Source organism: Duganella fentianensis, assembly GCF_964031615.1.
In the GTDB taxonomy this organism is placed as follows: Bacteria; Pseudomonadota; Gammaproteobacteria; order Burkholderiales; family Burkholderiaceae_D; genus Rugamonas; species Rugamonas fentianensis_A.
Map to the genome: position 1 here is coordinate 57,672 of NZ_CAXIQN010000004.1, position 54,513 is coordinate 112,184.

At 59.5% G+C, this 54,513-nt stretch carries 60 protein-coding genes and 1 tRNA gene (1 of these 61 cut by a window edge); 39 read left to right on the plus strand and 22 right to left on the minus strand.

Annotated elements, in window-relative coordinates; translation table 11 throughout:
- The 15 genes from mnmG to ABNT42_RS02260 form a co-directional block, all read left to right on the plus strand.
- On the plus strand, positions 1–1,301 hold the 3' portion of the coding sequence (gene mnmG / locus ABNT42_RS02190) for a tRNA uridine-5-carboxymethylaminomethyl(34) synthesis enzyme MnmG (RefSeq protein ID WP_348693423.1). Its footprint begins 643 nt before the window's first position; the window shows 1,301 of its 1,944 coding nt (coding positions 644–1,944); its start codon lies off the left edge, out of view; its stop codon occupies positions 1,299–1,301.
- Entirely contained in the window at positions 1,298–1,948 is a 651-nt protein-coding gene (rsmG, locus tag ABNT42_RS02195; protein WP_348693425.1) for a 16S rRNA (guanine(527)-N(7))-methyltransferase RsmG, read from the plus strand. Before mnmG ends, rsmG begins: the two co-directional genes overlap by 4 nt.
- Before the next feature lie 132 nt (positions 1,949–2,080).
- Positions 2,081–2,851 (plus strand): AAA family ATPase, encoded by a 771-nt coding sequence (locus ABNT42_RS02200; protein ID WP_155435592.1) that lies wholly within the window; start codon positions 2,081–2,083, stop codon positions 2,849–2,851.
- 9 nt (positions 2,852–2,860) lie between these two features.
- The gene (locus ABNT42_RS02205; RefSeq protein ID WP_348693427.1) at positions 2,861–3,748 is read left to right on the plus strand and encodes a ParB/RepB/Spo0J family partition protein; all 888 of its coding nucleotides are present in this window, start codon (positions 2,861–2,863) and stop codon (positions 3,746–3,748) included.
- A 226-nt stretch (positions 3,749–3,974) separates the two neighbouring features.
- Positions 3,975–4,331 carry an ATP synthase subunit I gene (locus ABNT42_RS02210; RefSeq protein WP_348693430.1) on the plus strand — a complete coding sequence of 119 codons (357 nt, stop codon included), beginning with the start codon at positions 3,975–3,977 and terminating at the stop codon, positions 4,329–4,331.
- 21 nt (positions 4,332–4,352) lie between these two features.
- On the plus strand, positions 4,353–5,156 hold the full coding sequence (gene atpB / locus ABNT42_RS02215; protein ID WP_348693432.1) for a F0F1 ATP synthase subunit A: 804 nt from the start codon (positions 4,353–4,355) through the stop codon (positions 5,154–5,156).
- Positions 5,157–5,232: 76 nt separating this feature from the next.
- Complete coding sequence (gene atpE, locus ABNT42_RS02220; protein WP_348693590.1) at positions 5,233–5,502, plus strand: F0F1 ATP synthase subunit C; 270 nt, start codon at positions 5,233–5,235, stop codon at positions 5,500–5,502.
- A gap of 42 nt (positions 5,503–5,544) precedes the next feature.
- Positions 5,545–6,015: a F0F1 ATP synthase subunit B gene (locus tag ABNT42_RS02225; protein ID WP_161040633.1), complete on the plus strand. Its 471-nt coding sequence runs from the start codon at positions 5,545–5,547 to the stop codon at positions 6,013–6,015.
- A gap of 2 nt (positions 6,016–6,017) precedes the next feature.
- Complete coding sequence (locus tag ABNT42_RS02230) at positions 6,018–6,563, plus strand: F0F1 ATP synthase subunit delta (protein ID WP_348693435.1); 546 nt, start codon at positions 6,018–6,020, stop codon at positions 6,561–6,563.
- 62 nt (positions 6,564–6,625) lie between these two features.
- On the plus strand, positions 6,626–8,167 hold the full coding sequence (atpA, locus tag ABNT42_RS02235) for a F0F1 ATP synthase subunit alpha (RefSeq protein ID WP_348693438.1): 1,542 nt from the start codon (positions 6,626–6,628) through the stop codon (positions 8,165–8,167).
- A gap of 52 nt (positions 8,168–8,219) precedes the next feature.
- Positions 8,220–9,095: a F0F1 ATP synthase subunit gamma gene (gene atpG / locus ABNT42_RS02240; RefSeq protein WP_155435584.1), complete on the plus strand. Its 876-nt coding sequence runs from the start codon at positions 8,220–8,222 to the stop codon at positions 9,093–9,095.
- Between the two features lie 29 nt (positions 9,096–9,124).
- Positions 9,125–10,525 carry a F0F1 ATP synthase subunit beta gene (gene atpD / locus ABNT42_RS02245; protein WP_155435583.1) on the plus strand — a complete coding sequence of 467 codons (1,401 nt, stop codon included), beginning with the start codon at positions 9,125–9,127 and terminating at the stop codon, positions 10,523–10,525.
- Between the two features lie 61 nt (positions 10,526–10,586).
- A complete protein-coding gene (locus ABNT42_RS02250) occupies positions 10,587–11,009 on the plus strand; it encodes a F0F1 ATP synthase subunit epsilon (protein ID WP_348693442.1) in 423 nt (140 codons plus the stop codon).
- Between the two features lie 259 nt (positions 11,010–11,268).
- Entirely contained in the window at positions 11,269–11,943 is a 675-nt protein-coding gene (locus ABNT42_RS02255) for a hypothetical protein (protein ID WP_348693444.1), read from the plus strand.
- Positions 11,944–12,091: 148 nt separating this feature from the next.
- On the plus strand, positions 12,092–12,526 hold the full coding sequence (locus ABNT42_RS02260; protein WP_348693447.1) for a hypothetical protein: 435 nt from the start codon (positions 12,092–12,094) through the stop codon (positions 12,524–12,526).
- On the opposite strand, the gene speD is transcribed toward ABNT42_RS02260, so the two are convergent.
- Genes speD through ABNT42_RS02285 form a run of 5 tightly spaced genes read right to left on the minus strand, consistent with a single transcriptional unit; the run spans position 12,519 to position 16,007 of the window.
- Positions 12,519–12,914 carry an adenosylmethionine decarboxylase gene (gene speD / locus ABNT42_RS02265; protein WP_348693450.1) on the minus strand — a complete coding sequence of 132 codons (396 nt, stop codon included), beginning with the start codon at positions 12,912–12,914 and terminating at the stop codon, positions 12,519–12,521. The two genes, ABNT42_RS02260 and speD, sit on opposite strands and share 8 nt — an antisense overlap.
- Positions 12,911–13,093 (minus strand): hypothetical protein, encoded by a 183-nt coding sequence (locus tag ABNT42_RS02270; RefSeq protein WP_348693452.1) that lies wholly within the window; start codon positions 13,091–13,093, stop codon positions 12,911–12,913. The genes speD and ABNT42_RS02270 overlap by 4 nt, the downstream gene beginning before the upstream one ends.
- Complete coding sequence (locus ABNT42_RS02275) at positions 13,090–14,562, minus strand: DUF4178 domain-containing protein (protein WP_348693454.1); 1,473 nt, start codon at positions 14,560–14,562, stop codon at positions 13,090–13,092. Before ABNT42_RS02275 ends, ABNT42_RS02270 begins: the two co-directional genes overlap by 4 nt.
- A 10-nt stretch (positions 14,563–14,572) precedes the next feature.
- The gene (locus ABNT42_RS02280) at positions 14,573–15,604 is read right to left on the minus strand and encodes an SPFH domain-containing protein (RefSeq protein WP_348693457.1); all 1,032 of its coding nucleotides are present in this window, start codon (positions 15,602–15,604) and stop codon (positions 14,573–14,575) included.
- Positions 15,605–15,620: 16 nt separating this feature from the next.
- Positions 15,621–16,007, minus strand: coding sequence for a DUF350 domain-containing protein (locus ABNT42_RS02285; RefSeq protein WP_348693461.1), 387 nt, complete (start codon positions 16,005–16,007; stop codon positions 15,621–15,623).
- A gap of 51 nt (positions 16,008–16,058) precedes the next feature.
- On the opposite strand from ABNT42_RS02285, the gene ABNT42_RS02290 reads away from it, so the two are divergent.
- From ABNT42_RS02290 to ABNT42_RS02305, 4 genes are read left to right on the plus strand one after another with little or no spacing between them, the layout of a single operon-like run.
- Entirely contained in the window at positions 16,059–17,570 is a 1,512-nt protein-coding gene (locus tag ABNT42_RS02290) for a polyamine aminopropyltransferase (protein ID WP_348693464.1), read from the plus strand.
- Positions 17,570–19,195: an NAD(P)-binding protein gene (locus ABNT42_RS02295; protein WP_348693466.1), complete on the plus strand. Its 1,626-nt coding sequence runs from the start codon at positions 17,570–17,572 to the stop codon at positions 19,193–19,195. Before ABNT42_RS02290 ends, ABNT42_RS02295 begins: the two co-directional genes overlap by 1 nt.
- A complete protein-coding gene (locus ABNT42_RS02300; protein WP_348693469.1) occupies positions 19,192–20,034 on the plus strand; it encodes a polyphosphate kinase 2 family protein in 843 nt (280 codons plus the stop codon). Before ABNT42_RS02295 ends, ABNT42_RS02300 begins: the two co-directional genes overlap by 4 nt.
- A gap of 49 nt (positions 20,035–20,083) precedes the next feature.
- Entirely contained in the window at positions 20,084–21,538 is a 1,455-nt protein-coding gene (locus ABNT42_RS02305) for an NAD-dependent succinate-semialdehyde dehydrogenase (protein WP_348693472.1), read from the plus strand.
- Here the strand turns inward: ABNT42_RS02305 and ABNT42_RS02310 are convergent.
- The gene (locus ABNT42_RS02310; protein ID WP_348693478.1) at positions 21,510–22,598 is read right to left on the minus strand and encodes a PHB depolymerase family esterase; all 1,089 of its coding nucleotides are present in this window, start codon (positions 22,596–22,598) and stop codon (positions 21,510–21,512) included. The two genes, ABNT42_RS02305 and ABNT42_RS02310, sit on opposite strands and share 29 nt — an antisense overlap.
- Before the next feature lie 210 nt (positions 22,599–22,808).
- On the opposite strand from ABNT42_RS02310, the gene ABNT42_RS02315 reads away from it, so the two are divergent.
- Positions 22,809–23,405 (plus strand): glutathione peroxidase, encoded by a 597-nt coding sequence (locus ABNT42_RS02315; protein WP_348693481.1) that lies wholly within the window; start codon positions 22,809–22,811, stop codon positions 23,403–23,405.
- 32 nt (positions 23,406–23,437) lie between these two features.
- Here the strand turns inward: ABNT42_RS02315 and ABNT42_RS02320 are convergent, their stop codons facing one another.
- Positions 23,438–23,842, minus strand: a complete 405-nt coding sequence (locus ABNT42_RS02320) for a rhodanese-like domain-containing protein (RefSeq protein WP_348693483.1) — start codon at positions 23,840–23,842, stop codon at positions 23,438–23,440.
- A gap of 95 nt (positions 23,843–23,937) precedes the next feature.
- On the opposite strand from ABNT42_RS02320, the gene ftrA reads away from it, so the two are divergent.
- On the plus strand, positions 23,938–24,891 hold the full coding sequence (gene ftrA, locus ABNT42_RS02325; protein ID WP_348693486.1) for a transcriptional regulator FtrA: 954 nt from the start codon (positions 23,938–23,940) through the stop codon (positions 24,889–24,891).
- 117 nt (positions 24,892–25,008) lie between these two features.
- A complete protein-coding gene (locus ABNT42_RS02330; protein ID WP_348693489.1) occupies positions 25,009–25,368 on the plus strand; it encodes a DUF1428 domain-containing protein in 360 nt (119 codons plus the stop codon).
- A 30-nt stretch (positions 25,369–25,398) separates the two neighbouring features.
- Here the strand turns inward: ABNT42_RS02330 and pabB are convergent, their stop codons facing one another.
- From pabB to ABNT42_RS02345, 3 genes are read right to left on the minus strand one after another with little or no spacing between them, the layout of a single operon-like run.
- Positions 25,399–27,261, minus strand: a complete 1,863-nt coding sequence (pabB, locus tag ABNT42_RS02335; RefSeq protein WP_348693492.1) for an aminodeoxychorismate synthase component I — start codon at positions 27,259–27,261, stop codon at positions 25,399–25,401.
- A 2-nt stretch (positions 27,262–27,263) separates the two neighbouring features.
- The gene (slmA, locus tag ABNT42_RS02340; RefSeq protein WP_348693495.1) at positions 27,264–27,845 is read right to left on the minus strand and encodes a nucleoid occlusion factor SlmA; all 582 of its coding nucleotides are present in this window, start codon (positions 27,843–27,845) and stop codon (positions 27,264–27,266) included.
- Between the two features lie 49 nt (positions 27,846–27,894).
- Complete coding sequence (locus ABNT42_RS02345) at positions 27,895–28,623, minus strand: HAD-IA family hydrolase (protein ID WP_348693498.1); 729 nt, start codon at positions 28,621–28,623, stop codon at positions 27,895–27,897.
- A 38-nt stretch (positions 28,624–28,661) separates the two neighbouring features.
- Here ABNT42_RS02345 and ABNT42_RS02350 point away from each other — a divergent pair, with 38 nt between their 5' ends.
- On the plus strand, positions 28,662–29,567 hold the full coding sequence (locus ABNT42_RS02350) for a TraB/GumN family protein (RefSeq protein WP_348693501.1): 906 nt from the start codon (positions 28,662–28,664) through the stop codon (positions 29,565–29,567).
- A 69-nt stretch (positions 29,568–29,636) separates the two neighbouring features.
- On the opposite strand, the gene ABNT42_RS02355 is transcribed toward ABNT42_RS02350, so the two are convergent.
- Positions 29,637–29,711 (minus strand) — tRNA-Thr (locus tag ABNT42_RS02355).
- A 52-nt stretch (positions 29,712–29,763) separates the two neighbouring features.
- Positions 29,764–30,657, minus strand: coding sequence for an acetylglutamate kinase (gene argB, locus ABNT42_RS02360; RefSeq protein WP_161040666.1), 894 nt, complete (start codon positions 30,655–30,657; stop codon positions 29,764–29,766).
- Between the two features lie 144 nt (positions 30,658–30,801).
- Here argB and ABNT42_RS02365 point away from each other — a divergent pair, with 144 nt between their 5' ends.
- From ABNT42_RS02365 to ABNT42_RS02375, 3 genes are read left to right on the plus strand one after another with little or no spacing between them, the layout of a single operon-like run.
- Positions 30,802–31,377: a sigma-70 family RNA polymerase sigma factor gene (locus ABNT42_RS02365; RefSeq protein ID WP_348693504.1), complete on the plus strand. Its 576-nt coding sequence runs from the start codon at positions 30,802–30,804 to the stop codon at positions 31,375–31,377.
- 12 nt (positions 31,378–31,389) lie between these two features.
- Positions 31,390–31,599 carry a zf-HC2 domain-containing protein gene (locus tag ABNT42_RS02370; protein ID WP_348693507.1) on the plus strand — a complete coding sequence of 70 codons (210 nt, stop codon included), beginning with the start codon at positions 31,390–31,392 and terminating at the stop codon, positions 31,597–31,599.
- Positions 31,600–31,602: 3 nt separating this feature from the next.
- On the plus strand, positions 31,603–31,872 hold the full coding sequence (locus ABNT42_RS02375; protein WP_348693510.1) for a hypothetical protein: 270 nt from the start codon (positions 31,603–31,605) through the stop codon (positions 31,870–31,872).
- Here the strand turns inward: ABNT42_RS02375 and ABNT42_RS02380 are convergent.
- Both ABNT42_RS02380 and ABNT42_RS02385 read right to left on the minus strand, forming a co-directional pair.
- Positions 31,869–32,882: a PHB depolymerase family esterase gene (locus ABNT42_RS02380; protein ID WP_348693512.1), complete on the minus strand. Its 1,014-nt coding sequence runs from the start codon at positions 32,880–32,882 to the stop codon at positions 31,869–31,871. The genes ABNT42_RS02375 and ABNT42_RS02380 overlap by 4 nt on opposite strands.
- Before the next feature lie 9 nt (positions 32,883–32,891).
- Positions 32,892–33,305, minus strand: coding sequence for a CopG family transcriptional regulator (locus tag ABNT42_RS02385; protein WP_348693515.1), 414 nt, complete (start codon positions 33,303–33,305; stop codon positions 32,892–32,894).
- A gap of 184 nt (positions 33,306–33,489) precedes the next feature.
- Here ABNT42_RS02385 and ABNT42_RS02390 point away from each other — a divergent pair, with 184 nt between their 5' ends.
- From ABNT42_RS02390 to ABNT42_RS02425, 8 genes are all read left to right on the plus strand, one after another.
- On the plus strand, positions 33,490–35,541 hold the full coding sequence (locus tag ABNT42_RS02390) for a hypothetical protein (protein ID WP_348693521.1): 2,052 nt from the start codon (positions 33,490–33,492) through the stop codon (positions 35,539–35,541).
- A gap of 405 nt (positions 35,542–35,946) precedes the next feature.
- Complete coding sequence (locus ABNT42_RS02395; protein ID WP_348693524.1) at positions 35,947–36,480, plus strand: hypothetical protein; 534 nt, start codon at positions 35,947–35,949, stop codon at positions 36,478–36,480.
- 86 nt (positions 36,481–36,566) lie between these two features.
- Positions 36,567–37,106 (plus strand): hypothetical protein, encoded by a 540-nt coding sequence (locus ABNT42_RS02400; RefSeq protein WP_348693527.1) that lies wholly within the window; start codon positions 36,567–36,569, stop codon positions 37,104–37,106.
- A 61-nt stretch (positions 37,107–37,167) separates the two neighbouring features.
- Positions 37,168–37,488, plus strand: a complete 321-nt coding sequence (locus ABNT42_RS02405; protein ID WP_348693529.1) for a hypothetical protein — start codon at positions 37,168–37,170, stop codon at positions 37,486–37,488.
- A 142-nt stretch (positions 37,489–37,630) separates the two neighbouring features.
- A complete protein-coding gene (locus tag ABNT42_RS02410) occupies positions 37,631–38,548 on the plus strand; it encodes an alpha/beta hydrolase-fold protein (protein WP_348693532.1) in 918 nt (305 codons plus the stop codon).
- Between the two features lie 150 nt (positions 38,549–38,698).
- On the plus strand, positions 38,699–38,920 hold the full coding sequence (locus ABNT42_RS02415) for a DUF1289 domain-containing protein (protein WP_348693534.1): 222 nt from the start codon (positions 38,699–38,701) through the stop codon (positions 38,918–38,920).
- On the plus strand, positions 38,917–39,831 hold the full coding sequence (locus tag ABNT42_RS02420) for an MBL fold metallo-hydrolase (protein WP_348693537.1): 915 nt from the start codon (positions 38,917–38,919) through the stop codon (positions 39,829–39,831). Before ABNT42_RS02415 ends, ABNT42_RS02420 begins: the two co-directional genes overlap by 4 nt.
- Before the next feature lie 90 nt (positions 39,832–39,921).
- On the plus strand, positions 39,922–40,875 hold the full coding sequence (locus ABNT42_RS02425) for a nitronate monooxygenase family protein (RefSeq protein ID WP_348693539.1): 954 nt from the start codon (positions 39,922–39,924) through the stop codon (positions 40,873–40,875).
- Between the two features lie 44 nt (positions 40,876–40,919).
- Here the strand turns inward: ABNT42_RS02425 and ABNT42_RS02430 are convergent, their stop codons facing one another.
- From ABNT42_RS02430 to ABNT42_RS02465, 8 genes are all read right to left on the minus strand, one after another.
- Positions 40,920–41,489: a hypoxanthine-guanine phosphoribosyltransferase gene (locus ABNT42_RS02430; RefSeq protein ID WP_348693542.1), complete on the minus strand. Its 570-nt coding sequence runs from the start codon at positions 41,487–41,489 to the stop codon at positions 40,920–40,922.
- Between the two features lie 108 nt (positions 41,490–41,597).
- Complete coding sequence (locus tag ABNT42_RS02435) at positions 41,598–42,863, minus strand: AMP-binding protein (RefSeq protein ID WP_348693594.1); 1,266 nt, start codon at positions 42,861–42,863, stop codon at positions 41,598–41,600.
- A 22-nt stretch (positions 42,864–42,885) separates the two neighbouring features.
- Positions 42,886–43,752: an ABC transporter ATP-binding protein gene (locus ABNT42_RS02440; RefSeq protein ID WP_348693544.1), complete on the minus strand. Its 867-nt coding sequence runs from the start codon at positions 43,750–43,752 to the stop codon at positions 42,886–42,888.
- The gene (locus tag ABNT42_RS02445; RefSeq protein ID WP_348693597.1) at positions 43,749–45,047 is read right to left on the minus strand and encodes an ABC transporter substrate-binding protein; all 1,299 of its coding nucleotides are present in this window, start codon (positions 45,045–45,047) and stop codon (positions 43,749–43,751) included. The genes ABNT42_RS02440 and ABNT42_RS02445 overlap by 4 nt, the downstream gene beginning before the upstream one ends.
- A 44-nt stretch (positions 45,048–45,091) precedes the next feature.
- A complete protein-coding gene (locus ABNT42_RS02450; protein WP_348693546.1) occupies positions 45,092–46,150 on the minus strand; it encodes a branched-chain amino acid ABC transporter permease in 1,059 nt (352 codons plus the stop codon).
- Positions 46,151–46,169: 19 nt separating this feature from the next.
- Complete coding sequence (locus ABNT42_RS02455) at positions 46,170–47,066, minus strand: branched-chain amino acid ABC transporter permease (protein WP_348693600.1); 897 nt, start codon at positions 47,064–47,066, stop codon at positions 46,170–46,172.
- A 2-nt stretch (positions 47,067–47,068) separates the two neighbouring features.
- Positions 47,069–47,905, minus strand: a complete 837-nt coding sequence (locus tag ABNT42_RS02460) for an ABC transporter ATP-binding protein (RefSeq protein WP_348693548.1) — start codon at positions 47,903–47,905, stop codon at positions 47,069–47,071.
- 30 nt (positions 47,906–47,935) lie between these two features.
- Positions 47,936–49,915 carry an AMP-binding protein gene (locus ABNT42_RS02465; RefSeq protein ID WP_348693602.1) on the minus strand — a complete coding sequence of 660 codons (1,980 nt, stop codon included), beginning with the start codon at positions 49,913–49,915 and terminating at the stop codon, positions 47,936–47,938.
- Between the two features lie 126 nt (positions 49,916–50,041).
- Between ABNT42_RS02465 and ABNT42_RS02470 the strand changes: the two genes are divergently transcribed.
- Genes ABNT42_RS02470 through ABNT42_RS02490 form a run of 5 tightly spaced genes read left to right on the plus strand, consistent with a single transcriptional unit; the run spans position 50,042 to position 54,509 of the window.
- Positions 50,042–50,761: a Crp/Fnr family transcriptional regulator gene (locus tag ABNT42_RS02470; RefSeq protein WP_348693550.1), complete on the plus strand. Its 720-nt coding sequence runs from the start codon at positions 50,042–50,044 to the stop codon at positions 50,759–50,761.
- Positions 50,762–50,820: 59 nt separating this feature from the next.
- A complete protein-coding gene (locus tag ABNT42_RS02475; RefSeq protein WP_348693552.1) occupies positions 50,821–52,635 on the plus strand; it encodes an aminopeptidase P family protein in 1,815 nt (604 codons plus the stop codon).
- Positions 52,632–52,889: a hypothetical protein gene (locus tag ABNT42_RS02480; RefSeq protein ID WP_155435547.1), complete on the plus strand. Its 258-nt coding sequence runs from the start codon at positions 52,632–52,634 to the stop codon at positions 52,887–52,889. Before ABNT42_RS02475 ends, ABNT42_RS02480 begins: the two co-directional genes overlap by 4 nt.
- Before the next feature lie 21 nt (positions 52,890–52,910).
- On the plus strand, positions 52,911–53,657 hold the full coding sequence (locus ABNT42_RS02485; protein WP_348693556.1) for an MgtC/SapB family protein: 747 nt from the start codon (positions 52,911–52,913) through the stop codon (positions 53,655–53,657).
- Positions 53,658–53,666: 9 nt separating this feature from the next.
- Entirely contained in the window at positions 53,667–54,509 is an 843-nt protein-coding gene (locus ABNT42_RS02490) for a Rossmann-like and DUF2520 domain-containing protein (protein WP_348693558.1), read from the plus strand.
- The last annotated feature ends 4 nt before the right edge of the window (positions 54,510–54,513 follow it).

The window sequence follows — 54,513 nt, forward strand, 5'->3', positions numbered from 1 at the left end:
TGACGGAACAGCCCGGCGATCTTGATCCCGTGCCAGTGTTCTCCGTCATGGGCAACGCCGCCATGCACCCGCAACAAATGCCTTGCTGGGTGACGCATACCAATACCCGCACGCACGATATCATCCGTGCCGGTCTCGATCGCAGCCCCATGTACACGGGCGTGATCGAAGGCGTGGGCCCGCGTTACTGCCCATCCATCGAAGACAAAATTCACCGCTTCTCGGCCAAGGAATCGCACCAGATTTTCCTTGAACCGGAAGGCCTGACCACCAACGAGTTCTACCCGAACGGCATCTCTACCAGCCTGCCATTCGACGTCCAGATCGAACTGGTACGCTCGATGAAGGGCATGGAAAACGCCCACATTCTGCGTCCCGGCTATGCCATCGAATACGATTATTTCGACCCGCGCGGCCTCAAAGCGTCGCTCGAAACCAAGGCCATTAACGGTCTGTATTTCGCGGGCCAGATCAACGGCACGACCGGCTACGAAGAAGCGGCGGCGCAGGGCATGCTGGCCGGTATCAATGCCGCGCTGCAGACGCAAGGCCGCGAAGCCTGGACGCCAGCCCGTTCCGAAGCCTATCTGGGCGTGCTGGTTGACGATCTGGTCACGCAGGGCGTGCAGGAACCGTACCGCATGTTCACCAGCCGCGCCGAGTATCGTCTGAGTCTGCGTGAAGACAATGCCGACATGCGCCTGACGGAAATCGGCCGCAAACTCGGTTGCGTGGGCGATGTGCAGTGGCAGGCTTTCGAGGAAAAACGCGAAGCCGTGGCGCGCGAACTCGAGCGTCTGCGCTCCACGTGGGTCAATCCGCGCATCCTCGCAGCGGCCGAATCGGAACGTGTGATCGGTCAGGCCATCGAGCGCGAATACTCGCTGGCCGACCTGCTGCGCCGCCCCGGTGTCGACTACGACAAGCTGATGAGCCTGTCCGGTGTGGATGGCCGCGAGCTGGCCGGCCCCGGCGTAACGGACGAAGCGGTGCGGGAACAGGTGGAAATCCAGCTCAAATATTCGGGCTATATCGACCGCCAGTTGCGCGAAGTAGAGCGCCACGAACACTACGAAAACCTCAAGCTGCCGGAAGGTTTCAGCTATCTGGACATCACCGCGCTGTCGGTGGAAGTACGGCAGAAACTACATGCCCAGCGCCCTGAAACGCTGGGTCAGGCATCGCGTATTTCCGGCGTAACGCCGGCCGCGATCTCGCTGCTGCTGGTGCATTTGAAGAAGACGGGCTACGGTGGTTTCATCGCCGAAGCCGATGCAAAGAAGGATGAGGCTGTTCAATGAAGGTGTTTGACCGCGCTGCAATAGCGGACGTTTTACAGCAGGGCATCGCCGCGCTGGAGCTGAATCTGGATGAGGCACAGGTAGCCAAACTGCTCGACTATCTGGCCCTGCTGAACAAGTGGAACTCGGTGTACAACCTGACGTCGGTGCGTGATCCGATGCAGATGGTCACCCTGCATGTACTGGATTCGCTGGCCGCCGTGCCAGCGTTTGCCGGTGCGCAGAATGTGCTCGATGTCGGTGCCGGTGGCGGTTTGCCCGGCATGGTGCTGGCCATCAGCCGGCCCGATATGAAAGTATCGATGATCGATACGGTGCATAAGAAGACGGCTTTCCTGAATCAGGTAAAAGCCGAGCTGGAACTGGCCAATGTGACGGTGTACACCAAGCAGGTGCAGCAGCTGGAAGTGAAGACCAAGTTCGACGTGATCACTTCGCGTGCCTTCGCCGACCTGTCCGATTTCGTCAACTGGTCGGGCCATCTGCTGCAAGAGGGTGGCCAGTTCATCGCGCTGAAAGGCACGGCACCAGAGGACGAGCGCGAGCGACTGCCAGCGCCATGGAAAGTGCAGAAACTGCAGCCTCTGGAGGTTCCGGGGCTGGATGCAGAGCGTCATCTGGTATTCATACAGGCTGAAGCGGCGTAAACAATCTATACGGTATAAACGGTTTATACAGTTTATTAAGTATAAATAATATAAATCGTTTATACCGTTTTAATAGTATAAATAATTAGTGGCGATTTTTAAAAACACCACGAGAGTAACAAGAAGAAATACATGGCGAAAATTTTTTGCGTAGCGAATCAAAAGGGCGGCGTGGGCAAGACCACCACCACGGTGAATCTGGCCGCCGGCCTGGCCAAGCTGAACCAGCGTGTGCTGCTGGTGGATCTGGACCCGCAGGGCAATGCTACGATGGGCGCCGGCATTAACAAGGCTGGACTGTCGGCATCCACCTATGAAGTCATGCTGGGCACGTCCGATGTCGCTACGGCGCGTCAGCGATCCGAGCCGGGCCACTTCGATGTATTGCCGTCGAATCGCGAACTGGCCGGTGCCGAAGTCGAGATGGTGGAACTGGATAACCGCGAGCGCCGTCTGAAGGATGCGCTGGCTGTCGTCGACAAGGAATACGACTTCGTGCTGATCGACTGTCCGCCGGCGCTGTCCATGCTGACGCTGAACGGCCTGTGCGCAGCACACGGCGTGATCATCCCTATGCAGTGCGAATACTATGCACTGGAAGGGCTGTCCGATCTGGTCAACACCATCAAGAAAGTCCACGCCAACCTCAACCCCGACCTGAAGATCATCGGTCTGCTGCGCGTGATGTTCGATCCGCGCATGACGCTGTCGCAGCAAGTCTCGGCCCAGCTCGAGCAGCACTTCGGTGACAAGGTCTTTAAAACCATCATCCCGCGTAATGTGCGTCTGGCTGAAGCACCGTCCTACGGTGTGCCGGGCGTGACTTTCGACCCGAGCTCGAAAGGTGCGCAGGCCTATATCGCTTTCGGCGCCGAGATGGTCAAACGCATCAAGAAAATGTAAGGCAATCTCATGGCAACTAAAAAAATGAAAGGCCTCGGTCGCGGCCTTGACGCCCTGCTGGGCGGCAATGGCGATCTGAACACGGCGGATGCGAATACCCCGTCCACTTTGCCTGTCGCGCAAATGCAGGCAGGTAAGTACCAACCGCGGACCCGCATGGACGAGGGCGGTCTTCAGGAACTGGCAGCGTCGATCAAGACGCAGGGCATCATGCAGCCGATACTGGTACGTCCTATCGGTACCGACAAGAAGAGCGGCAACACCAAGTATGAAATCATTGCCGGCGAGCGCCGTTTCCGTGCCGCCCAGCTAGCAGGGCTGGAAGAACTGCCCGTGCTGGTACGCGATGTGGACGATCAGGCCGCCGCCGCCATGGCGCTGATCGAAAACATGCAGCGCGAAGACCTCAATCCGCTGGAAGAAGCGCAAGGTATCCACCGTCTGATCACCGATTTTGCCTTCACCCATGAGCAGGCGGCCAACGCCGTCGGCCGTTCTCGCAGTGCAGTATCGAATCTGCTGCGTCTGATGAATCTGGCCTCGGCCGTGCAGACCATGCTGATGGCCGGCGATATCGATATGGGTCATGCGCGCGCGCTGCTGGCCGTCGATGGCGCTACCCAGATCACGCTGGCTAATCTGGTCATCGCCAAGCGACTGTCGGTACGCGAAACGGAAAAACTGGTCAACAAGACGCTGGAAGAGCAGAAAGCCGCGCCGGCCGAAGCACGCCAGAAAGAAAAGTCGGGCGACATCGTCCGCCTCGAAGAAGAACTGTCCGATACGCTGGCCACGCCGGTGGTATTCAAAATGGGTAGCAAAGGCCGTGGTCAGATGATCATCGACTTTGCCGACCTCGACATTCTGGAAGGCGTGCTGGCCCGTTTGCGTGCCTGATTATTCCGCAGGCCACTTCTATTGTCATTCATGAAATAAAGTGGTCCGCAAGCTATCTGGTTCCAACTTGGTGCAAAGCGGCTCGAAATGGTTTTAAAAGCGTCGCTTTCGTGCACCAAATGCTCTGCTGCGGTGCAGCAAAGTTTGACGCACTACATTAAAGACACATATAATCCCGTGTCTTTGTGGTTTATCGGCGGCTTGGGAGCTAGTCAAATTGAGAGATGTGACGAGTGATTCCAGACCGATATTCAAGGTTGTGGCCCTGCAGCTGGTGATCGTCACCGCGTTTGCCTTATTGGCATGGATCTGGGCCGGACCCAACAAAGCATGGTCGGCCGCATATGGCGGAGCAGTCGCAGTCATCGGTAGTCTGATGTACGCGATGTTCGTCACGCGCGGATCAAACGACCCCAAAGTAGTGTTCCGGTCGCATGTACGGGCCGAAGTAATGAAGATATTTGCAACAGTAGTGCTGTTCATCGTCGCGCTAGTGTTGTTTCAGTCGGCCGCATGGTTATGGCTGATCTTGGGTTTCGCGGTGGCAACCTTGGCATACTGGTTCTCACTGCTCGCAGTTTAATCACCAAAATCTAATACTATTATGACCACAGAAAATGCTGTTGAGGGAGCGCACCACGCGCCGACTTCCATCGAATACATCCAGCACCACCTGAGCCATCTCAAGTCTGCTGACGGTACTTTCAACCTGGACACGTTCTGGGTTTCGGCCGTTCTGGGCTTTATTTTCCTCGGTGTGTTCTATCTGGCAGCGCGTCGTGCAACCTCCGGCGTACCGGGCAAGCTGCAGAACTTCGTTGAAGCCGTGATGGATCTGGTCAATGAAGTAGTCAATTCCGCATTCCACGCCAAGAGCGCCGTGATCGCCCCGCTGGCGATCACCATCTTCTGCTGGGTCTGGCTGATGAACGCCATGGACTTCCTGCCAGTCGACCTGCTGCCTCAGATTCTGAGCAACTTCGGCGTCCACAAGCTGCGCGTTGTGCCGACCGCCGACGTCAACCACACCTTCGGCATGTCGTTCGGCGTCATGCTGTGCATTATTGGTTTCTCGATCAAAGCCAAAGGTCTCGGCGGCTGGGGTAAAGAGCTGTTCACCGCACCATTCCACGCCCATGGCTTCATGGCAGTGGTACTGGCACCGGTCAACTTCATCTTCCAGATGATCGAGTTGCTGGCTAAGCCACTGTCGCTGTCGCTGCGGTTATTCGGCAATATGTACGCCGGCGAACTGCTGTTCATCCTGATCGCTCTGTTGCCATGGTGGGCGCAGTGGCTGCTCGGTGGTCCATGGGTTATCTTCCACATTCTGGTGGTGACCCTGCAAGCGTTTGTGTTTATGGCGCTGACTGTGGTGTATCTGAGCCTCGCGGTTGAGAAACATTAAGTTTAAAAATCTGTTTTCACTTTCTTAGTATCTGTAGTCTTTTTTAAAATCTTAGGAGAAATAAATGCAAGCTCTGATCGCACAAGTACAAGGCATGACCGTTCTGGCAGCAGCTATCATCATCGGCCTGGCCGCTATCGGTACCGCTCTCGGTTTCGCAATTCTGGGCGGCAAATTCCTGGAAGCTTCGGCACGTCAACCTGAACTGATGCCACAACTGCAAACCAAACTGTTCGTTATCGCTGGTCTGCTGGACGCGATCTCGATGATCGGCGTTGGTGTTGCTCTGCTGTACACCTTCAGCAACCCATTCCTGGCCGCTATCATCGCTGCTGCTGGTAAGTAATTCGCTCCCTTCTAGGAGAAACTTTTAGTTAGGAGCAAAGGTATGGACATCAATATGTCTCTCATCGGCCAGATGATCACCTTCGCGGTGTTGGTCTGGGTCTCGATGAAGTTCGTATTTCCATCGCTGAATGCAGCGCTGGATGAGCGTGCCAAGCGTATCGCTGATGGTCTGGCTGCGGCCGACCAAGGCCAGGCTGCGATGGTCATGGCTGAAAAACGTGCCAGCGAAGCGCTGGCCGGTGCGCGCGAAGAAGCTTCGCAACGCGTTGCAGACGCTGAAAAGCGTGCGCAACTGGTCGCAGAAGAAATCAAAGCTAATGCACAAGCCGAAGCAGACCGCATCATTGCGCAAGCTAAAGCCGACGCCGATCAGCAACTGGCCAAGGCGCGTGAAGCGCTGCGCGCTCAGGTGGCTGACCTGGCTGTGAAGGGCGCCGAGCAAATCCTCAAGCGCGAAGTCAATGCATCGGCTCACGCTGATCTGTTGTCGCGCCTGTCTGTCGAGCTGTAATCATGGCAGAAAACGCAACCGTCGCCCGTCCCTACGCGGAAGCTCTGTTCCGCGTAGCCCAAGCAGGTAAGGAATCGTTCACCCTCGCGGCGTGGTCCGAACTGGTCGCCGAACTGGCCCAGATCGGTGCCCACCCCGAGGTACAAGCATTCGCCCGCAATCCGAAAGCTTCGGCTAGCGATGTGAGCGCCGCCATTACGGCACTGGTGAAATCGCCATTGAATCAGGAAGCGAAAAACTTCCTGAGCATGCTGGTCGAAAACGGCCGCGTCAGTCTGCTGCCGGAAATCGGCAGCCAGTTCCAGGCGCTCAAAAACGCCGTGGAAGGTGCAGCTGATGCGGAAATCACGAGTGCATTCGATCTGAGCTCGGCTCAGGTAACCGAACTGGTTACCACGCTGGAAAAGAAATTCAGCCGCAAGCTGAACCCGGTAGTTACCGTGGATCCAGCCCTGATCGGTGGTGTGCGTGTGGTCGTCGGCGATGAAGTGCTGGACACTTCGGTACGCGCCAAGCTGCAGCAAATGCGTGTTGCGCTGGTGGCGTAAGCGTCGCTTAGAACAGATTCTTCATCTCGCGTAAGCTGAGAGAAACACTTTTAGGAGTTAGTATGCAACTCAACCCATCTGAAATCAGCGAGCTGATCAAGAGCCGTATTCAAGGCCTTGATGGTGGCGCTGAAGTACGTAACCAAGGCACGGTGATTTCCGTTGCTGACGGTATCGTCCGCATTCACGGTCTGTCCGAAGTAATGCAGGGCGAAATGCTGGAATTCCCAGGTAACACCTTTGGTCTGGCAATGAACCTGGAGCGTGACTCCGTCGGCGCCGTGATTCTGGGTGCTTACGAGCACATCTCCGAAGGCGACACGGTGAAATGCACCGGCCGCATTCTGGAAGTGCCAGTTGGTCCTGAACTGCGTGGCCGTGTGGTCAACGCTCTGGGCCAGCCTATCGATGGCAAAGGCGCTATCGAAACCAAACTGACTTCGCCGATCGAAAAAATCGCTCCGGGCGTTATCGCTCGTGAATCCGTGTCGCAGCCTATGCAGACCGGCCTGAAATCGATCGACGCGATGGTACCTATCGGTCGTGGCCAGCGTGAGCTGATCATTGGCGACCGTCAGACCGGTAAATCCGCCGTAGCCGTTGATGCCATCATCAACCAAAAAGGTCAGGGCATGACCTGTATCTACGTCGCGATCGGTCAGAAAGCTTCGACCATCAAGAACATCGTGCGTTCGCTGGAACAGCACGGCGCGCTGGAGTACACCATTGTGGTGGCTGCTTCGGCTGCTGAATCGGCTGCTATGCAGTACATCTCGGCCTACTCGGGCTGCACCATGGGCGAATACTTCCGCGACCGTGGCGAAGATGCACTGATCGTCTACGATGACCTGTCGAAACAAGCTGTGGCTTACCGTCAGATCTCCCTGCTGCTGCGTCGTCCACCAGGCCGCGAAGCTTACCCAGGTGACGTGTTCTACCTGCACTCGCGTCTGCTGGAGCGTGCAGCTCGTGTGAACGCTGACTACGTTGAAGCCTTCACCGGCGGCGCTGTCAAAGGTAAAACCGGTTCGCTGACCGCACTGCCTATCATCGAAACCCAAGCGGGTGACGTGTCGGCCTTCGTGCCTACCAACGTGATTTCGATTACCGACGGTCAGATCTTCCTGGAAACCTCGCTGTTCAACGCTGGTATCCGTCCTGCAATTAACGCCGGTATTTCCGTATCGCGTGTGGGTGGTGCAGCGCAGACCAAGGTTATCAAAAACCTGTCGGGCGGTATCCGTACCGACTTGGCACAGTACCGTGAACTGGCTGCGTTCGCGCAGTTCGCTTCCGATCTGGACGAATCGACCCGCAAACAGCTGGACCGTGGTGCGCGCGTTACCGAACTGCTGAAGCAGGCTCAGTACTCGCCACTGTCGATCTCGCTGATGGCTGCTTCGCTGTTCGCTGTCAACAAGGGTTACCTCGATGACGTGGCAGTGAAACAAGTACTGTCCTTCGAAGCTGGCCTGCACAGCTACCTGAAGACCAAACAAGCTGCGCTGCTGGCGAAGATTGAAGAAACCAAGCAACTGGACAAAGACGGCGAAGCTGCGCTGTCGGCTGCCATTGCTGACTTCAAAAAATCCGGCGCATTTTAAGCGGCAAGGCGATCCTGCGGGATCGCCCTCAGCGCAGAAGGAGTAAGGACTCATGGCAGTAGGCAAAGAGATACGAGGCAAGATCAAGAGCGTAGAAAATACGAAGAAGATCACCAAGGCGATGGAAATGGTCGCTGCATCGAAAATGCGCAAAGCGCAAGATCGTATGCGCGCCGCCCGTCCCTACAGTGAGAAGATTCGCAATATCGCCGCTAATCTGGCCACCGCAAATCCGGAATTCACCCACCCGTTCCTGGCTGAAGAGCAGAAGGAATCGGCCAAGGCTGTTGGCTTCATCGTTGTGACGACCGATAAAGGTCTGTGCGGCGGTATGAACACCAACGTGCTGCGTATGGTGACGGCGAAGACCCGTGAGCTGGAAACGGCTGGCAACAAGATTGCTGCGGTAGCTATCGGTAACAAAGGTTTGGGTTTTTTGAATCGCGTAGGCGTTCCTGTCGTTGCGCAAGTAACGCAGATCGGCGATACCCCGCATCTGGACAAACTGATCGGACCTGTCAAGGTCATGTTGGAAAAGTTCGAGAACGGCGAAATCGACGCAGTCTATCTGTGCTACACCAAGTTCATTAACACGATGAAACAAGAGCCGGTTGTGGAGCAATTGCTGCCACTGCCAGCGGCCAAGAAACAGGCAGATGCAGGTAATCACAACTGGGATTACATCTACGAGCCTGATGCGGCCAGCGTGATCAATGAACTGCTGGAGCGCTATGTAGAAGCGCTGGTGTACCAGTCGGTTGCGGAAAATCTGGCGTCGGAACAATCGGCGCGGATGGTGGCGATGAAGGCGGCAAGTGATAACGCCGGTAATGTGATCGGCGAACTGAAGCTGATCTACAACAAGACTCGTCAAGCTGCGATTACCAAAGAACTCTCTGAAATCGTCGCCGGTGCGGCAGCGGTTTAAACAAAACATTCAATATAGAAGGAACGAACATGGCTGATGGCAAAATCGTTCAGTGTATCGGCGCTGTGGTGGACGTTGAGTTTCCACGCGACGCGATGCCCAAGGTATTCGATGCCTTGAAAATGGCAGGCTCCGACCTGACCCTGGAAGTACAACAACAGCTGGGTGACGGCGTGGTCCGTACCATTGCTCTGGGTTCGTCGGACGGTCTGCGTCGCGGCATGCAGATCCAGAACACCGGCAAACCAATTATGGTTCCAGTAGGTAAAGCTACCCTGGGCCGTATTATGGACGTGCTGGGTAACCCGATCGACGAGTGCGGTCCAGTTGCTCACGACCAGATCGCTTCGATCCACCGTACCCCGCCTGCATACGACGAACTGTCGCCATCGCAGGATCTGCTGGAAACCGGTATCAAAGTTATTGACCTGGTTTGCCCATTCGCCAAAGGCGGTAAAGTGGGTCTGTTCGGCGGTGCAGGTGTAGGTAAGACCGTGAACATGATGGAACTGATCAACAACATCGCTAAAGCGCACTCGGGTCTGTCCGTGTTCGCCGGTGTGGGTGAGCGTACCCGTGAAGGTAACGACTTCTACCACGAGATGGCCGACGCTAAAGTGGTTGACCTGGAAAACCCAGCCAACTCGAAAGTAGCGATGGTGTACGGTCAGATGAACGAACCACCAGGTAACCGTCTGCGCGTGGCGCTGACCGGTCTGACCATCGCGGAATCGTTCCGTGACGAAGGTAAAGACGTTCTGTTCTTCGTGGACAACATCTACCGCTTCACGCTGGCCGGTACCGAAGTATCCGCACTGCTGGGCCGTATGCCTTCCGCAGTGGGTTACCAGCCGACTCTGGCCGAAGAAATGGGCCGTCTGCAAGAGCGTATTACCTCGACCAAAACCGGTTCGATTACCTCGATCCAGGCCGTGTACGTTCCAGCGGATGACTTGACCGACCCATCGCCAGCGACCACCTTCGGTCACCTGGATTCGACCGTGGTTCTGTCGCGTGACATCGCCTCGCTGGGTATCTACCCTGCCGTGGACCCACTGGATTCGACCTCGCGTCAGCTGGATCCTCTGGTGGTTGGTCAGGAACACTACGACACCGCCCGTGCGGTTCAGGGTACCCTGCAGCGCTACAAAGAACTGCGCGACATTATCGCGATTCTGGGTATGGACGAACTGGCACCGGAAGACAAACTGCTGGTAGCCCGTGCACGTAAGATGCAGCGTTTCCTGTCGCAGCCATTCCACGTTGCTGAAGTATTTACCGGTTCGCCAGGTAAGTACGTTTCGCTGAAAGATACGATCAAAGGCTTCAAGATGATCGCATCGGGCGAACTCGATCACCTGCCAGAACAAGCGTTCTACATGGTTGGCACGATCGATGAAGCCATCGAAAAAGCCAAGAAACTCAACTAATCATTGAGCTATTGCTGAGCGGTTCCGTACGCGGAACCGCATCACAACCGACAGGATAGACATGGCAAACACTATACACGTGGACGTGGTTTCCGCCGAGGAGTTGATCTACTCGGGCGAAGCCGAATTCGTCGCGTTGCCGGGCGAACAGGGCGAGCTGGGGATTTATCCTAAGCACACGCCGCTGATCACCCGCATCCGTCCGGGCGCAGTGCGCATCCAGATCCCAGGCCAGGCTGAAGAAGAGTTCGTCTTCGTCGCCGGCGGTCTGCTGGAAGTGCAACCGACCGCCGTGACGGTGCTGGCGGATACGGCGATTCGCGGCAAGGATCTGGACGAAGCCAAAGCGGCAGCGGCCAAGAAACGTGCCGAAGAATCGCTGGCAAACAACACTGCCGGCATCGACTACGCGAAAGCGCAGGCGGAACTGGCAGCAGCGATCGGCCAACTGGCCGCTATCGCCAAACTGCGCGCCAAGCACTAAGCAACGCAAGCAGCACAGCAAAAAGGCAGCCTCGGCTGCCTTTTTTATTTTGGGGTCAGGTCGGGCAAAGTGCAGGTGTCAGGTCGGGCGTTGGTGCGGATTTTGAGAAAAATCAAAAAGTGCACCGTTGCCCGACCTGACCCGTGCACTTTGCCCGACCTGACCCCGTATTTTTCTAGATGAATGCCTCCACTTAGGTAGGCTCAGCTTTGCTTGTTTTAATGCTATCTTAGGCTCTGGTATAGAGTGGAGAATCAACATGGTATGGCTGCATGAATTTCATCATCGATCCCGCTTTGGCCAGTTGCTGGTCAAGCGCGGACTGATTACGCAGGAACAGCTGGATAGGGCGATCGCCCATCAGGAGGAGACGGGGCGCCGTATCGGCGAGATCCTGACTGAATGGGATGTGCTCACGCACCAGCATCTGGATGAACTGTTGCATAGTCAGTACAACATGCGCGCCGCTGCAGCCATCGCCGTGGCTTTGCTGTCGCCGCTGGCTGCCTTTGCTGCGCCTGCCATGCCGCAGCTTGCTAGCAATCCGCCCGCCGCTGCCATGCAGCAGTTGAGCGAAAGCGAAATGCGCGGCAGTGCGGCGCAGGGTCTGAGCGCCGATCTGGTGGCGCAGATCAGTCAGCCGGCCAGTGTGAATGGTGTGGCCGTGATCGGCGATATGACCAAACTGGTCAATCCCGTGCTGGGTTTTCTGGAAGCGGAGAGCAGCGCGAAGAATGTGGTCTACGATGCTCGTAACGCTAGCGCGGTGGTGCAGGCCGACGGTTCGCTGACGCTGCAGCTACCAACTTCGATTGGTGCGCTGAGTTTCAATAATGTGCATGTGCGCGGCAATAGCGGCGGCAATTTCGGTAGCGTGGAAGTGCGCGGTATCGATTTGAGCAGCACAGTCGTGTCGCTGGGTGTACGTCACTAGCTGAGCAACTAGCCCCGCCGCTAGAATTTCTATTCCTGATAGAAATATTTTATCAAAGTGATAATTCGTTAGTATTTACGCCATAGACATAAGCTATTGTTGCGGCGCTGTTGTTAAAGCAAATACTAAAAAATCACTGAGGGAATGTATGAAAAAGATTCTGGCGTTGGCAGGTGTACTGGTTATGACGGGTTGCGCATCCGTTTCGGGCGAAAAAATGCAACCGGTGGCAGTAACCACCGTGTTCGAAAACAAGGAAATCGCCGGCCTCGGCTGCACGCTGACCAATGACACCGGTAGCTGGTTCCTGACCAGCCCAGCCAGTGTGACGGTGCACAAGAGCACCGGCGATCTGGCCATCGACTGCAAGAAGGATAGCTTTGTCGGTAATGCCACGGCTGTATCCAAATCGAATGGCGCCGTGTGGGGCAATATCCTGATCGGCGGCGGAATCGGCTACATCGTTGACCGTAACACGGGCGCCGGTTTCGACTATCCGGCCACCATCGTCGTCAATCTGCGTCAGATCGAGGCACCGCTGAAGCCTGTGGCCACCAACGAAACCTCCGTCAAGGTCAACTAATCTCGGCGCTACGGGCGATCACCCGCACGGTCCGGTTAGTTGGATGCAGTGCCTGTTCGATCACCGCCAGTGCCAGTTCCGGCTGCGCCGCACCGCACATGAAAATGTCGGCTGCGGCGTAGCCGTTTTCAGGCCATGTGTGGATGGTGATGTGGGATTCCGCCAGCAGTACCACGCCCGTCACGCCTAACCCTGTGCCAAAGCCGTGGAAGTGGCTGAACAGTACATGCGCACCGGCGGCCTGCGCGGCCTGCCGTAGCAGATTTTCCAGCACGGCGCAGTCGCTCAGGCGCGCAGCTTCGATGCCGCTCAGGTCTGCCAGTAGATGCTGGCCGGCCGGCTGATGGATCGCTGCAGGAGCCAGTTCGGGCAGAGCGGCGCGCTTCATTTGTGCCCACCGCCGCCAGAACCGCCACCATAGCTGCCGCCACCGCCTCCCGTATGCGAACTCCACGTACTACCCCGATAGCCATGGCCGGAACTGCTGCCGCCGCTGGCAAAACTGACCCAGCTACTGGCCGATGTGACGAACGCCACTACGATGGCGTACAGCAGATATTTGCTCATGACTGCTCCCCGTTATCGAGGAACCATGCGGGCAGGTAGATCGCTGCCGCGCCGATCAGGCTGAGGAACCATGTGGCGGAAAAATTGATCAGCAAGGGTATCGCATTAAAGGCCAGCATCACCCAGATCACGCGCTGGGCCAGCTTGCGGTGATAGTGCGCGTCGCGCCCGCTGCCGGCCACCGTAGCCGTTCTGCGCGCGCCTTTGAACTGGCTGCCGAACCACGCTGCCAGCTGGTCGGTGGCGACAGGCGCCGAACGTGACCAGGTCATTTCCTGCGCTGTGGTTTCGCTGGCTAACCGCAGCTGGCCGGCGCTGAATTCGGCCACCTGCGTGCGATCACCCACCGCGACCCGCCAGTTAAACGCACCGGCCGCAAACGTCACCACCGAGCTATAGTCATACAGCTTGCTGTAGTGGGTGCGCTCCACCACTACGGCGGGTGCGCCCGGTTGATAGCCGAGCGGCCATTCGGACAGCACATTGGCACCGGACCAGCCTTCGTCCGTTTCGACCAGCCACGAGAATCCCGCACGGGTGCCATACAGCAGATATTCGTTCCACTGCGTGCCTTCATCGTCGGCGCGGCGCATCATACCGATGATGGTGAAATCCTGATTGTTGATGCGTGCCGTGGCGCCCAGTTCGATCGACATGGGCACGCTGGCCAGCCGTTCGCCCGCCGCCAGCACGGCCGCTTTAGGGCTGGCCGCATCGATCTGGCTATGGCAGGACTGGCACACCAGCGTAGTGGTCACGCCGGGCAGGTATTTGATCTGGCTGCCGCAGGCGGGGCAGTCGAGCGCACTGAGTTTGCCGCGATAGCGTCCGGCCGCGCGCTGGATCGCGTCGTCGTCGCGCAGTAGCTGGCATTGCAGGCTATCGAGCGTGACGGCCAGCCCCGTATAGACTACGGGCTGCGGGCCATCGGAATAATCGAGCGTGATGAATTCGCCACCGCGGCGGAAGTCCGCCACGCGCGCCTGATAGCCATCGCCTACTTTGAACGGCAGTTCGCCCTGACCGCCGACACATTCGGCCACGCGGATTTCCGCTGCCGTATAGGGCGCGCCATTCAGATCGTAGGTGTAGCCCGGATGTAGTGCCTCGAACGGCGGCAGAGCGGCCGCGCCACGGTACTCGGCGGTGATGGTGTATAGGCCGGAGGAATCGCCCAGCCACGAGGTGGCGCCATCATCGAATAGCAGAAACCACTCGTTCCACAGTCCCGCGTCGTAGCGTAGCTGGATGCGGCCCACCACCGTGAACGGGCGCTGACCCAGCACGCCGCTGGTGCCGATCTGGATCGGCGAGTAGTCCTCCAGTACGGACGACATCTTGCCGAGATCGCGCACGGCATCGGCATCTTTCAGTACGCTGGTGCTGCAGTACTCGCAGACAGCCATGACCGAAGCATGCGAGCGGAAGTGGACTTCCGCGCCGCAGCTAGGACAGGAAACGGTTTGCATGTAGTGGTGCTTAACCTATCAGCTTCTTCAGCAGTTCGGCTTTGCTGCTGTCATAGTCGGCCGCCGAAATCAGACCTTTGTCGAGCAGGCCCTTGAGCTTTTCCAGCCGCGTTTCGATGCTGTCTTCGGCCGGTGCTGCTGGTGCAGCCGGTGCAACCGTGGGAGCGATCGCACCACCCAGCGCCTGTCCCATCACCTGACCCAGCGAGACACCGGCACCAAGGCCCATGCCAAGGCCGGCCACGCCGCCTTCGTTCTGGGCTGCCAGCGGAATCGCGTTGGCAGTCTGGTAGCGCGTGTAGCCGGTCATCTTGTCGGCACTCAGGCCGCCTTTCATGCCAGCCGAAATCCGCTCATCCAGCGCCGATTGCAGTTCTTCCGGCAGGCTCACGCTGGCCACATTGAATTCATCGAGGCCGATGCCGTAGCGGCCGAAGGCCGTGGTCAGATCGCCTTTTACCTGCTGCGCCATCAGCATCTGGTTGGCGGCCATGTCGAGGAAGGGGACTTGCGAGCTGCCCAGCGAACCGGCCATGCTGGCCATCAGGATGCCGCGCAACTGTTCTTCCACTTCGTCGCGCGTGTACAGCTCGCGCGTGCCGCTGATCTCCTTGAAGAACAGGCGCGGGTCCGTCACGCGGTAGGAATACATGCCGAAGGCGCGCACGCGCACCATGTCGAAATCCTTGTCGCGGATGGTGATCGGCTGCGGCGTGCCCCATTTGCGCGCCGTCTGCACGCGCGTGCTGAAGAAGTACACATCCGATTTGAACGGCGAGTCGAACAGCTTGTCCCAGTTCATCAGGTTGGTCAGCAGCGGCAAAGTCTGGGTGCTCAGTTTATGCGTGCCGGGGCCGAATACGTCGGCGATCTGGCCTTCGTTGACGAAGACGGCCATCTGCGATTCGCGTACCACCAGCACGCCGCCGTTCTGGATTTCCTGATCCTGCATGGGGAAGCGCCACGCCAGTACGCCGTCGCTGTCTTCATTCCACTGGATTACGTCGATAAACTGCTTCTTGATAAAGCTGCCGATGCCCATAATGGTCCTCGTGATGTTAGGAAATGCAGGCGCCGTTGATGACGCCGATGGAGATGGAAATGGCGCCCAGCAGGCCGCCAAAGGCTGCGTTATTGCCCTCGATTTGATCTTTGGCCATGTTCAGCAACCGTGTGGTGACGGCATAGGCCAGCATCTGCACGATCATGGCACCGGCGGCCCACATGACAAATTCGCGGTAGTCGGCCGTGTGCACCATAGCCGAGCCGATGGTGATGGAAAAGCCGATCAGCGCGCCGCCCAGCGACAGGGCAGCCGCCAGATTACCCTGCCGGATCAGCAGCACTTCGTTAAACGGGGTCCAGGAAGTGTAGGCTTTGAAGAACACCGCCAGTAGCACGGCGGCCAGTAACAGGTGGATCAGATAATTTAGGATGGCGGGCACGGCACACCTTCAGTTAAAGTGGTTGACTTGATAATAGTGCAAAATCGACGAATGAACAAAAAGATTCTGATCCTGTCCGTTTTTGTGGTGGCTTCCTGCGGTCTGGCCTATGAACTGATCGCCGGTGCGCTGTCGAGCTATCTGCTGGGCGACTCGATCCTGCAGTTCTCCACCATCATTGGTTGCTATCTGTTTGCTATGGGTGTGGGTGCCCATCTGTCCAAATATGTGCGCGATGAAGACGTGCTGGCCCGCTTTGTCGATATCGAACTGGCCGTGGGGCTAGTCGGTGGCTTATCCGCTGCGCTGCTGTTTCTGACTTTCTCGTGGATGGCGGCGCCATTCCGCACGCTGCTGTATGTGATGGTGTTTCTGGTCGGCGCTTTCGTCGGCATGGAAGTGCCGCTGGTGATGCGCGCACTGAATGCACGTCAGACGGCGTTCAATGAACTGGTGAGTCGCGTACTGACTTTCGATTATCTGGGGGCGCTGGCCGTGTCGCTGCTGTTCCCGCTGGTGCTGGCGCCGTATCTGGGGCTGGTGCGTACGGGCTTTTTGTTCGGCATGCTGAATGTGGGCGTGGCCCTGTGGACAATTAGCGTGTTCCGCACAGAGCTACAGAATGTAGCAGGGCGCATGCTGCGTGCCGCCAGTGTGCTGTGCGTGCTGGTGTTCGGCTTTGCTTTTGCCGACAAGCTGACTTACTGGGGTGAACATGGTCTGTTTGGCGATGAAATCGTGTTTGCCACTACCACGCCCTATCAGCGGCTGGTGATTACCCACTGGAAGGATGACCTGCGCCTGTACATCAACGGCAATCTGCAGTTTTCCTCGCGCGACGAGTACCGCTACCACGAAGCGCTGGTGCATCCTGTGCTGCAACCGCTGCCATGGGCCAAGCGGGTGCTGGTGCTGGGTGGCGGGGATGGTCTCGCGCTGCGCGAAATTCTGCGTTATCCACAGATCGAACATGTGACGCTGGTTGATCTCGATCCGGCCATGACGGGCGCTTTCAGCAAGCGCGAAGAACTGGTGAAGCTCAATCACGGTTCGTTCAGCGATCCGCGCGTGCAGGTGATTAATGCCGATGCGGCCATCTGGCTGGAACAGCACGACGATATGTTCGATGCCGTGATCGTCGATTTCCCCGATCCGTCCAGCTTCGCACTGGGCAAGCTGTATTCCGTTCCGTTCTACGGCATGGTGAAAAAGCATCTGGCAGCCAATGGTCTGATGGTGGTGCAATCGACTTCGCCATTCTTCGCGCCGCATGCCTACTGGACTATCGATGCCACCTTGCGCGAAGTCGGGCTGAAAACTTACCCTTACCACGCCTATGTGCCATCGTTTGGTGAATGGGGCTTCATCCTCGCCACGCCGCAGGCGGAATACCAGCCGCCTACCAGCTACCGCCTGCCCATGCGCTATCTGAATGCCGACACCACGCGCGAGATGTTCAGCTTCCCGCCCGATATGCAGCGCCTGCCGATGGCGCCGAATCGGCTGAACACCCAGTCGCTGGTGCATGAATTCGAGCAGGACTGGCGCAGGGTGATCCGCTGATGCTGCGCCGTTCGTTTCTGCTGTGGGCTGGCGCTTCCGGTGCGCTGGCCGCAGGCAGCGTGGCCGGTTTTCTGCGCTGGCGCGAAGTCACGCCCACCGTGCATTATCCGGGGCGTGACGAAGGCCATTATCTGCGCGACCGCCGCACCTTGCCGCCGCCGTCCGAAGTGATAGAGACGGGCGTCGCCATCCTTGGCTCCGGCGTGGCCGGCCTGACGGCTGCGTGGAAGCTCAACAAGCTCGGTGTACGCGACATGCTGATGATCGACGGTCCGCAACCATATGGCAATGCGGCCGGCGGCGCATTCGGCGAATACGCCTATCCTACCGGCGCACACTACCTGCCGTTGCCGTCGCCCGAATCCGTGCATGTGCGCGAGATACTGGCCGATCTGGGCATCATCGAGAAGGATGCCTATGCCGAACAGCCCACCTATGACGAGCGCTTTATTCTGCACGCGCCGGAAGAACGCTTGCTCAAAGATGGCCACTGGCAGGAAGGCTTTATTCCCACCGAGGGCGTGCCGCAATGGGAGCGCGATCAGCAGGCGCGCTTTTTCGCCGAGGTGGCGCGCCTGCGCCAGACCCGTGGCAGCGATGGCCGGCGCGTGTTCGTGTTTCCCACCGTGCTGTCGTCAGAAGACCCGCAATGGCAGGCGCTCGATCAGATCACGCTGAAGGACTGGCTGACGCAGAACGGCTACACGGCGCCCACGCTGCACTGGTATCTCAACTACTGCTGCCGCGACGATTACGGCACCCGCTACGATCAGGTGTCGGCGTGGGCAGGGCTGCACTACTACTGCAGCCGCTGGGGACAGGCGGCCAATGCGGGCAATGGTGCGTGGCTGACGTGGCCGGGCGGCTTGCAGCCGCTGGCCAGCGGGCTGGAACGCGCGTCCGGCATACAGCGCCGCGGCGGCACCGTGGTGTCGCTGAAGGAAACGGCGACGGGCATCGAAGCGCTGTGCTTTACGCTCAAGGATGGCCAGCCGCACAGCTATCTGGTGCGGGCGCGCAAAGCCATCTGCGCCATGCCGCTGTATGTGGCGGCGCGCGTGGTGGAGAATATCGGCTCCTACGGTTTCGATCCGGCCAAACATAGCCCTGCGTATGCGCCGTGGCTGGTGGCGAATTTCCTGCTCAAGCGCTTCCCGCATGAACTGCCGGATCAGCCGCTGTGCTGGGATAACGTGGTGTACAGCGAACCGGGACTCGGCTATGTGGTGTCCACCCATCAAGATATCCGCGTGCGGCCACCGGAAAAAACCGTGTTCAGTGCCTATGTGGCGCTGTCCGACCGTGATCCCGTCAGCGCGCGCAAATGGCTGCTGGCGGCCAGGCCGGAAGAACTGCTGGCGCTGGCCAGCGCCGATCTGCAGACGGCATACGGCAGCGAGTTTGTATCGTGTGTCGAGCGCGTCGATATCACTTTGCGCGGCCACGCCATGGCGGCGCCTTTGCCGCGCTTCCGCAGCAATGCCGGTGTGCGTGCGCTGCGCGAGCATGAGGGACGCATCCTGTTTGCCCATGCCGATCTGTCGGGCTTTTCCGTGTTCGAGGAAGCTGCATGGTGGGGCTGCCGCGCGGCGCAGCTTGCTGCCAGTGGTATGCTAGCTGCATGACCCATAACGCCCGCCAGCGCTTTCGCGCCTCGCCCCGCCTGAAACTGCGTGAAGCTGACGCAGGCAAGGCAGTATTTTCCAGCCGTACGGCCAATCCCGAACTGTCCAAGGCCAAAGCCAAGGCGCTCGATATCAAGCGCACGGGCGAGCTAATTGACCGCATTTCGGCCTTGCAGGACAAGCTGTATGCGCAGCACAACAAGAAGGTGCTGCTGGTGTTGCAGGGCATGGATACGGCCGGCAAGGATGGGACGGTGCGTGCCATGTTTAGCCGCGTCAACCCGATGGGCGTGCGCGCCGTGGCGTTCAAGGCGCCGACCGATAACGAACTGGCGCATGATTATCTGTGGCGCGTGCACCAGCAGGTGCCTGTCAAAGGCGAGATCGCGATTTTCAACCGCAGCCATTACGAAGATGTGCTGATTACGCGCGTGCAGGGCATGATCGATGGGGACGAATGCCAGCGCCGCTATGCCCAGATTCGCGATTTCGAGCGCATGCTGGCCGAAACGGGCACGGTGATCGTCAAAGTTTTCCTGCATATCTCCAAGGAAGAACAGCGCCAGCGCTTGCAGGAGCGGCTTGATGATCCGGACAAGCAGTGGAAATTCAATCCGGCCGATATCGAGCAGCGTAAAAAATGGGCTGCCTACCAGCGCGCCTACGAGGATGCGATCCGCGCCACCAATCTGCCCCATGCACCGTGGTATGTGGTTCCAGCCAATTCCAAGACCCACCGTAATCTGGTGATCGCCAGCCTGCTGCTGGAAACGCTCGAGCACATGGATCTGCACTATCCGCCACCCCATCCGGACCTGTCCTCTTTCACGGTGGAGTAAAACAGCGTAGCGCAGTCTGTGGCATAGTAATTCTTTGACAGGAGAAGCTATGCTGCAACTCAAAGACACCAGCCTGCTGCGTCAGCAGGCCTATGTGAACGGTGCATGGTGCGATGCCGACAATGGCGCCACGCTGGCCGTGCACAACCCCGCCACGGGAGAGCAATTGGGCAGCGTGCCGCTGATGGGCGCCACCGAAACCCGCGCCGCGATTGCCGCAGCCAACGCGGCTTGGCCCGCATGGCGCAAGAAAACTGCCAAGGAACGCGCGGCCATCCTGCGCCGCTGGAATGACCTGATACTGGCCAATGCGGAAGATCTGGCACAGCTGATGACGGCCGAGCAGGGCAAGCCGCTGGCCGAAGCACGGGGCGAAGTGGCTTACGGCGCTTCGTTTATTGAATGGTTTGCCGAAGAAGCCAAGCGCATTGCCGGTGAAACGCTGGCATCGCCATGGCCGGATCGGCGTCTGCTAGTGACCAAGGAGCCGATTGGCGTATGCGCTGCCATCACGCCGTGGAACTTCCCGATTGCCATGATTACCCGCAAAGTGGGGCCGGCGCTGGCCGCAGGCTGCACCATGGTCTTGAAACCAGCCGAAGCCACGCCATTCTGTGCACTGGCGCTGGCCGAACTGGCCGAGCGGGCCGGTGTGCCGGCCGGCGTATTCAGCGTGGTGACGGGCGATCCTGTCGCCATCGGTGGCGAACTGAGTGCCAGCCCCATCGTGCGCAAGCTGACCTTTACCGGCTCTACTGCCGTGGGACGCTTGCTGATGGCGCAAAGCGCACCCACCATCAAGAAACTGTCGCTGGAACTGGGCGGCAATGCGTCCTTTATCGTGTTCGACGATGCCGATCTCGATGCGGCAGTGGAGGGCGCGCTGGCGTCCAAGTATCGCAATGCGGGCCAGACCTGCGTGTGTGCCAACCGCATCTACGTGCAGGACGGCGTGTACGAGCAGTTTGCTGAAAAGCTGGTGGCGGCTGCACGCAAGCTCAAGGTGGGCAATGGCTTTGAGGACGGTGTTACCCAAGGCCCGCTGATCAACGAGAAAGCCGTACAGAAAGTGGAGCAGCATGTGGCCGATGCCGTGGCCAAGGGCGGCCGTGTGCTGCTGGGCGGCCAGCGTCATGCGCTCGGTCACGGCTTCTTCGAGCCGACCGTGATAGCGGATGTGGATAATTCCATGCTGGTGGCGACCGATGAAACCTTCGGCCCATTGGCACCGCTATTCCGCTTCCACACCGACGAGGAAGTGCTGGCGCTGGCCAACGCCACCGAGTTCGGGCTGGCCAGCTATTTCTATTCGCGCGATATCGGCCGCGTCTGGCGCGTGGCGGAAGGGCTGGAAACTGGCATGGTGGGCGTCAACACGGGGCTGATCTCTAACGAGATTGCACCGTTCGGCGGCGTCAAACAGTCCGGTCTGGGGCGCGAAGGTTCGCACTATGGCCTCGACGATTACCTCGTCATCAAATACATCTGTCTGGGCGGCATCTAGACGGACTTGTGCTGGTGGCAGGCTGCACGCCTGTCAGCCTGTCCACCATGCGTTTGATGGCCGCCATCTGGTGGCCGGATTTGAGGGCGTAGCGCGCATCGTCGTAGGCAAACCAGTCCCAGCATGCCTCCGGATTGGGGGCGATGGCAGACGCCTGCGGATAGAGAATTATCAGGCGGTTGCTGTCGGCCCAGGCGTTGTAGCCGGCATGGTCGATGAAGGTGGTGCCTATGCTGTCGATGTCCTGCAGGCAGCCATGGAACGCCACATGCAGTCGGCAGCCTGCGCCGGCACTGTCCTCACAGCTTTTTGGCAAATACAGATAGCCGACCGTCGCCATGCCATGCAGGGTGGGGAAGGGCAGGAACTCGCTCTGTAGGAACGCCAGCACGTGGCCTGCGGGCGGACCGCTGTTGCGGGGTAGTAGCGGGCCGTAGATCCATTGCAGTAGCTGGCCGGCAGCGTCGTAGGTGCAGTTGTTGAGGTAGGGGCTGCCCAGATGGGCGCAGGGGTTGCCGTACTGGTCGGTGGGCAGCGCGTGTTCGGCTGGCAGCATGCGGCGGTAGACGATCTGGCTGGCCGCCATGTAGTGGCGGTAGTAGTTGTACAGGTCCGTCATCACCGGTTGCGGCACCACGCTGTCCACGCTGCCCGACAGCAGCCATACCTTGTGGCTAGCCAGCCCTTCGGGCGGATCGATGGCGCCATCGGCGGCAAACCAGTCGGTGAGCACGATTAGGTCGGCAATGCGGGTGCCGCCCGGATGGACGCGGCAGGCAAAGATATCGCTGGTACAACTGCAGCGGGTGGTCGCCGTGTAGACGCTGCCCTGCGCGCAAAAATACGGCCCGCCAGCAATGATGCCTGCGCCGCGCACCGTGGCCGAGAAAGCCACTTCGAACTGTACGGCCATGTAGCCGCCTGAGGACAGCCCCGATACGCTGACCTGTCCCGCTGCCATGGGCGGCAGTAATTCCACCTGTGCCAGCGCGCCTGTTGTGCTGGTTAGCATCAGTAGCAACATCAGCATCAACATCAGCATCAACATCAGCAGTGGCATTCGCAACACAGCTAGCCGGCTTCGCCCTGTGGCATCCCATTTCATGGTTCTTCCTTCGCGCTTCTGCGATCCAGTGTGGATTGCCGACGAGGGGAAGGTTTAATCTGCCTCAATCGTGTGCCGGCTGCGCAGCTGCAAAAAAAAGCGCTGCGCAGCGAAGTGTTGGCTTTTGGAATAGAATTATTTTTTTACTTATTTCGGCGAACCATCATGTCCAAGACCTTTGCTCAGTTGTGCCTGGTTTCCTCTCTGACCATGCTGCTCAGTACTTCGGTATCGGCGCAGACGCCGTCTGCCGCGTCTGCAGCCAGTACGCCCGCGGCAAGCTGCCCTGCCATTCTGAAGCAGACCTTCAAGCGTTTGCAGGACGATGCGCCACAGGATCTGTGCCAGTACGCCGGTAAAGTGGTGCTGGTGGTGAATACGGCCAGCTATTGCGGCTTCACCAGCCAGTACGAAGGGCTGGAAGCCATGTATGCCAAATACAGTGGCAAGGGGCTGGTGGTGCTGGGCTTCCCGTCCAACGACTTTGGCCAGCAGGAACCGGGCAGCAGCAAGGAAATTGCTGATTTCTGCTTCAACACCTACGGCGTGAAGTTCCCCATGTTCGCCAAATCCATGGTGTCCGGCAAGGAACCGAATCCCCTGTACGTCAACCTGATCAAGGCTACCGGCAAGACGCCGGCATGGAACTTCCACAAATACCTGATCGACCGTAAGGGCAATGTGGTGGAAAGCTTCGGCAGCAAAGTCACCCCGAACGACAAGCAGCTGGTCAGCGCTGTCGAAAAAGCGCTGGCCATGTAAGCCCGCCGGCTGGTTGGCGGTGCCGGTATCGTTTAGGTGCCGCTAACCAGCGCAAATCCTTCATCCAGCCAGCCGGTGATCCCGCCCGGCATCACTTTCACGGGGCGTCCCAGTTGCGCCAGCCGTACTGCCGCACGCGCTGCTCCATTGCAGTGGGGACCGGCGCAATACACCACGAATAGCGTGTCCTGCGGGTAGTGTGCCAGTTTGGACGCAATGATCTTGCCGTGCGCCAGATCGAGTGCTCCGGCCACATGCCCAGCCTGATATTTTTCCGTACCCCGTACATCGAGCAGCACGAAGTCGTGCGGGCCGTTGTTGAGCGCATCGTGCACATCCCAGCAGTCCGTTTCGTAGCGAAACTGGTCTTCGAAATAGGCGAGGGCAGCGTTGCTGCTGGCGGCGGGAATGGCGCTGACGCGCGAGGCAGAGGACATGTTGACTCCTTGAGTGGTGGTGGATGTTGCCATTGTGGCGCGGGCGGCACGGCCACAGTAGTGGCGCATAAGCCAAGATGCGTTAAGATCACGCCATGAAAAAACATCTGGTAGTGGCTCTCGCCTATGACCGTCTGTGCACCTTCGAGTTTGGCTGCACGGTGGAACTATTCGCGCTGGAACGCCCCGAACTGGAGGTGGACTGGTATGACTTTGCTGTCTGCGCTATCGAACAAGGGCCGATCCGCGCGGCGGGTGGCATCATGGTGCAGGCGCCGTATCAGCCGGAATTGCTGGCGCAGGCCGATACCATCGTCATACCGGGCTGGCGCGATGCCGATGAAATGCCGCCAGCGGCACTGCTGGAACAACTGCGGGCTGCATATCAGCGCGGTGCGCGCCTGTGCTCGATCTGTTCCGGCGTGTTCGTGCTGGCAGCGGCGGGTCTGCTCGATGGCAAGCCTGCCACTACCCACTGGCGCTATGCCGACAAGCTGGCGCAGCGCTATCCGCAGATACAGGTGCAGTCCGATGATCTGTATGTGGATAATGGCCAGCTGATCACGGCGGCCGGGTCGGCCGCGGGGCTGGATATGCTGCTGCATCTGGTGCGGCGCGACTATGGCGCGAAGGTCGGCAATCAGGTGGCGCAGCGGCTGGTGGTGGCGCCGCACCGTGAAGGCGGGCAGGCGCAGTTTCTGCCCCGTCCCATGGCACACAGTGAAGCAGGGCGCTTGTCGCGCCTGATGGACTGGCTGCGTAGCCATCCCGCGCTGCGGCACACGGTGGCCAGCATGGCCGAGCAGGCAGCCATGAGCCCGCGTACCTTGCAGCGCCAGTTTCAGCAGGCCACCGGCATGGGGCCGCTGGAATGGCTGATCCGCGAGCGCGTGGCACTGGTGAAGGAAATGCTGGAAGTGCCCGATGTGCCGCTGGCGCAGATTGCCGAGCGTACGGGGTTTGCTTCGGAAGAATCGCTACGTCATCACTTCCGTCGTCTTGCTGCGACCTCGCCCGGTGCCTACCGCAAGCGCTTTGCCGTCGCCTAGCTTGTCTAGCGCTGCCGGTTGCCTGGTGCGGTACGGGCTTGCTGCCGTATCGTGCGGTGCTTGTGATTGCGCGCCAAACTGGCTACTCTGGAATTCTGGACGGAGAAGGAGAACAGCATGGCTTATGTCGACGGGTTTGTGATTCCGCTGCCCAAGGAAAACCTTGAGGCCTATCTCGATATGTCGCGCCAGTGCGGCGCGATCTGGAAAGAATACGGTGCGCGCGAGTTCCGCGAATGTATTGGTGACGACATACCACCGGGCAAAGTCACTTCGTTTCCTCTCAGCGTGGATTTGCGCGAGGGCGAGGTGGTCGTGTTTTCATGGATAGTCTATGGCTCGCGCGCCGAGCGCGATGCCATCAACGATAAAGCCATGAACGATCCCCGCATGGCGCATTTCATGGATCAGAAAAATCTGCCCTTCGATGGCAAGCGCATGATTTACGGCGGTTTTGAAATGCTGATCGATCTGTAAGGCTGCAAGGTACGCTGCGCCGCGCGAAGGCTAGCTGGCCAGCACGGCTGGCATCACGCCGCGCAAGGCATTGCAGACCATGATGGCTTCGGCCTGCTGCAGCATGGCGCGCGTGATCACGGCTTCCTGAATCTGCCACTGCGGATCGTCCAGCAGCACGGCGCGCATCACGCCCGGCAGTAGGCCGCACGACAGCGGCGGTGTCAGCCAGCGGCCACCGATTTTCACCAGCACATTGCTGCGACCACCTTCCGTCAGTTCGCCCCGTTCGTTGAAGAACAGCGTATCAAAACCGCCGGCCGCTTCGGCCGCGCGCCATGCGGCGTCGTAGCGCGTGCGGATGCTGGTTTTATGACGCAGGAACAGATCGCTGGCGCTGGTAGCATCGGCAGCCAGCAGCAGCTTGACGGGCGTGGCCAGCGGCGTGATGACGGCTTGCTGGACGGAGAATGCGCCACTGGTCGAGAGTGCCAGTCGCAAACGGTAGGTCTGTTGCGGCGTCATGCTGGCGCAGGCCTGCGTTATCGCAGCATCTGCCGCAGCAGCATCCCATGGATAGCCGAAGTAGTGCGCCGAAGTGGCCAGCCGCGCCAGATGGCGCGCCTGATGTGCGGCACCCGCGTGGCTGGCCTGCAGCGTTTCGAAAATCTCGAACTGGCTTTGCAGCCCTGTCAGGAAGCGCGCTTTGAGCTGGCACTCGGCAAACTCTTCGGCCGCGTCGCTATCGAACACGATCCCCGCGCCCACGCCCATTTCACCGTGGCGCACACCGCGCGTAGCATCCGGTGCCTGCAAAGCCAGCGTGCGGATGGGAACGGACATGCAGAAATCCCCTACCTTTCCATCGCTGCGCGGATCGAACCAGCCAATAGCGCCCGTGTAGATGCCGCGCGGGTCTGGCTCCAGTTCGCGGATGATTTCCATGGTGCGGCGCTTGGGCGCGCCTGTGATGGAGCCGCAAGGGTAGAGTGCGGCGAAAATTTCGGCCAGCGTGGCATCGTCGCGCAGTTGCGCGGTGATGGTCGAGGTCATCTGCAGCACGCTGCTGTAGCGCTGCACGTCGAACAGAGCCGGCACCTGCACGCTGCCGGTGGTGGCGATGCGCGCGACGTCGTTACGCAGCAGGTCGACGATCATCAGATTCTCTGCGCGGTTCTTGCTGTCGGCGGCGAGTGCCTGTGCGCGGCGCTGGTTTTCGGTGTCGTCGGTGCTGGCAGGTGCCGTGCCTTTCATGGGGCGCGCCGTCAGCACGCCATCCTGATGGCGTACGAACAGTTCCGGCGACAGCGACAGGATGGCACTGCCATCGTCCAGTTGCAGCAGCGCGCCATACGGCACGGGCTGGCGCTCGCGCAGGCGCGCGTACAGCGCATAGATGCTGCCATAGGCGTCGAAACGCAGCCGGTAGGTGTAGTTGACCTGATAGGTGTCGCCCGCCGCGATGTAATCGTGGATGCGCGCCAGCGCGGCGCTGAAGGCCGGCTGGTCGATATTCGGGCGGATGTTGGCGATGCCGGCTGGCACGGTCGCAGCGCTGGCACTCTCCGACGTAGCGCTGCGGGCCGCCAGCCATGCGCCAACTTGTGCACTATCGAGCAGGTCGCAGCGCGCGAACAGTAGTATCTGCGCCAGTTCTATGGGTGGCGCGGCATCGACGCCATCCAGTTGCAGTAGCTGTTCACCGAGTTCGTAATGACACACGCTGACGGCATAGGCGCCTTGCGTGAGCGCTGTCTGCATCTGCTCCAGCAGTTGCGGCCACAGGCCTATGTGCTGGCAGCGCAGGGTGGCCAGATGGCCGGTGTACAGGCGTGAGCGGTGCGGCGCACCAGCGGTGGCTGGTGCGTTGTGCGGGCTGGCGTCGTCCAGCAGCGCGAATACTTCTACATCCATGGTTAAACTGAAGTCAGCAGCAAGGCAATTTGCAGCGGTGCGTCCTGTGTGGGGTTATTCTTGAAGCCACTCTTGGCATAACGGTGCCAGCGTCCGATCACGAAGCTGACCAGCATGCTGGCGCGCGCCGGCACATCGGCCTCGCGCGTCTGGCCTTCGCTGGCGGCGATGCGCAGCGCCTGTTTCAGCGCCAGTTCTACCCTATCGTAGAACTGGTTCATGCGCAGTTGCAGCCGTTCGTCCTCGTTGACCAGTGCTTCGCCTGTCAGCACGCGCGTCATGCCGGGGTTCTGTGCTGAAAAATTCAGCAGCATGCCCACCATATCACGCGCCTGCAGCAAGCCGTCGCTCTGTTGTTCGGTAATCCGGTTGATCAGACCGAACACGGTCGATTCGATAAATTCGATCAGCCCCTCGAACATCTGCGCCTTGCTGGCGAAATGGCGGTACAGCGCCGCCTCGGAGAACTCCAGCTTGCGCGCTAGCGCAGCAGTGGTAATCCGGTCGCCCTTGGGCTGTTCCAGCATTTCGGCCAGTGCTTGCAGTATCTGCATGCGGCGTTGGCCCGGCGGTGTGCTTGCCATGTGATCTCGCAGTGGTGGTGGTCGAATCGGTTAGGCTGCTAGCAGGGTGTTAGCGCAAATGGTGCAGGCGGGCCGGCAGCTGTCGGACAGATTTTACTTTGACATCGACATAAGCGGGGCGAATTAAGCGTTTTTGCTGGTGTGCCATGCCCGCCGTGTCTTCCAGCGTCAGGTACTGGGTGACCCATGCCGTGCGTATGCCTAACTGGTGGGCAGTGCGCAGATTGGCCAGCGTATCCTCCACCAGCACACAGCGGCCTGGGCGCAGCTGCTGGCGCCGCAGCAGGCTACGCAGCAGCAGGCGCGATGGTTTGGGACGCATCTTGCCGTGCACCGTCATGGCTTCCACTGCCACGTGGTGGCTGAACTGGCGCTGCAGGCCCAGATGGCGTACTACCTTGGTGGAATAGCGGTGCGGCGCATTGGTCAGCAGGATTTTGCGGCCGGGCAGGCGGCGCAATAGCTGGCGCAAGCCTGTTTCGGCGCGGATCATGCTCTGCAGCTGTTCCAGATTGTGCGTCTCGTGCAGAAAATGGGCGGCATCTACGTTATGGTGCTTGACCAGTCCCAGCATCGTTACGCCGTAACGGCGCCAATAGCCCGTGCGCGCGGCTTCCACCTGCTCCGGTGTGGCCGGCGTGGTGCCGTCTCCCAGTACGCGGGCAATGTAGTCGTTCATGCGCCCCATGATGGCGGGGAAAATCGCATGCGAGGCGTTGTGCAGGGTGTTATCGAGATCGAATAGCCACACCGTGTCTTTGCGGGTAATAATGCTCACTTCAATTGTTCACGTCGGATTTGCTGAAAAAGGGTGTCATGCTGCGTCAGATTATAGTGATGTTCTGCAGTTTGCTCGCGCTGCTGCTCTCGCCCGTCTCGGTCCATGCTGAAAATAGTGGCACGCGCCATGGTGCGCTGTTCAAGATCGAGCAGTCCGGCCGCACACTCTACCTGTTCGGCACTATTCATGTGGGCGCTGCCGATTTCTATCCGCTCGAACCGCAGTTAGCACAGCTACTGGAGCAGGCACCCGTGCTGGCGCTGGAGATCGATCCGCTGGGTGACCAGCAGGCGCTGGCGAAAGTGGTGCAGCGCTTTGGTATGCAGGCTAGAGGGAGCAATGTGCCCGCACTGTCGACAGCGTGGCGGCTGCGGCTGGAACGGCTGCTGCGCGAGTATCACATCGAAGCCGCCAGCGTGGCCGCCATGAAGCCGTGGTTACTGGCCAGCGTGCTGACTATTTCCGAGTTTTCCAATCAGGGCTACAGCACGGCGCTGGCGGTAGATTCCTATCTGTCGCAGCAGGCGCATAAGCGTGGCCAGCAGGTGGTGGAGCTGGAATCGGCCGAAAGCCAGATGGCGCTGTTCGACAGCATGGACGCGGCGCAGCAGTTAATCTTTTTGCAGGAAGCTATTGCCGGTATCGAATCGCGTGAACAGGCCAGCCAGGCGCGCGCTATCGGTGATGCATGGCGCCATGCCGATGCTGCGGCGCTCGATGCGCTGGCCAGCAAGGCCGAGCAGGATGACAGCTATTCGGGACGCTTCGTGCAGAAAGTGCTGCTGGAAGGGCGCAATCCGGCGCTGGCCGACGGTATGCAGCGTCTGATGCAGCAGGCGGATAACGCGGTGGCAGCGATCGGCATCCTGCATCTGGTAGGGCAGTACAGCGTGCCGGAACTGCTGCGCCAGCGCGGCCTGAAGGTGGAGCGGCTGTACTGAAACAGGACGCAACAAAGCCTGACAGGGCTGTCGGATAAAAATTCTAGAGCGGGGGAGGGTGTTGCAGGATGGTGCCCTTGACGTGGATTGAACACGTGGCCTCTCCCTTACCAAGGGAGTGCTCTACCACTGAGCTACAAGGGCATTTGAATGTGGCGGTACGCTAAAACAGAGGCTTAACTGCACCGCCAAATTTTTAGTGAGACCGGATCATAGTGCCAAAAGCCTGTTCGGTCAAGACTTCCAGCAATAAAGAGTGCTCAATTCGGCCATCAATGATGTGCACCGTGTTCACGCCGGACTTGGCAGCATCCAGTGCTGATGAAATTTTAGGCAGCATGCCGCCCGAAATCGTACCGTCGGCGAACATCTCGTCGATCTCGCGGGCCGACAGATCGGTCACCAGATTGCCCTGTTTATCCTGCACACCGGCGATGTTGGTCATCATGATCAGCTTTTCCGCTTTCAGGATTTCCGCGATCTTGCCTGCTACCACGTCGGCGTTGATGTTGTAGGCCTGACCGTCCTGACCGAAGCCGATCGGCGAGATGATAGGAATGAAGGCGTCGTCCTGCAGGGCTTTTACCACGGCCGGATTGATCGCATCGATTTCGCCCACGAAGCCGATGTCGAGGAACTCGCCCGGATTGTCGCGGTCTGGCATAGCCATCTTGCGGGCGCGGATCAGACCACCGTCTTTACCCGTCAGGCCCACGGCCTGACCGCCGTAGTGATTGATCAGCATCACGATGTCCTGCTGCACTTCGCCGCCCAGCACCCACTCCACCACTTCCATGGTTTCTTCGTCGGTGATACGCATGCCCTGCACGAAGGTGCCCTGCTTGCCGATTTTTTTCAGCGCGTTGTCGATCTGCGGACCGCCACCGTGCACCACCACCGGATTCATCCCCACCAGCTTGAGCAGAATGACATCGCGCGCGAAGCCGTGTTTCAGGCGCTCGTCCGTCATCGCATTGCCACCGTATTTGATCACGATGGTCTTGCCATGGAAATTGCGGATGTAGGGCAGGGCCTCAGCCAGAATCTGCGCCTTGATCTGCGGCGAAACCGCAGTCAGGTCATCATTCATGCCTAAGTTCAGGTTGGTCAGTTGGGTCATGGCGAGTCCGGAAAAAAATTTTGTGCAATTTTACAGCCTGTAGCGGCCGTAGACCACGCATTATAGGGCTATCTGGTTGTATTTTCTTAGATCCTCCGCTACGCTGGCCGCCATATGAGCCCTCCCGACACTTTGCACCGCCAACTGGAACAGATGCGTCCCCAGCTTGTCCGATTTGCACAATTGCAAATTAGGAATCAGGCACTGGCCGAAGACGCCGTGCAGGATGCTCTGATCGCCGTGCTGGAAAAGCCCGAGCGTTTTACCGGCGCCTCCTCGCTGCGCACCTATGTGACGGGCATCCTCAAGTTCAAGATCATCGACTGTTTGCGTTCCTCCACCCGTGAGCGCCAGTTCGATACGGACGAGGGGCAGGGCGATGATGAGCTGATCGACGCGCTGTTCACCGCCAACGGCCACACGGTGGCGCCACCGCAAGCGTGGGGCGATCCCGATACGGCGCTCGAGCAGAAGGACTTCTTCCGCACGCTGGAACTGTGTCTGGAAAAGCTGCCAGCCCAGACGGCGCGCGTGTTCATGATGCGCGAATGGCTGGAACTGGAGACGGAAGAAATCTGTAAGGAACTGGCGATTACTTCGTCTAATGCGTGGGTGCTGCTGTATCGGGCGCGCTTGCGTCTGCGCGAATGTCTGGATCTGAACTGGTTCGGCCAGCGCAGTCCTCAATGAATCGAGCCGAATATGACGAATCCTGATAAAACCGGATTGAAACCGACCTGCCGCGAAGCCCACCGGCTGGTATCGGAGGGGATGGATCGCGAACTGTCGTTTGTCGAGCGTACCCGCTTGCGCCTGCATCTGATGGTGTGTGATGGCTGCACCCGCTTCAATGGCCAGATGTCGCTGCTGCGTTCGGCCATGCGCGGCTTCCCCGACGAACACGGGAAATAGGCCATGAGCCAGTGCACGCGCTGCGGTGCTGCCTTCCATTGCGCCATGGCTGACGGCGGCGTACGTGCGCGCGAGGCCGCGCCCGCGCTCGCGCAGACCGGCAGCTCGGCTGCGGAGGAAGCGCCATGCTGGTGTACCGAACTACCTATGCTGCTGCCTGTACCGGTGGCCGGTGCGGCTGGCTGCTGGTGTCCTGACTGTTTGCGTGCCGAGATCGCAGCCCAGCAGCGTGCTGGCGCGGCAGACCAGGCTGCCACCGGACTCAAACCCTAGCGCACGGTACGGAAGAAGCGCAGCATTTCGCGGCTGGCGTTTGGCCCGCGCGCATCCGTATAACTGCCGTTGGCACTGCCGCCAGACCACGCATGGCCGGCGCCATGCACCAGCCAGTGTTCACCCAGCGGTTTGCCGTTCGTACCCATGTGGGTGGTGCGCGTGTAGCGGTGGCCGTTGGGCACATCGCCGCTGCGGATTTCGGCCTGAGCGTGCGGTGGCAGCAGGCGCTGCGCCATCACCTGTTCGCCATTGCGCGGATTGACGGTAGTATCGCTGTCGCCGTGGAACACGATAATGGGCTGGCTGGCCGGTGCAGACGCCACGGCCATGCTGCTGGCGCCCCGCTTCATGGCCGACAGGGCCGATGGCAGATCCTGCGCCGAGCCAAATGGTAGGCCCGAATGCACGCCCACCGCGGCAAACAGCTCGGGATACAGCGTGCCGACGATCACCGCCATGGCTCCGCCAGCCGACAGCCCTGCCACATACACCTGCTCTTTGATGACGGGATACTCGGCCATCACCTGCGCCGTCATGCCGGCAATGATGGACGGCTCGCCCTGACCGCGCTGCTGGTCGATGGCGTTGAACCAGTTCCAGCACTTGGCCTGATTGGCGGACTGACTTTGTGCCGGATACAGCACGAAATACTGGTTTTCCTCGGCTAGCTGATTCATCTGGGTGCCGGCGGCAAAGTCGTCGGGGTCCTGCGTGCAGCCATGCAGCATCACTAGCAGCGGCATGGGCTGGCCGTGGTAGCTGGCCGGTACATACAGCTTGTAGTGGCGGCTGCCCGCATGGTTGCTGTAGCTGCCTTCGGTGAAATGGGCATCGCGCGGAACGCGTGCCACCGGTGCTGGCTGTAGCAGCGAATTCAGATCGATCACGGGTAGGTTGCTCTGATGCTGGCGCAGCGTGTCCATGGCCTGTTCTACGGCCTCGTGGGTGCTGCGGTCGAACAGTTTCTGCGCAGTGGAGCGCAGCTGCGAAAACAAAGGTAGTTTCATGATGTCCCTTTAGCGGATGCGCGGGGCCAGCGCCGTTTTGAGGACTGCGCTCGCATGCAGCGAACCCAGTACGAAGATCGATTCGATGGTGGCCAGCGCCAATTCCACGGATACATCGCTGGCAATGCTGGCCAGACCCAGCACATGGATGTGCAGACGCTGACCAGCGGCCTGCAGGGCTTCCAGATCGGCACGAGAGTAATGCTGCATACCGAGCACCAGACTTTTGCGTGCTACTGTCTGTTTCACCACGTCGGCATGCTGGCCCAGCTGATTGCGGATGGCTGTGCGGATCAGATCGCTACGATTGGCGTAAAAACCCTCCTGTACCAGCAGATCGATCTGGCCCAGATCGATGGGGCCGAGGTTGATGGTGATTTTTTCCGCCTCGGCGGTGCGCTCCTTGAGTTCCTGTCTGGCCATGATCTCCATCCAATCACCATCTATGTGGATGGTAGTATAGGACTGAAACGCCGCATCGCAAGCACTATGTGCAAGCTCAACGGCGAAATGCCGGTCGGTTTTGCTCTTGCAATTTATGAAAAGTTTATTTTTGTGTATATAATTTGATAACTAGAACTCTTGGGGAAAACTCCCCGATAGGATCATGAACATCAAATTCCAAGGACTTGCGGCAGTGCTGGCCAGTGCGACGCTGCTGAGTGCCTGTGGTGGTGGCGGTAGCGCAAGTACCGCAAACACGGTGCCTCCCGCTCCACCCGCGCCGGTCCAAGGTCTTTACCTGCTGGCCGGCCAGATTACTGGTCCCGGCAACCTCGATGGCAGCGGCAACGATGCCCATTTCGGCAACCTGGGCGGCGTCGCTGCCGACGCATACGGCAATCTTTTTGTTACGGATACCGACTTCGCCACCGTCAGAAAAATCGACGGGTTTGGTATGGTCACCACGCTGGCGGGCAGCGTCGGCAATTTCGGCACGGCGGATGGCGATCAAACGACGGCGCGCTTTAAGGCGCTGGGCGATATCGGCGTCGATCTCGCCGGAAACGTGTATGTGACCGATGGCAGTACCATCCGTCGCATCACACAAAACGGGCAGGTCAGTACCATCGCGGGCCGTGCCGATCAGGCCGGCTATCTGGATGGCAGCGCCGACCAGGCGCTGCTGGAAGCACCGTATGCGCTGGCAGTCGCTGGTAGCGGCGACCTGTACTTTAGCGAGATGCGCTCGCATAACATCCGCAAAGTCACCAGTGCCGGCGTAGTCAGCACGTATGCCGGTCAGGTTGGCGGCAAGTGCGTACAGGGTCGCTACGGTCTGGTTTGCGATATTCAGGATGGCCCGGCAGAGCAGGCCTACTTCAGTAATCCCTCGGCACTGGCGCTGGATGCAGCCGGTAGTCTGTACGTGGCAGACTTCTGGAAAGTGCGCAAAGTCAGCACCAGTGGCAACGTCAGTACCCTTTCGGATCAATTCACCACCGCGCCAATCTTTAGCGCCCCCGCTGTTAGCGGCATGGCCGTGGATGCCAACGGCAATGCCTACACCATCGACCAATCGCACGGCGGCACTATCCTGAAGATCGCACCCAATGGCAGTTATTCCCCCGTGCTGCCGGCACTGGGCAATGGTTCGTATAACTATACCCGCCTGATCGCCACGGGCACAGGCCATTTGTCTGTCATCGCCAAAGGTGTGGTGCAACGCGTGGATCCGGATGGCACCATCAGACCTCTGGCCGGCAGCGTAGCGCGCGATGATGCGCAGGATGGTAAAGGTGCTGCTGCGAGTTTTAGTTCTGCCCTTCCTTACAGCGCTAGCCGCGATGCGGCCGGTAACCTGTATGTGGTGCAGGGGAACGCGATCCGCAAACTAAGTGTGGACGGCGAAGTGAGCACGCTGGCTACGACATTTGTCCGCGCCGACGGCAGCAGTGGCGAAGTACCGTTCCAGTTCCTGTCCGGCGTCGTTGCCGATACTAAGGGCAACCTGTATGTGAGCGATGACACCACGGTGCGCAAGGTCACGCCGGCTGGCATCGTTAGCGTCGTCGCCGGCATTCCGTACAAGGCGGGAGACACGGATGGCATCGGTGGTGCGGCCAGTTTCAGCTACCTGAACGGCATCTGCCTCGATAGCAGCGGCAATCTGTTGCTTACCACGCGCACTGGCATACGCAAGATCGGGCCAGATCTGCGTGTCAGCACGCTGGCAGGCTCCGCAAGTGCTAATCCCGTCGATGCCGCTACCGGCAGCGCCGATGGCGTGGGCGCGCAGGCGCGCTTCAATCAGCCGCACGGCATCGTTGCCGATGCTGCAGGCAATGTCTACGTGGCCGACCGGGATAATCACACCATACGCAAGATCACCTCTGCAGGTGTGGTCACCACACTGGCTGGCCTGGCCGGTGTGCGTGGCGCAGCGGATGGAGTGGGTAGCGCAGCCCGCTTCAATCAGCCCACCGGCCTAGGCATAGACCAGGCCGGCAATCTGTTCGTCACCGATACGGGTAACCATACCGTGCGCCGTATCAGGCCAGATGGCCGCGTGAGCACCGTTCTGGGGCAGGCGGGCAAAATGGGTGTGCGACTGGGGAGCTTGCCCGCCACGCTTTCTGCACCTAGCGCGATTGTCGTTGCCCCGCAAGGCATCATCTACGTGAGCAGCGCCAGCGCCATTCTGAAAGCTCAGCTGTGAGCTTGACGCATGGTCGCGCGCAGTCACGGCTTAGCCTCTGGCAAAGTGCTGCGAGCAACCAAAATCAGTGCTTGGATTCTTGGGGAATTTCAACGCGTCTACTAGAAAAATCGCTAGGGAAAAATGGATCATTCAACCGCGCAGAAACTGATGGATGTCTACAAACGCGTAGGCGAGGTTCTTAACGAAGCAGATGGCATCATTCGCACACTACCGAAGCATGAGCAGAGCGTGCACTTGCGTGGCCTAGGTGACATGATGGGGCATCTCTGGTTTGAGCTTCAGCTACCTGTTGTACGCGAACATAGAGATCTGGATCCGGATGGTGATCGTTTCCAGCTAGGCTAGGCCCAAAGCCGTTGATATGGCTCGACTATTTTCGAGATTTTGAGCGAAGACATTAATATGCTGAAAGCAGAATTTAGCGTTGAATCACGCTGGGGTGGAAGTGAAAGCTCGCCCTCCGAGGAGCGGTTGCAAGCGGTGATAGCCGAGTTAGCCATTTCTGATGAAGAACATCCCGATGCCTGGCTTACTCACGATCCATCGGGTTGGACGATACGACTTGATGAAACTCGGAACGCGTATTTAGAAGACGACGATTGCAACATCGTGGGGCATATGCGGGCTGTTTCCCCAGATTTCGCGCTTCGACTCTGGATTGAGTTTTCTAAAGGCGGTCGAGAGTCTATCGCCAATGAGCCTTGGGAGAATGGTCCGCCGCATGTTAGCGCTGAAGAGTTGATTGCGCAGAAACTGCACGCCGATCAGCTAATGCTACAGAGTGATCGAACTTTTTACGCTCAGCTTGGTCCGGAGCGGGAAGCAAACCAATGCAGGATAGACGGTTGCGTGAGGGGCACAATCGAATTTAGCGTTTTATGCCGCCCGCATCACTTTGAGCAGATTCGCCACCGACCTTGCCCATTTTCTGACTAGTGCTTCCGAACTGAAGTGCTGAGTGTTGCTGGCATATTTCGGCCGAAGCGGACGTTTCCTTCACTACATAGAACACACTGAATACTATGCGACTGCCTTCTAGATTTATTCCCCCACGCGTTAGCCCGCGTCTCGGCTGGTCGGGGGCATTTCTGCTCGTATCCATACTGATTGGCTTTGTCTGCTTTATCTATTCGTTATCAAAGGTGGGGCGGTATGTAGCAGCGGCGGTAGTCTGTTCAGTTTTGGCCTATTCCTGGTTCCAAAATAAAAGAACAAAGCGTCGATTTGAACTACTCGCCGCTTCACGGAACGGCGACTCGATATGCGAATTTGCTAGTAGCTTTGATACGAGATCCACGGATACATGGATTATTCGCGCCGCACATCAGGAACTTCAGGCGATTTTGCAATCATACTTACGATATTTCCCGGTGCGTGCATCAGACTCATTGCTTGTCGATTTAGCGCTAGACGTAGATGACGTGGAGGATTTGTTGCGGGATATTGCTAAGCGTTCTCGCCGCTCATTAGCGAAGACAGAAGAAAATCCTTACTTTGGACGGTTGAATACCGTTAAGGACTTGGTGCTTTTCATCAATGCACAACCAAAGACAACACTGTGATACCGTCGGCCGAGTTCGGCCAAGAGCCGACTTTGAGCAGCCAACCCGTATGAGAAGAGAAATGAGAATTACAGCACTGCTGCTGATGACTCTTGCAGCGGGTTTAGTATCGGCAAAGGGTGTTGAGAGCCAGGAGATTCCTCGCTTACTGCTGGATGGCAATAACGCCATTTCGAATAAGGAATTTGAGTTCGCGGCCAAAAAATGCCAGACCGGGTTGCAAGCTCTCGGCGACGCCTACGTGACTAAGGTGATTGAAGATGATACAGGCCAGAAGCTTGCGCTTGCAGAGATTTTTCTGCGCCAAGGCAAGGTCGAGAGCGCATCTCTAATGTATTGCAGAATACTAGCAGAACGACTTAAATTGTTTGAAGCGAGATAATTATCAGCCGCAACCGGCCAACAGCGGAAAGTCTGCTGAGCGAAAATCGATGAGCATTACGAAAGTCCAATGCGCCTTTAGCTACCGAGCATCGAGCCATACACTTATACTCCCCATTAATCTATTCTTTTGAGGTTCATGCTTGAAGAAATTCTGTTTAATCATGCTGTTCGCCATGGCCCAAGGCACGATATTGAATGCCAAGGCGGCCGAAACGCCTACTCCCTACGTTCTGTCCAACACCGAGGTACAGCAACTCCACTCTGCGGGCCTCAATCGAGACTATGAGATATATGTCAGCCTTCCCAAGTCTTACGGCGTCGGCCATCAAAATTATCCAGTTGTATTTATCACAGATGCTCCTTATGCGTTTCCGGTGGCTGCCTCAATTGGGGCATTCGTAGCCAGGCACAGCAAAGAGCTTCCTGAGTTTATCTTGATTGGCCTGTCTTATGCGAAAGGTGACACGGCGGAATTCAGCCGCCGCCGTGACTACACACCAAGCCCGCGCGGCGGCAATGGCTTGACCTCAGACATGCCAGGACGAACACCTGTGTTCGGTGAAGCGGAGGGATATCGACGGTTTCTGAAGAACGAGGTATTTCCATTCGTTGCCTCGCATTACCGCGCGGACATGACGCGCAAAGTTCTTGCTGGTCACTCCTACGGCAGTCTGTTCGGTACATACGTATTGCTAACTGACCCTGCCATGTTTGACGGCTATGTGCTCGGCAGCCCGTCCTTATGGTACGACAAGCACCTCCTATTTGTACGCGAGCGTGAATTCGCGGCTACGCACAAGAATCTGGCCGCCAAAGTGTATATCGGTGCCGGTTCCTTCGAGGGCCCCCCACCGAAGAATCGTCCCCATGATACCCGCTACAGTACCGACGACGACATGGTTGCCGACACAGTCGCTTTCGCACACGCACTGTCTTCACGCCGCTACCTTGGCCTACAACTGCGAAGCGAGATTATTCCCGAAGAAAATCATCTGACGGTTGCACCGATTCTCCTCACTCATGGTTTGTTATGGACGCTTGGCAATAACAGGCCCTAATTGAATCGATTGGGGTGGTGCAGCTTCCCAATGCCTTAGAATTGCTCGCGAAGAACAGAATTCGGGTACGCGACGGTCCGCTTTGGGGCGCAAGCCAACTGTCGAGCTAGGTGGAAAACACGAATTCACAATGACGCTAAAATACGCATCATGAGTGAATTCCCTAACATTGCATCTGCCAGCAATACCTTGCCCGTCCCTTCGCCCTGCGTCAGCTTGTGCAAGATGGATCAGGATCGCCAGTACTGCCTTGGCTGCATGCGCACCATTGAAGAAATCATCGCCTGGTCCAAGGCTGATGATGATTACAAACGCGCCGTCTGGGCCAAGTTGCCGGAACGCCGCGCCAGCCAGCCTGCGGACGCGGCATGATCGAACTACCAGACAGCATCAAGGTGTTCCAGCGTGGCTGGCTTTCATCGAATAATGTGCTGCTGGTAGGGCCGGACGACACGGCCCTGTTTGATACCGGCTATGTCAGCCATGCGGAACAGACGCTGGCGCTGGTGCGCCATGCGCTGGGCGAGCGCCCGCTAGACCGCATTCTGAACAGCCACCTGCATTCCGACCACTGCGGCGGCAACGCCATCCTGCAAGCCCATTACGCCTGCCACACAGCTATTCCCGTCGCCGAGGCGGATAAGGTGCGACGCTGGGATGTGGATGCACTGAGTTTCAAGGCTACTGGCCAGCGCTGCGACCGCTTCCGTTTCGATAGCACGCTGACTTGCGGCGAAGTGCTGCAACTGGGCGGGATGGAATGGCAGGTGCTGGGCGCGCCCGGCCACGACCCCAGTTCCGTAATTTTCTACTATCCACAACAGCGCTTGTTGCTGTCGGCCGATGCGCTGTGGGAAAACGGCTTCGGTGTGATCTTCCCCGAACTGGACGGCGAATCGGGCTTTGCCGAAGCGGCCGCCACACTCGATCTGATCGCCAGCCTCGATGTGCGGCTGGTAGTCCCCGGTCATGGCCGTCCGTTCACCGACGTAGCCGGTGCGCTGGCGCGCGCCCGTACCCGTCTAGAATACCTGTCGGCCGATCCGGTGCGCAATGCGCAGAACGCGCTCAAGGTGCTGCTCAAGTTCCTGCTGCTGGAACGTCAGCGCATTGCGCTGGCCGAGATTCCTACTCTACTGCTTTCGATGCCGGTGTTCGAGGCTGCCAATCGCAACCATTTGCGCCAGACGCCACAGGAATTAAGCGAGTGGGTGGTCTCTCAGCTATTACGTGCTGGCGCAGCACGCAGTGAGGGTGAGTACTTACTTAATCATGAAATGTAGAGGTAAGCCCCTAGTTTCTGCACGATCGTACTATTTTCTGCTCTATAATCGACCGCTATTCCCCGATTAACTTTTGTGAGCGAGTTCGCCATGGCCCTGCCAGCAGCGTTGCAGAATCTTTCCCTCCCCGTGATTGCCTCCCCCATGTTCATCGCCAGTGGTCCGGCGCTGGTGGCGGCCCAGTGCAAGGCCGGCATCGTCGGCTCCTTCCCTGCGTTGAACGCCCGTCCGGCCGAACTGCTGGATGTGTGGCTGACGGATCTGAAAAAAGAGCTGGCCGACTATCAGGCGGCTAATCCCGATAAACGCGTCGGCCCGATCGCCGTCAACCAGATCGTGCACCAGTCGAATGACCGTCTGGCGCATGATGTGGAAGTCTGCGTCAAGCATCAGGTGCCTATCATCATTTCCTCGCTGCGCGCGCCGCCCAAGGAAATGCTGGACGCGATCCATAGCTACGGCGGCATCGTGCTGCATGATGTGATTTCGATCCGCCACGCCGAGAAAGCACTGGAAGCGGGTGTGGATGGCCTGATTCTGGTCGCTGCCGGTGCGGGCGGCCATGCTGGCAACCTGTCGCCATTTGCGCTGGTGGGCGAAGTGCGTAAATTCTTCAAGGGCCCGATCGCCTTGTCAGGCTCGATCGCTACCGGCGATGCGATTCTGGCAGCGCAGGCCATGGGTGCCGACTTTGCCTACATCGGCTCGCGCTGGCTGGCGACCAAGGAATCGAATGTCAGCGACGACTACCGCAACGCCATCGTCGAATCGACCGCGGCCGACATCATCTACTCCAACCTGTTCACCGGCGTGCACGGTAACTACCTGAAGAAATCCATCGTCGCCGCCGGCCTCGATCCGGATGCGCTGCCGACTTCCGACAAGACGGCAATGAACTTCGGCTCGGGCAGCGCCAAGGCATGGCGCGACATCTGGGGCGCTGGTCAGGGCGTGGGTCTGATGGATGATGTGCCGACAACGGCAGAGATGGTGGCCCGTCTGAAGGCCGAGTACGACGCCGCACGCGCGCGTCTGGCGCTATAAGGCAAGAGCAGCGCTGACCGCAGCCGGTCAGCGCTATGCAGCTGTTACGATTCGGTCTGGATCGCCCACAGGCCGGGCAGGTTACGCCAGTAGCCGTAAGCATCCATGCCGAAGCCCACCACGAAGCGGTTAGGGATGGTGATGCCGACGATATCGGCTTTCACAGGTTTGGCTTTGCCGATGGCTTTATCGGCAAACACGGCCAGTATCACTTCCGCGGCGCCCATGTCGAGCAGACGCTGTTTGACGTGGGCCAGCGTTTCGCCTTCGTCCAGAATATCGTCCAGCACGATCACGGTGCGGCCAGCCACGTTCGAGCGCGGCACTACTTTCCACACCACTTGCCCGCCTTGATCTTCGTCACCGTAGCGGCTGACGTGGATGTAATCGAATTCGAGCGGGAAGGTCAGTTGCGGCAGCAGGTTGCCGGTGAAGACCACGGCACCGCCCATCACGCCCAGCACCAGCGGGAAGGCTTCGGCGTCGGGCCGGTCGTAGCGCTGGTTCAGGGTCGTGGCCATGGCCGTGACGGCGTTGTCCACCTGCTGTTTGGTGAACAGTTCTTCGGCATTCTGCAGCAGCGCGCGGGCGCGGTTGTGGTGAAAATCTTGCATGGTAGGTTCCGGCTTCATAAAAACGGCTAATCAGGGCTCTATTATCCGCGATCCGCCGTTTGCCTGTACCGTCGTTGGATTTGCACCACAGGGCGCTTTAGCGAGGGACTAGCTGTAATCGCGGATATCGGCGATGACTTTACCGTCGTTGGGCAGGCTGCCGATGGCAACAAACTCTACCTCGCCCCGTAACTTGGTCAGGTCGCGGATGGTGTCGACGATGGCAGCGGCGCTATCGGCTTTTGCGGGATCGGCCACTTCGCACTGCAAAGTCATCACATCCTGCGCCATCTGCCCTGAAACCACCAGACGGGCTTTGACGATTTCCGGATGGCGCTTGGTCACCGCATGCACCTGCGAGGGATGGACGAACATGGCGCGCACCTTGGTAGTCTGGTCGGCACGTCCTAGCCAGCCGCGGATGCGGGTGTTGGTGCGGCCACAGGCCGTGGACGGCGCGTCGGGCATGACAGCCGACAGATCGCCCGTCGCGAAGCGGATCAGTGGGTAGTCGGGATTGAACACGGTCACCACCACTTCGCCGATTTCGCCCGCCGCTACAGGGTCGCCACTGCCCGGGCGGACGATTTCCAGAATGATGTCTTCATCGAGCACCATGCCGGCATCGCGCTCGGCACCGCTGCGGGTCTCGTAGGCGATGTTGCCGATGTCGGCCGAAGCATACATCTGCAGCACGCGCGGCACGCCATGCGCCACAAACCACTGGCGCAGCGATTCCGGCAGCGCTTCTGCACCCACCATGGCCTGCTGGATGCTGCTGATATCGGCCCCCATTTCCTCGGCCTTCTCGATGATGATCTTGAGGAAGGAGGGCGTGCCCACATAGGTATCGGGTCGCAGGCTGCTAATGGCCTGCACCTGCATTTCCGTCTGGCCGCTGCCGGCCGGTATCACCGCGCTGCCGATTTTCGCGGCACCGCCTTCCACCATGAAGGCGGCCGGTGTGAAGTGGTAGGCAAAGCAGTTCTGCAGCAGGCCACCGGCACGCACACCGGTCGCAAACAGCGGGCGGGCAAAGCGCCACCAGTCGCTGCCACGGCCTTCCGGATCGAAGATGGGGCCGGGTGACATGAACACGCGCGCTAGCTGACCCACGGGCGTGGTATTCAGTCCTCCGAACGGCGCGGTCTGCTGCTGCAGGCCGTGCAGGTCGGATTTGCGCGTTACCGGCAGTTGCGCCAGCGCTGCGCGGCTGGTGATCTCGGCCGGATTGACGTGTTCCAGTATGCGCGCCCAGCCGCTGGCCGCTTTGGCACGTGCCACCAGTTGCGGCAGGCGTGCTAGCAGATCGCGCTCGCGTACTTCCGGTGCGCGGGTTTCCAGTTGATCCAGCGTTGCGAGGTGATCGGCCATGCTCATGCTGCTATCCTTTGCACTATGCCAGCCAGCGTTTGCGGCGGCGGTAGAACTTCATGTCGCGGAAGCTCTTGCGGCCCGCGCCGGATACGCCCAGATAGAATTCCTTGACGTCTTCATTGGCCGACAGCTCGGCCGCCGCGCCTTCCATCACCACCCGTCCGTTTTCGAGGATGTAGCCGAAATCGGCGTAGCGCAGCGCGATGCTGGTGTTCTGCTCGGCCAGCAGGAAGGACACGTTTTCCTTGCTGTTGAGGTCTTTGACGATGCCGAAGATCTCTTCCACGATCTGCGGCGCTATCCCCATCGACGGTTCATCGAGCAGAATCATGGAAGGCTTGGCCATCAGGGCCCGCCCGATCGCACACATCTGCTGCTCGCCGCCCGAGGTGTAGCCGGCCTGACTGGCGCGGCGCTCGCGCAGACGGGGGAAGTAGTGGTACACCTTCTCCAGCGATTCCTTCAGCTCTGCACGGGATGCGTTGCGCGTGTAGGCGCCCGTCAGCAGGTTTTCTTCGATGCTCAGGTGGCCGAAGCAGTGGCGCCCCTCCATCACTTGCGACAGGCCCCGTTTCACCAGTTCGTTCGGTGTGAGCTGGTCGATGCGTTCACCCTTGAACTGCACTTCGCCCTTGGTTACATCGCCGCGCTCGCCGCGCAGCAGGGTGGAGATGGTTTTCAGAGTGGTCGATTTGCCGGCGCCATTGGCACCCAGCAGGGCAACGATTTTGCCCTGCGGGACCTGCAGCGACACCCCTTTCAGCACCAGAATCACGTGGTCGTAAATCACTTCCACGTTGTTCACGGACAGATAGGGCGCCGCTGCAGCCGCCGTAGCGGCAGCAGCGTTAGCAGAGTTAGTAGCGGCGGCGGCGTGGCTCATCATTTGGCGCAGGCAGGGGTGATTTTCTTCTCTGCCGCATAGGCAGCCGAGCTTTCTTCCAGCAGCTTGCGGGTCAGCGCCTTGTCGCCCACCACCCAGTTAGGCGTGATGGCATTCCACTTTTTGCCATCCCACTGCTGGACTTTGACAGCACCGGAACCTTCGTGGTCGTCGCAGCTGGTTTTCACCACTGGCAGCATGCCCAGCGCGCCGATGGCTTTCTGGCGTGCTTCATCCACGTTCAGATGTTCCAGCCCCCAGCGCATCTGCTCGCCCGTGACCGGTTTGCCTTTGCCGAATTTGTCCTGTGCCGTGCGCATGGCTTCCACCCACAGTATCGCCGCGCTGACACCACGCATGTGGTACACGGAACCGATGCGGCTGCGGTCAGCCAGATTGCCTTTGCCAGCGTCGTACAGCTTCTTGTGGATTTCATCCATCAGCGGGTAGTTGCCCGGCGTGTTGAAGGTCATCGCGCTATAGCCTTTGGCGGCATCGCCGGTCGGTACGGTGTCTTCTTCCGAGCCAGCCCACCACACGCCCAGCATTTTCTCGCGCGGGAAGCCGTTACGCTGTGCCGTCTTGATGGCGACCGCATTCATGGCGCCCCAGCCCCACAGAATCACGTGGTCGGGATTGGCCTGACGGATCTGCAGCCATTGCGATTGCTGCTCGGTGCCCGGTGGCGTGACAGGAATCTTGATCAGTTCAAAGCCGTACTGCTTGGACAGGGCGTCCAGTACCGGCATAGGTTCCTTGCCGAAGGCCGAGTCGTGGTACAGGTGGACGATCTTCTTGCCTTTGAGCTTCTCCATGCCGCCCGCTTTGTCGCCCAGATATTTGATCATGGCAGCAGCCTGATTCCAGTAGCTGGTAATCAGCGGGAACACATACGGGAACACTTTGCCGTTGGCGGCATCGGAACGGCCGTAGCCGATGGTGGTCATAGGGATCTTGTCGGTGGCCAGACGATCGAGCACGCCGTAGGCCACGCCGGTGGACAGCGGTTCTACCATGGTGGCGCCGCCATTCTTGGTTTTCAGACGCTCGTAGCACTCCACCCCGCGCGAAGGGTTGTATTCGGTTTCGCATTCTTCCCAGCTGATCTTCACGCCGTTCACGCCACCCGACAGATTGACCAGATTGAAGTAGTCGATCACACCGCCGTAGAAGCCGGAACCACCGGCGGCGTAAGGGCCCACGCGGTAGGACGGCAGAGCGACATACTGGTCGTCTGCATAGGCGCTACCAGCTGCTGCCAGGGTCAGGCCGAGAACTACGGATGCAATGTGCTTCATGTTCGGTTTCATAGATGTCTCCTCTGGTTTGAAGTTATGCGCGATCAGTGCGGGAAAGGCCACAGTCGCAGTTTCTCTTTTGCGATTTGCCACAAGCGCGCCAAGCCATGCGGCTCGACGATCAGGAAAAAGATAATTAGCGCACCGAACACCATCAGCTCCAGATTGGAAGCCACGCTGGTGGGCAGGGCGAAGCTGTGCGCCACGATGTTGAGGAACACGGGCAGTAGCACGATGAAGGCGGCGCCGAGGAAGGAACCCAGTACCGAGCCCACGCCGCCGATAATCACCATGAACAGGATGCGGAACGACAGGTCGAGGCTATACGCTTCCGGTTCCACCGTGCCCAGATAGGCATACGCATACAGCGCACCGGCCACGCCGCAGTAGAACGAGCTGACGGCAAACGCCAGCAGCTTGGTGCACATCAGGCGGAAGCCGATCACTTCCGCTGCCACGTCCATATCGCGCACCGCCATCCATGAGCGGCCCACGTTGGAGCGGATCATGTTCTTGGCCAGCAGCGCCATCAGCGCTACCACGGCCAGCACCAAGAGGTATTTGCTGGCAGGCGTATCGAAGTCATAGCCGAAGATGACGATCTTCTGCGCCGTGATCACACCGGAAGCGCTGTAGTTGGTCAGATAGGGAATTTTGGTCAGGCACCACACTACGAAGAACTGCGTGGCCAGCGTGGACGCGGCCAGATAGAAGCCACGGATGCGCAGCGATGGCAGGCCGAAGGCGATGCCCACCATGGCCGCGCTCAGACCACCGAGCACGAAGGCCAGCAGTATCGGCAGGCCGGGCAGACGGGCGATGAAGTTATACGAGGCGAACGCGCCCACCGCCATGAAGGCGGCCGTACCCAGCGAGAGCTGGCCGGCATAGCCGGTGAGGATGTTCAGGCCCAGCGCCGCCAGCGAAAAGATCAGGAAGGGGATCAGGATGGCAGACAGCGTATAGGCGGAAGCCAGCTGCGGCACCACCACGATGGCCACCACCAGCAGCGACAGCAGCGCAATGCGGTCCTGCAGGATGGGGAAGATCTGGCTGTCGGCCTGATAGCTGGTTTTAAATTGTCCTGCTTCACGGTAGAGCATGGGAGTGTCCTTGTTCCGGTCAGATTCTGCGGATGATTTTTTCGCCGAACAGGCCTTCCGGCCGTACCAGCAGGAACAGCAGGGCCAGCACGTACGGGAACCAGCCCTCGATGCCGCCGCCCACCAGCGGGCCGATATACACTTCGGCCATTTTTTCCGACGCGCCGATAATCAGGCCGCCCACGATGGCGCCCGGCATGGAAGTAAAGCCGCCTAGAATCAGCACAGGCAGGGCTTTGAGTGCCACGAAGGTCAGCGCGAACTGCACGCCGTTACGGGCGCCCCACAGCATGCCGGCTACCAGTGCCACCAGACCGGCTACCGCCCACAGCACCGCCCAGATACGCTGCAGCGGAATGCCCACCGCCAGTGCGGCCTGATGGTCGTCTGCCACGGCGCGCAGCGCGCGGCCCACTTTGGTCTGGGAGAATAGCAGGGCCAGCGAAGTGACCAGCAGCGCGCACACGCCGGCGGCCATGATGTCGAACTGGGAAACCAGAATGTTGAACTTCTCCATCAGGTATTCGGATGGCACGTCTTCGATCGGCAGTTCCAGCTTGTGTACCTGTGCGCCCCACACCAGCTGCGCCAGACCTTCGATGAAGAAGGCCAGCCCGATGGTGGCCATGAACAGGGTGATTTCCGGCTGGTTGACGAGCGGGCGCAGTACCACCCGTTCGATGGCGATGCCGAGGATGATCATCACGACCACCGTGAGCGGCACGGCCAGCCACAGCGAAAAGCCGAACTGGTCGACCATGCCCACGCAGGTGAGGGCAGCGAAGAACACCATCGCGCCCTGGGCGAAATTGAATACGCCGGAAGCCTTGTAGATCAGCACAAAGCCGATCGCCACCAGCGCATACATCACGCCGGACAGCAGGCCGCCGATCAGCACTTCAAAGAAAAAATTCAGATTCATTCGGCCACCCCGAGGTAAGCATTGATCACGTCCTGATTGGTGCGCACTTCGTCTGGCGTGCCGTCACCGATCTTCTTGCCGTAGTCGAGCACCACCACGCGGTCGGAGATATCCATCACCACGCCCATGTCGTGTTCGATCAGCACGATGGTGGTGCCGAACTGGTCGTTCACATCGAGGATGAAGCGGCACATGTCCTGCTTCTCTTCCACGTTCATGCCGGCCATGGGTTCATCGAGTAGCAGAATTTCCGGCTCGGCCGCCAGTGCGCGGCCCAGTTCCACCCGTTTCTGCAGGCCGTAAGGCAGGCGGCCCACGGGCGTCTTGCGGATCGCCTGAATTTCGAGGAAGTCGATGATTTCTTCCGCTTTCACGCGGTGTTCGATTTCTTCGCGTCGTGCCGGTCCCCAGTACAGCGCCTGCATGAGGAAGTTCGATTTCATCTTGAGGTTACGGCCCGTCATGATGTTGTCGAGTACCGTCATGCCTTTGAACAGGGCGATATTCTGGAAGGTACGGGCGATGCCGGATTTGGCGGCCGCGTAGCAGTCCATATTCTTGCGGTGCTGGCCGCGGTAGATGATCTCGCCCTGCTGCGGGCGGTACACCCCGTTAATCACGTTCAGCATGGAGCTTTTACCGGCGCCGTTAGGGCCGATGATGGCGCGGATTTCGTGCTGCTTCACGTTGAAGGAGATGTCGGTCAGTGCACGTACCCCGCCGAATGACAGCGAAATATTCTGCATGTCGAGAATCACGGGGCCGATCTTGCGGCCGCCGCTGTCGCTGGCCGCTGCCGCCTCGAAGCGGTTGTCGGGTTCATTCATCAGCATGATGGCTTCCTTGGTCATGCGCGCTGGCGCTCAGGCTGCAGCCTGTACGGCCGGATAGGTTTTGCAGGATTCGATTTTCAGATCGGCGGCCACCATGCCGGTGCGGCCGTCTTCGAATTTCACCTGCGTCTCGATGTATTGCGATGCCTTGCCTTCGTACAGCGCGGCGATCAGCACGGCATATTTCTCGGCGATGAATTTGCGCCGTACTTTGCGGGTGCGGGTCAGTTCATCGTCGTCGGGATCGAGTTCCTTGTGCAGCACCAGATAGCGGTGGATCTGGGTGTCGCCCATCATCGGTTCGGCGGCCAGATCGGCATTCACCTGTTCGATGCAGTCGCGGATCAGGCCATATACCTGCGGGTGCGCGGCCAGATCGGTGTAGCCGGAATAGGCAATGCTGCGCCGCTCGGCCCAGTTGCCCACTGCTTCCATGTCGATGTTAATGAAGGCGCACACCTGATCGCGCTGGTCGCCAAAGGCCACCGCCTCTTTGATGAAGGGGAAGAACTTGAGTTTGTTCTCGATGTAGTTGGGCGCGAACATGGCGCCGCTGTTCATCTTGCCCACATCGGCCGCGCGGTCGATGATTTTCAAATGGCCTTCGCTGTCGAACAGACCGGCATCACCCGTATGGAAGTAGCCGTTGGCATCGATCGCTTCGGCAGTGGCGTCAGGCCGCTTGAAGTAGCAGTCCATCAGCGTGGGCGACTTGACCAGCACTTCGCCGTTGTCTGCCAGTTTGACTTCCACGCCGGGCGCGGGCAGACCCACGCTGTCGAACTTGATGTGGCCATCCGGTTGCAGACAGATGTAGGCGCAGGTTTCGGTGGAGCCGTAGAACTGCTTGAGGTTGACGCCGATGGAACGGTAGAAGCGGAACAGGTCGGGGCCGATGGCAGCACCGGCCGTGTAGGCGACGCGTACGCGCGACAGTCCCAGCACGTTTTTTAGCGGGCCGTAGACGAGAACCTGACCTAGCGCATACGCCATGCGGTCACCAAATGCCACCGGCTTGCCGTCGAGGATGTCGGCACCCACGCGCCGTGCCACGGCCATGAAGCGGTGGAATAGCTGGCGCTTGATGGCACCGGCGTCCTCCATCCGTATCATCACGGTGGTCAGCATGTTTTCGAACACGCGCGGCGGCGCGAAGTAGTAAGTGGGGCCGATTTCGCGCATGTCCGTCATCACCGTGTCGCCCGATTCGGGGCAGTTGACGGTAAAGCCGGCGGTCATGGCCTGCGCGAACGAGAACAGGCAGTCGCCCACCCATGCCATGGGCAGGTAGGACAGGATGTCTTCCTGATCGGTGAGTTTTTCGAAGCCGACGCCACCCGTGCCGGCCGCAATCAGCGCGGCGTGGGTCTGGCATACGCCCTTGGGCTTGCCGGTGGTGCCGGAGGTGTACAGGATGATGGCATTGTCGCTGCCCTGACCGGCCTGCACGGCCGCATCGAAAGCGCCCGGATGCTGGCGGTCCCATTCGCGCCCCAGCGCCTGCAGGGCGGCGAAAGAAGTCAGTTCGGGCTGGCGGTAGTGGCGCATACCCCGTTCATCGTCGTAGGCAATGTGGGCGATGTGCGGATAGATGCTTTTCAGTTCCAGCAGCTTGTCGACCTGCTCCTGATCTTCCACGATGGCGTAGTGGATCTCGGCGTTTTCCAGCACATAGGCCATGTCGGCTGCTGGTGCGTCCTGATACAGCGGTACGGGTACGCCACCAAGCGATTGGGCGGCCAGCATGGACCAGTACAGGCGCGGACGGTTGTCGCCGATGATGGCCAGATTCATGCCGCGCTCGAAGCCGATGGCAGCCAGTCCGCAGGCGAGTGCGCGGACTTCGTCCTGCACCTGTGCCCAGTTCCAGCTTTGCCAGATGCCCAGATATTTCTCGCGAAATGCGGGGCGGGTGGGACGGGTCTGCGCATGGGTTTGCAGCCAGCGCGGGAAAGTCGTGTTCTGTGCTTGCACCAGTGTCTCCTGTTGCGATGAGCTTATAGGGCGCATGGGCACGACGGTCATGCCGCCTTTTTTTGTGCCTGCGCCTTTTTGTGTGATGATAGTAGCCTGACGATGAGCCAGAAGATGTCATTTGGACGACAATTGGCCGACTTTTGATGGTGCAAAGCAGCAATGACCGAATCCCGTATATCCATACAGCAAGCCTTGCGCAGTGCCATCTGGGCGCAGCAGCTCACGCCCGAACAGCTGGCGCGGGTGGAGGCGGATACCTTCGAAACCTTTGTACCTAAAGGCGGTTACGTGTGCCGCAAGGGTGAAATGGTGGAGAACTGGCTGGGCATCATGGATGGCATGGTGAAGATGACTAACTTCTCGGCCAACGGCAAAAGTGTGACCTTTTCCGGCGTGCCGCCCGGCGGCTGGTTCGGTGAAGGTTCGTTGTTAAAACGCGAAATTCTCAAATACGATGCGATAGCGTTGCGCGATAGCCGCATTTTGCGCATGCCTATCGACACTTTTCATTGGCTGCTGGAATCAAGTTTACCGTTTACACGGTTTTTATTGATGCAGCTGAACGAGCGTCTGGGTCAATTTATCGGCATGGTGGAAAACGACCGCCTGCTCGATCCTGATACGCGGGTGGCACGCTGCCTGGGTTCCATGTTCAATTCCCACCTGTTTCCGGGGATGGACCCGGGGCCCGATAAGCTGATCCAGATCTCGCAGGAAGAACTGGGGCTACTGTCGGGCGCGTCGCGCCAGCGCGCCAATCAGGCGCTGCAACTGCTGGAAAAACAGGGCTTGCTGCGGCTTGATTACGGCGGCATCTGCATCCTCGATCTGGAAGGCTTGCGGCGCTATCAGGCCGACAGTAGCGCGGCGGCACGCTAGCGCAGTATGATTGCAGGTAGCAAGGCCGCACTGGCGGCGCACCGGATAACGAAACACCCATGCCTACAACTCATACCGCTACCATCGTCGAGCGCATCGCGCGCTTGCGCGAGGCCATGCATCAGCAGCAGATCGATGCGCTGATGATTCCTTCTGCTGACCCCCACCTGTCCGAATACCTGCCTGCACGCTGGCAGGGGCGCGAATGGCTGTCCGGTTTTACCGGCTCGGTCGGCACCCTGATCGTTACGCCGCAGTTTGCCGGCATCTGGACCGATGCGCGCTACTGGACGCAGGCCGAGCAGCAGCTAGCCGGCACCGGTATCAGCCTGATGAAGCTCACCTCGGGCGCGAGCGTGCAGTATGTGGACTGGCTGGCGGCGACCATGCAGGCCGGTCAGACCGTGGCGGTGGATGGCAATGTGCTGGGGCTGGCCATCGGCCGCCAGCTGGCACTGGCGCTGCAGGCCAGAGATGTGACGCTGCGGACCGAACTCGATCTGCTGCAGCAGGTGTGGCAGAAACGTCCGGCCATGCCGCTGGCGCCCGTGTTCGAACACCTGCCGCCGTATGCCACGCAAAGCCGTGCCGACAAGCTGGCCAAGGTGCGCGCCGCCATGCAGAAGCTGGGCGCACGTCTGCACCTGATTTCGGCGCTGGACGATATCGCCTATCTGTTCAATCTGCGTGGCAGCGATATCTCCTACAACCCCGTATTCCTTGCCCATGCACTGATCGAGGCAGAGCAGGCCACGCTGTTTGTCACGGCGGGCAAAATCGATGCGCCACTGGCTGCCGCGCTGGCCGCCGATGGCGTCAGGCTGGCGCCGTATGATGCGCTGGCGGCTCGGCTGGATCAGCTGCCTGCCGACAGCACGCTGCTGATCGATCCGCGCCGCATCAGCTACGGCACGCGCCAGTGGATACCGTCGCGCGTGCACGTGATCGATGCGATCAACCCCGCCATCTTCGCCAAATCGCGCAAGAGCGAAGCGGATCTGGTGCATGTGCGCGCCGCCATGGAACAGGATGGTGCTGCGCTGTGCGAATTCTTCTGCTGGCTGGAACAGACGCTGGCCGATAGCGCCCGTGCGCCGCTGACGGAACTTGATATCGACCGTGAGATCACGGCGGCACGCGCGCGCCGTCCCGGTTTTATCAGCCCCAGTTTTTCAACCATTGCCGGTTTCCGCGCCAATGGCGCCAGCATGCATTACCGCGCCACGCCGGAGCACCATGCGGTGATCGAAGGCGACGGTCTGCTGCTGATCGACTCGGGCGGCCAGTATCTGGGTGGCACCACCGACATTACGCGCGTGGTGCCGGTCGGTGCTATCACGGCCGAGCAGCAGCGCGATTTCACGCTGGTACTGAAAGGCATGATGGCACTTTCGGCCACCCGCTTCCCACGCGGCTGCAAGTCGCCCATGCTTGATGCGATAGCCCGTGCGCCGCTGTGGGCGGCGGGTCTGGACTTCGGCCATGGCACGGGTCACGGCGTGGGCTACTTCCTCAACGTGCATGAAGGGCCGCAGTCGATTTCTCCGTCGGCCATGCCGGAGCCGCATACGGCGATGGAAGCGGGCATGATCACCTCTATCGAACCGGGTCTGTACCGCACCGGCCAGTGGGGCATACGGATAGAGAATCTGGTGCACAACCGGCCGGTCGGCCAGACCGAGTTCGGCGACTTCCTCGAATTCGAAACGCTGACCCTGTGCCCGATCGATACGCGCTGTGTGGAACTGGCGCTGCTGCGCGAGGACGAGCGTGCGTGGCTGAATAACTACCATGCTACGGTGCGCGCCCGTCTGGCGCCGCTGCTGTCCGGCCCTGCGCTGGCATGGCTGGAACAGCGTACGGAGGCCGTATGAGCGGCCGCGCTACCCGTGCCACGGCCGCCGTGGACCGTCTGAAAAAACGCAGCGGCAACAACCGCTATTCCATGTCGCGCACTGGCAGCGGCCATTACTTCCTCAGCGAGGGCGCGGGCGAGCCGCCGCTGTGCGCGCCGCTGGAACTGGACGATTTCGTCGCCTTTGTGAACGGCATTGCACCGGCTGCGCCCAAGCGGGTCAGCAAACTCGACGTCGCCTTCGAAAAACAATTAGTCAAAAAAGCGCCTTAAGCGCTCAGAAAGGTCGTAGCCATGCCCTCCATCGATATGCTGTTTGCCTACTGGTCGCACAAGGAACTGGCGACCAATGCCGTGATCCTGATGAATCTGATCGGTGCTCTGCTACTGGGGCTGCTGGTGGGCTACGAGCGTTCCTACCATGGCCGCGCGGCAGGCATGCGTACCTATGGGCTGGTGTGCATGGCTTCGGCTGCGCTGACCGTGATCGGCGGTTATCCGGCGGACTGGTTCGGTGGTCATGGCACGGCCACGCTGGCCGTATCCGATCCTACCCGTATCGTGCAGGGCATCGTCACGGGCATTGGCTTCCTCGGTGCCGGCGTGATCATGCGCGAAGGCTTCAACATCAGCGGCCTGACCACGGCTGCTTCGATCTGGGCGTCGTCCGTGATCGGTGTGATGGTGGGCATAGGTTTCTATCTGGGCGCGATGGGACTGGCCATGCTGTGTGCCGGTGCCATGATTTTCCTCACCAAAGTGGAAGCGTGGCTGCCGTCGCGCCATGCGATTGCCATCACCATGCGCTTCAAGCCCGGCTTCATGCCGCAGGAAAAAGCCTTGCGCGCCATGGCACTACAGCGCGGCTATGAAATTGCTGGCGGTTCGCTGATGATCAGCGGCGAGAGCGGCATGCAGGAATGGCGCTTTGTCGCGATCGCACTGAGCAAGCGTAGTGGTGCGCCATTGGCTGTGCTGTCGTCGGAACTGGCCGTGTTCGAAGGGATCGAGAGCTTCCAGCTGTCGCACGCCCGCAATTAAAGCCTGCTCATGACGACTTTTACCCTGATCGGTGCGGGCCATGTGGGCCGCGTGCTGGGGCGGCTGCTGGTGCAGCAGGCAGGCTGGCAGTTGCAGCAGGTGCTGACCCGTTCCGCTACCTCGGCGGCGCAGGCGGTGGAATTCATCGGTAGTGGCAGCGCCATCGCTGATTATGCGGCGCTGGCACCGGCCGAGGTATTCATACTGGCCGTGGGCGATGACCAGATCGTACCGGCCAGCACAGCGCTGGCGCAGGCGCAGACGGATCGGCTGGCCGGCAGTGTGGTGTTCCATTGCAGCGGAGCGTTAGCGTCGGACCGGCTGCAGACGGCGCGCGCCGCCGGTGCCAGCGTCGCCAGCGTTCATCCTATCCGCAGCTTTGCCGATCCACAGGCAGTGGCGCAGGCCTTCGCCGGTACTTACTGCGGCATCGAAGGCGATGCCGCCGCGCTGGCGTTGCTGACGCCGGCTTTCGCGGCCATCGGCGCCCAGCCCGTGCCGATCGATGCGGCGGCCAAAACCGTGTATCACGCGGCAGCCGTGTTTGCCAGTAACTATCTGGTCACCGTGCTCGATGCGGCATTGCGTGCCTATCAGGCTGCCGGCATACCGGAAGCCGTGGCGCGTCAGCTAGTGCAGCCGCTGGCCAGCGAATCGATGGCGAATGTGTTCCGGCTGGGCGCCGCCACCGCCTTGAGCGGGCCCATCGCAAGGGGAGATATGGCAACTGTTGAGCGTCAATTGCAGGCTGTTAGGGCGTGGGATGCGCCTAGTGGCGAGCTGTATCAGTCCCTGATCGCGCCCACCACGGCGCTGGCGCAACGCAAACAGGCTGCAATTAAACACAAGTGATGCC

Excerpts from the sequence above, each read along its gene's own strand:
- ABNT42_RS02290 (WP_348693464.1), top strand. The coding sequence starts at position 16,059 with ATGAACAAAAAGATTCTGATCCTGTCCGTTTTTGTGGTGGCTTCCTGC.
- ABNT42_RS02415 (WP_348693534.1), top strand. The coding sequence starts at position 38,699 with ATGAGTGAATTCCCTAACATTGCATCTGCCAGCAATACCTTGCCCGTC.
- ABNT42_RS02305 (WP_348693472.1), top strand. The coding sequence starts at position 20,084 with ATGCTGCAACTCAAAGACACCAGCCTGCTGCGTCAGCAGGCCTATGTG.
- rsmG (WP_348693425.1), top strand. The coding sequence starts at position 1,298 with ATGAAGGTGTTTGACCGCGCTGCAATAGCGGACGTTTTACAGCAGGGC.
- ABNT42_RS02205 (WP_348693427.1), top strand. The coding sequence starts at position 2,861 with ATGGCAACTAAAAAAATGAAAGGCCTCGGTCGCGGCCTTGACGCCCTG.
- ABNT42_RS02365 (WP_348693504.1), top strand. The coding sequence starts at position 30,802 with ATGAGCCCTCCCGACACTTTGCACCGCCAACTGGAACAGATGCGTCCC.
- ABNT42_RS02320 (WP_348693483.1), bottom strand. The coding sequence starts at position 23,842 with ATGTCCTCTGCCTCGCGCGTCAGCGCCATTCCCGCCGCCAGCAGCAAC.
- atpD (WP_155435583.1), top strand. The coding sequence starts at position 9,125 with ATGGCTGATGGCAAAATCGTTCAGTGTATCGGCGCTGTGGTGGACGTT.
- ABNT42_RS02200 (WP_155435592.1), top strand. The coding sequence starts at position 2,081 with ATGGCGAAAATTTTTTGCGTAGCGAATCAAAAGGGCGGCGTGGGCAAG.
- ABNT42_RS02255 (WP_348693444.1), top strand. The coding sequence starts at position 11,269 with ATGGTATGGCTGCATGAATTTCATCATCGATCCCGCTTTGGCCAGTTG.
- ABNT42_RS02310 (WP_348693478.1), bottom strand. The coding sequence starts at position 22,598 with ATGCCACTGCTGATGTTGATGCTGATGTTGATGCTGATGTTGCTACTG.
- ABNT42_RS02440 (WP_348693544.1), bottom strand. The coding sequence starts at position 43,752 with ATGATGAGCCACGCCGCCGCCGCTACTAACTCTGCTAACGCTGCTGCC.
- ABNT42_RS02370 (WP_348693507.1), top strand. The coding sequence starts at position 31,390 with ATGACGAATCCTGATAAAACCGGATTGAAACCGACCTGCCGCGAAGCC.
- ABNT42_RS02465 (WP_348693602.1), bottom strand. The coding sequence starts at position 49,915 with ATGCGCCCTATAAGCTCATCGCAACAGGAGACACTGGTGCAAGCACAG.
- atpA (WP_348693438.1), top strand. The coding sequence starts at position 6,626 with ATGCAACTCAACCCATCTGAAATCAGCGAGCTGATCAAGAGCCGTATT.
- ftrA (WP_348693486.1), top strand. The coding sequence starts at position 23,938 with ATGAAAAAACATCTGGTAGTGGCTCTCGCCTATGACCGTCTGTGCACC.
- ABNT42_RS02480 (WP_155435547.1), top strand. The coding sequence starts at position 52,632 with ATGAGCGGCCGCGCTACCCGTGCCACGGCCGCCGTGGACCGTCTGAAA.
- atpG (WP_155435584.1), top strand. The coding sequence starts at position 8,220 with ATGGCAGTAGGCAAAGAGATACGAGGCAAGATCAAGAGCGTAGAAAAT.
- ABNT42_RS02490 (WP_348693558.1), top strand. The coding sequence starts at position 53,667 with ATGACGACTTTTACCCTGATCGGTGCGGGCCATGTGGGCCGCGTGCTG.
- atpB (WP_348693432.1), top strand. The coding sequence starts at position 4,353 with ATGACCACAGAAAATGCTGTTGAGGGAGCGCACCACGCGCCGACTTCC.
- ABNT42_RS02420 (WP_348693537.1), top strand. The coding sequence starts at position 38,917 with ATGATCGAACTACCAGACAGCATCAAGGTGTTCCAGCGTGGCTGGCTT.
- ABNT42_RS02430 (WP_348693542.1), bottom strand. The coding sequence starts at position 41,489 with ATGCAAGATTTTCACCACAACCGCGCCCGCGCGCTGCTGCAGAATGCC.
- ABNT42_RS02375 (WP_348693510.1), top strand. The coding sequence starts at position 31,603 with ATGAGCCAGTGCACGCGCTGCGGTGCTGCCTTCCATTGCGCCATGGCT.
- ABNT42_RS02475 (WP_348693552.1), top strand. The coding sequence starts at position 50,821 with ATGCCTACAACTCATACCGCTACCATCGTCGAGCGCATCGCGCGCTTG.
- ABNT42_RS02425 (WP_348693539.1), top strand. The coding sequence starts at position 39,922 with ATGGCCCTGCCAGCAGCGTTGCAGAATCTTTCCCTCCCCGTGATTGCC.
- ABNT42_RS02315 (WP_348693481.1), top strand. The coding sequence starts at position 22,809 with ATGTCCAAGACCTTTGCTCAGTTGTGCCTGGTTTCCTCTCTGACCATG.
- ABNT42_RS02460 (WP_348693548.1), bottom strand. The coding sequence starts at position 47,905 with ATGCTGATGAATGAACCCGACAACCGCTTCGAGGCGGCAGCGGCCAGC.
- ABNT42_RS02395 (WP_348693524.1), top strand. The coding sequence starts at position 35,947 with ATGCTGAAAGCAGAATTTAGCGTTGAATCACGCTGGGGTGGAAGTGAA.
- ABNT42_RS02405 (WP_348693529.1), top strand. The coding sequence starts at position 37,168 with ATGAGAATTACAGCACTGCTGCTGATGACTCTTGCAGCGGGTTTAGTA.
- ABNT42_RS02400 (WP_348693527.1), top strand. The coding sequence starts at position 36,567 with ATGCGACTGCCTTCTAGATTTATTCCCCCACGCGTTAGCCCGCGTCTC.
- ABNT42_RS02450 (WP_348693546.1), bottom strand. The coding sequence starts at position 46,150 with ATGCTCTACCGTGAAGCAGGACAATTTAAAACCAGCTATCAGGCCGAC.
- ABNT42_RS02230 (WP_348693435.1), top strand. The coding sequence starts at position 6,018 with ATGGCAGAAAACGCAACCGTCGCCCGTCCCTACGCGGAAGCTCTGTTC.
- ABNT42_RS02380 (WP_348693512.1), bottom strand. The coding sequence starts at position 32,882 with ATGAAACTACCTTTGTTTTCGCAGCTGCGCTCCACTGCGCAGAAACTG.
- ABNT42_RS02445 (WP_348693597.1), bottom strand. The coding sequence starts at position 45,047 with ATGAAGCACATTGCATCCGTAGTTCTCGGCCTGACCCTGGCAGCAGCT.
- ABNT42_RS02280 (WP_348693457.1), bottom strand. The coding sequence starts at position 15,604 with ATGGGCATCGGCAGCTTTATCAAGAAGCAGTTTATCGACGTAATCCAG.
- ABNT42_RS02330 (WP_348693489.1), top strand. The coding sequence starts at position 25,009 with ATGGCTTATGTCGACGGGTTTGTGATTCCGCTGCCCAAGGAAAACCTT.
- ABNT42_RS02270 (WP_348693452.1), bottom strand. The coding sequence starts at position 13,093 with ATGAGCAAATATCTGCTGTACGCCATCGTAGTGGCGTTCGTCACATCG.
- slmA (WP_348693495.1), bottom strand. The coding sequence starts at position 27,845 with ATGGCAAGCACACCGCCGGGCCAACGCCGCATGCAGATACTGCAAGCA.
- argB (WP_161040666.1), bottom strand. The coding sequence starts at position 30,657 with ATGAATGATGACCTGACTGCGGTTTCGCCGCAGATCAAGGCGCAGATT.
- speD (WP_348693450.1), bottom strand. The coding sequence starts at position 12,914 with ATGAAGCGCGCCGCTCTGCCCGAACTGGCTCCTGCAGCGATCCATCAG.
- ABNT42_RS02350 (WP_348693501.1), top strand. The coding sequence starts at position 28,662 with ATGCTGCGTCAGATTATAGTGATGTTCTGCAGTTTGCTCGCGCTGCTG.
- ABNT42_RS02470 (WP_348693550.1), top strand. The coding sequence starts at position 50,042 with ATGACCGAATCCCGTATATCCATACAGCAAGCCTTGCGCAGTGCCATC.
- ABNT42_RS02485 (WP_348693556.1), top strand. The coding sequence starts at position 52,911 with ATGCCCTCCATCGATATGCTGTTTGCCTACTGGTCGCACAAGGAACTG.
- ABNT42_RS02260 (WP_348693447.1), top strand. The coding sequence starts at position 12,092 with ATGAAAAAGATTCTGGCGTTGGCAGGTGTACTGGTTATGACGGGTTGC.
- ABNT42_RS02385 (WP_348693515.1), bottom strand. The coding sequence starts at position 33,305 with ATGGCCAGACAGGAACTCAAGGAGCGCACCGCCGAGGCGGAAAAAATC.
- ABNT42_RS02300 (WP_348693469.1), top strand. The coding sequence starts at position 19,192 with ATGACCCATAACGCCCGCCAGCGCTTTCGCGCCTCGCCCCGCCTGAAA.
- ABNT42_RS02295 (WP_348693466.1), top strand. The coding sequence starts at position 17,570 with ATGCTGCGCCGTTCGTTTCTGCTGTGGGCTGGCGCTTCCGGTGCGCTG.
- ABNT42_RS02250 (WP_348693442.1), top strand. The coding sequence starts at position 10,587 with ATGGCAAACACTATACACGTGGACGTGGTTTCCGCCGAGGAGTTGATC.
- ABNT42_RS02225 (WP_161040633.1), top strand. The coding sequence starts at position 5,545 with ATGGACATCAATATGTCTCTCATCGGCCAGATGATCACCTTCGCGGTG.
- pabB (WP_348693492.1), bottom strand. The coding sequence starts at position 27,261 with ATGGATGTAGAAGTATTCGCGCTGCTGGACGACGCCAGCCCGCACAAC.
- ABNT42_RS02275 (WP_348693454.1), bottom strand. The coding sequence starts at position 14,562 with ATGCAAACCGTTTCCTGTCCTAGCTGCGGCGCGGAAGTCCACTTCCGC.
- ABNT42_RS02435 (WP_348693594.1), bottom strand. The coding sequence starts at position 42,863 with ATGGCCGATCACCTCGCAACGCTGGATCAACTGGAAACCCGCGCACCG.
- ABNT42_RS02390 (WP_348693521.1), top strand. The coding sequence starts at position 33,490 with ATGAACATCAAATTCCAAGGACTTGCGGCAGTGCTGGCCAGTGCGACG.